The sequence below is a fragment of the Colwellia sp. MEBiC06753 genome (assembly GCF_053470325.1).
This window is the reverse complement of sequence record NZ_JBQMTM010000004.1, coordinates 171927-229597: the sequence shown is the minus strand read 5'-3', so window position 1 is coordinate 229597 and position 57671 is coordinate 171927. Positions and strand designations below refer to the sequence as shown.

At 40.2% G+C, this 57671-nt stretch carries 52 protein-coding genes, 1 tRNA gene and 1 other RNA gene (1 of these 54 only partly in view); 26 read left to right on the top strand and 28 right to left on the bottom strand.

Annotated elements, in window-relative coordinates:
- On the bottom strand, positions 1 to 269 hold the 5' portion of the coding sequence (locus tag ACOB82_RS05455) for a DUF6326 family protein (protein WP_448211929.1). 148 nt of this gene lie to the left of the window's left edge; only the first 269 of its 417 coding nucleotides appear in the window; it begins with the start codon at positions 267 to 269; the stop codon falls past the left edge of the window.
- 166 nt (positions 270 to 435) lie between these two features.
- Between ACOB82_RS05455 and ACOB82_RS05450 the strand changes: the two genes are divergently transcribed.
- Complete coding sequence (locus tag ACOB82_RS05450; RefSeq protein ID WP_448211928.1) at positions 436 to 1575, top strand: helix-turn-helix domain-containing protein; 1140 nt, start codon at positions 436 to 438, stop codon at positions 1573 to 1575.
- A gap of 49 nt (positions 1576 to 1624) precedes the next feature.
- Here the strand turns inward: ACOB82_RS05450 and rnpB are convergent.
- The 3 genes from rnpB to rsmI all read right to left on the bottom strand — a co-directional run bounded on the left by rnpB (position 1625) and on the right by rsmI (position 3392).
- Positions 1625 to 2025: RNase P RNA component class A (gene rnpB, locus ACOB82_RS05445), an RNA gene on the bottom strand.
- A 119-nt stretch (positions 2026 to 2144) separates the two neighbouring features.
- Positions 2145 to 2537, bottom strand: coding sequence for a hypothetical protein (locus ACOB82_RS05440; protein WP_448211927.1), 393 nt, complete (start codon positions 2535 to 2537; stop codon positions 2145 to 2147).
- Positions 2538 to 2540: 3 nt separating this feature from the next.
- Entirely contained in the window at positions 2541 to 3392 is an 852-nt protein-coding gene (gene rsmI / locus ACOB82_RS05435; RefSeq protein WP_448211926.1) for a 16S rRNA (cytidine(1402)-2'-O)-methyltransferase, read from the bottom strand.
- A 78-nt stretch (positions 3393 to 3470) separates the two neighbouring features.
- On the opposite strand from rsmI, the gene ACOB82_RS05430 reads away from it, so the two are divergent.
- Genes ACOB82_RS05430 through dolP form a run of 4 tightly spaced genes read left to right on the top strand, consistent with a single transcriptional unit; the run spans position 3471 to position 6842 of the window.
- Positions 3471 to 5303, top strand: a complete 1833-nt coding sequence (locus ACOB82_RS05430; protein WP_448211925.1) for a penicillin-binding protein activator — start codon at positions 3471 to 3473, stop codon at positions 5301 to 5303.
- Entirely contained in the window at positions 5290 to 5664 is a 375-nt protein-coding gene (locus tag ACOB82_RS05425; protein WP_448211924.1) for a YraN family protein, read from the top strand. Before ACOB82_RS05430 ends, ACOB82_RS05425 begins: the two co-directional genes overlap by 14 nt.
- 15 nt (positions 5665 to 5679) lie before the next feature.
- The gene (locus tag ACOB82_RS05420) at positions 5680 to 6270 is read left to right on the top strand and encodes a phosphoheptose isomerase (RefSeq protein ID WP_448211923.1); all 591 of its coding nucleotides are present in this window, start codon (positions 5680 to 5682) and stop codon (positions 6268 to 6270) included.
- A gap of 2 nt (positions 6271 to 6272) precedes the next feature.
- Positions 6273 to 6842: a division/outer membrane stress-associated lipid-binding lipoprotein gene (dolP, locus tag ACOB82_RS05415; RefSeq protein WP_448211922.1), complete on the top strand. Its 570-nt coding sequence runs from the start codon at positions 6273 to 6275 to the stop codon at positions 6840 to 6842.
- 350 nt (positions 6843 to 7192) lie between these two features.
- Here dolP and ACOB82_RS05410 read toward each other — a convergent pair whose 3' ends face one another.
- The 3 genes from ACOB82_RS05410 to recA form a co-directional block, all read right to left on the bottom strand.
- Positions 7193 to 8803 (bottom strand): diacylglycerol kinase family protein, encoded by a 1611-nt coding sequence (locus tag ACOB82_RS05410; RefSeq protein WP_448211921.1) that lies wholly within the window; start codon positions 8801 to 8803, stop codon positions 7193 to 7195.
- A 198-nt stretch (positions 8804 to 9001) separates the two neighbouring features.
- The gene (locus tag ACOB82_RS05405; protein ID WP_448211920.1) at positions 9002 to 9430 is read right to left on the bottom strand and encodes a hemerythrin domain-containing protein; all 429 of its coding nucleotides are present in this window, start codon (positions 9428 to 9430) and stop codon (positions 9002 to 9004) included.
- Positions 9431 to 9734: 304 nt separating this feature from the next.
- Positions 9735 to 10760, bottom strand: a complete 1026-nt coding sequence (recA, locus tag ACOB82_RS05400; protein ID WP_448211919.1) for a recombinase RecA — start codon at positions 10758 to 10760, stop codon at positions 9735 to 9737.
- A 277-nt stretch (positions 10761 to 11037) separates the two neighbouring features.
- Between recA and mutS the strand changes: the two genes are divergently transcribed.
- The 4 genes from mutS to ACOB82_RS05380 all read left to right on the top strand — a co-directional run bounded on the left by mutS (position 11038) and on the right by ACOB82_RS05380 (position 15862).
- Complete coding sequence (mutS, locus tag ACOB82_RS05395; protein WP_448211933.1) at positions 11038 to 13620, top strand: DNA mismatch repair protein MutS; 2583 nt, start codon at positions 11038 to 11040, stop codon at positions 13618 to 13620.
- A 98-nt stretch (positions 13621 to 13718) separates the two neighbouring features.
- Positions 13719 to 14804, top strand: a complete 1086-nt coding sequence (locus tag ACOB82_RS05390) for a Vgb family protein (protein WP_448211918.1) — start codon at positions 13719 to 13721, stop codon at positions 14802 to 14804.
- 64 nt (positions 14805 to 14868) lie between these two features.
- Positions 14869 to 15300, top strand: coding sequence for a hypothetical protein (locus ACOB82_RS05385; RefSeq protein WP_448211917.1), 432 nt, complete (start codon positions 14869 to 14871; stop codon positions 15298 to 15300).
- A 130-nt stretch (positions 15301 to 15430) separates the two neighbouring features.
- Entirely contained in the window at positions 15431 to 15862 is a 432-nt protein-coding gene (locus tag ACOB82_RS05380; protein WP_448211916.1) for a PaaI family thioesterase, read from the top strand.
- 81 nt (positions 15863 to 15943) lie between these two features.
- On the opposite strand, the gene ACOB82_RS05375 is transcribed toward ACOB82_RS05380, so the two are convergent.
- A complete protein-coding gene (locus ACOB82_RS05375) occupies positions 15944 to 16429 on the bottom strand; it encodes a MarR family winged helix-turn-helix transcriptional regulator (protein ID WP_448211915.1) in 486 nt (161 codons plus the stop codon).
- Positions 16430 to 16638: 209 nt separating this feature from the next.
- On the opposite strand from ACOB82_RS05375, the gene ACOB82_RS05370 reads away from it, so the two are divergent.
- Together ACOB82_RS05370 and ACOB82_RS05365 are read left to right on the top strand one after the other, a co-directional pair.
- On the top strand, positions 16639 to 17592 hold the full coding sequence (locus ACOB82_RS05370) for a CorA family divalent cation transporter (protein ID WP_448211914.1): 954 nt from the start codon (positions 16639 to 16641) through the stop codon (positions 17590 to 17592).
- A gap of 182 nt (positions 17593 to 17774) precedes the next feature.
- Complete coding sequence (locus tag ACOB82_RS05365; RefSeq protein ID WP_448211913.1) at positions 17775 to 18572, top strand: RMD1 family protein; 798 nt, start codon at positions 17775 to 17777, stop codon at positions 18570 to 18572.
- Positions 18573 to 18667: 95 nt separating this feature from the next.
- Here the strand turns inward: ACOB82_RS05365 and ACOB82_RS05360 are convergent, their stop codons facing one another.
- From ACOB82_RS05360 to ACOB82_RS05350, 3 genes are all read right to left on the bottom strand, one after another.
- Positions 18668 to 18940: a hypothetical protein gene (locus tag ACOB82_RS05360; RefSeq protein WP_448211912.1), complete on the bottom strand. Its 273-nt coding sequence runs from the start codon at positions 18938 to 18940 to the stop codon at positions 18668 to 18670.
- A gap of 69 nt (positions 18941 to 19009) precedes the next feature.
- Entirely contained in the window at positions 19010 to 19393 is a 384-nt protein-coding gene (maoP, locus tag ACOB82_RS05355; RefSeq protein WP_448211911.1) for a DUF413 domain-containing protein, read from the bottom strand.
- A 5-nt stretch (positions 19394 to 19398) separates the two neighbouring features.
- Positions 19399 to 19656, bottom strand: coding sequence for a hypothetical protein (locus ACOB82_RS05350; protein ID WP_448211910.1), 258 nt, complete (start codon positions 19654 to 19656; stop codon positions 19399 to 19401).
- A gap of 129 nt (positions 19657 to 19785) precedes the next feature.
- Here ACOB82_RS05350 and ACOB82_RS05345 point away from each other — a divergent pair, with 129 nt between their 5' ends.
- Positions 19786 to 20613, top strand: coding sequence for a LysR family transcriptional regulator (locus ACOB82_RS05345; RefSeq protein WP_448211909.1), 828 nt, complete (start codon positions 19786 to 19788; stop codon positions 20611 to 20613).
- 72 nt (positions 20614 to 20685) lie between these two features.
- Here ACOB82_RS05345 and ACOB82_RS05340 read toward each other — a convergent pair whose 3' ends face one another.
- The 3 genes from ACOB82_RS05340 to rimK all read right to left on the bottom strand — a co-directional run bounded on the left by ACOB82_RS05340 (position 20686) and on the right by rimK (position 23129).
- Positions 20686 to 21543, bottom strand: coding sequence for a mechanosensitive ion channel family protein (locus tag ACOB82_RS05340; RefSeq protein WP_448211908.1), 858 nt, complete (start codon positions 21541 to 21543; stop codon positions 20686 to 20688).
- A gap of 18 nt (positions 21544 to 21561) precedes the next feature.
- Positions 21562 to 21993: an ATP-dependent zinc protease family protein gene (locus tag ACOB82_RS05335; protein WP_448211907.1), complete on the bottom strand. Its 432-nt coding sequence runs from the start codon at positions 21991 to 21993 to the stop codon at positions 21562 to 21564.
- Positions 21994 to 22223: 230 nt separating this feature from the next.
- On the bottom strand, positions 22224 to 23129 hold the full coding sequence (gene rimK, locus ACOB82_RS05330; protein WP_448211906.1) for a 30S ribosomal protein S6--L-glutamate ligase: 906 nt from the start codon (positions 23127 to 23129) through the stop codon (positions 22224 to 22226).
- Positions 23130 to 23281: 152 nt separating this feature from the next.
- On the opposite strand from rimK, the gene ACOB82_RS05325 reads away from it, so the two are divergent.
- The gene (locus tag ACOB82_RS05325) at positions 23282 to 24124 is read left to right on the top strand and encodes a LysR family transcriptional regulator (protein WP_448211905.1); all 843 of its coding nucleotides are present in this window, start codon (positions 23282 to 23284) and stop codon (positions 24122 to 24124) included.
- A 162-nt stretch (positions 24125 to 24286) separates the two neighbouring features.
- On the opposite strand, the gene ACOB82_RS05320 is transcribed toward ACOB82_RS05325, so the two are convergent.
- Both ACOB82_RS05320 and ACOB82_RS05315 read right to left on the bottom strand, forming a co-directional pair.
- The gene (locus ACOB82_RS05320; protein WP_448211904.1) at positions 24287 to 25627 is read right to left on the bottom strand and encodes a magnesium transporter; all 1341 of its coding nucleotides are present in this window, start codon (positions 25625 to 25627) and stop codon (positions 24287 to 24289) included.
- Between the two features lie 18 nt (positions 25628 to 25645).
- Positions 25646 to 26539 carry a mechanosensitive ion channel family protein gene (locus ACOB82_RS05315; protein ID WP_448211903.1) on the bottom strand — a complete coding sequence of 298 codons (894 nt, stop codon included), beginning with the start codon at positions 26537 to 26539 and terminating at the stop codon, positions 25646 to 25648.
- 209 nt (positions 26540 to 26748) lie between these two features.
- On the opposite strand from ACOB82_RS05315, the gene ACOB82_RS05310 reads away from it, so the two are divergent.
- Genes ACOB82_RS05310 through ACOB82_RS05295 form a run of 4 tightly spaced genes read left to right on the top strand, consistent with a single transcriptional unit; the run spans position 26749 to position 31015 of the window.
- Positions 26749 to 27426, top strand: coding sequence for a methylamine utilization protein (locus ACOB82_RS05310; protein WP_448211902.1), 678 nt, complete (start codon positions 26749 to 26751; stop codon positions 27424 to 27426).
- Positions 27416 to 29740, top strand: coding sequence for an EAL domain-containing protein (locus tag ACOB82_RS05305; protein WP_448211901.1), 2325 nt, complete (start codon positions 27416 to 27418; stop codon positions 29738 to 29740). Before ACOB82_RS05310 ends, ACOB82_RS05305 begins: the two co-directional genes overlap by 11 nt.
- Complete coding sequence (locus tag ACOB82_RS05300) at positions 29724 to 30557, top strand: DUF3034 family protein (RefSeq protein ID WP_448211900.1); 834 nt, start codon at positions 29724 to 29726, stop codon at positions 30555 to 30557. The genes ACOB82_RS05305 and ACOB82_RS05300 overlap by 17 nt, the downstream gene beginning before the upstream one ends.
- The gene (locus tag ACOB82_RS05295; RefSeq protein ID WP_448211899.1) at positions 30557 to 31015 is read left to right on the top strand and encodes a group I truncated hemoglobin; all 459 of its coding nucleotides are present in this window, start codon (positions 30557 to 30559) and stop codon (positions 31013 to 31015) included. The genes ACOB82_RS05300 and ACOB82_RS05295 overlap by 1 nt, the downstream gene beginning before the upstream one ends.
- A 90-nt stretch (positions 31016 to 31105) precedes the next feature.
- On the opposite strand, the gene ACOB82_RS05290 is transcribed toward ACOB82_RS05295, so the two are convergent.
- Entirely contained in the window at positions 31106 to 32269 is a 1164-nt protein-coding gene (locus tag ACOB82_RS05290) for an alpha-hydroxy acid oxidase (RefSeq protein ID WP_448211898.1), read from the bottom strand.
- 427 nt (positions 32270 to 32696) lie between these two features.
- Between ACOB82_RS05290 and ACOB82_RS05285 the strand changes: the two genes are divergently transcribed.
- On the top strand, positions 32697 to 33632 hold the full coding sequence (locus tag ACOB82_RS05285) for a 2-hydroxyacid dehydrogenase (protein ID WP_448211897.1): 936 nt from the start codon (positions 32697 to 32699) through the stop codon (positions 33630 to 33632).
- Between the two features lie 151 nt (positions 33633 to 33783).
- On the opposite strand, the gene ACOB82_RS05280 is transcribed toward ACOB82_RS05285, so the two are convergent.
- The 5 genes from ACOB82_RS05280 to nhaA form a co-directional block, all read right to left on the bottom strand.
- Positions 33784 to 34548: a MipA/OmpV family protein gene (locus tag ACOB82_RS05280; protein WP_448211896.1), complete on the bottom strand. Its 765-nt coding sequence runs from the start codon at positions 34546 to 34548 to the stop codon at positions 33784 to 33786.
- A 143-nt stretch (positions 34549 to 34691) separates the two neighbouring features.
- Positions 34692 to 36548, bottom strand: a complete 1857-nt coding sequence (locus ACOB82_RS05275) for a PAS domain S-box protein (RefSeq protein WP_448211895.1) — start codon at positions 36546 to 36548, stop codon at positions 34692 to 34694.
- 90 nt (positions 36549 to 36638) lie between these two features.
- Positions 36639 to 36950: an MHYT domain-containing protein gene (locus tag ACOB82_RS05270; RefSeq protein WP_448211894.1), complete on the bottom strand. Its 312-nt coding sequence runs from the start codon at positions 36948 to 36950 to the stop codon at positions 36639 to 36641.
- 171 nt (positions 36951 to 37121) lie between these two features.
- Positions 37122 to 37580, bottom strand: a complete 459-nt coding sequence (locus tag ACOB82_RS05265) for a hypothetical protein (RefSeq protein ID WP_448211893.1) — start codon at positions 37578 to 37580, stop codon at positions 37122 to 37124.
- Positions 37552 to 38778 (bottom strand): Na+/H+ antiporter NhaA, encoded by a 1227-nt coding sequence (gene nhaA, locus ACOB82_RS05260; RefSeq protein WP_448211892.1) that lies wholly within the window; start codon positions 38776 to 38778, stop codon positions 37552 to 37554. The genes ACOB82_RS05265 and nhaA overlap by 29 nt, the downstream gene beginning before the upstream one ends.
- A gap of 137 nt (positions 38779 to 38915) precedes the next feature.
- Here nhaA and nhaR point away from each other — a divergent pair, with 137 nt between their 5' ends.
- Entirely contained in the window at positions 38916 to 39824 is a 909-nt protein-coding gene (gene nhaR, locus ACOB82_RS05255; protein ID WP_448211891.1) for a transcriptional activator NhaR, read from the top strand.
- A gap of 92 nt (positions 39825 to 39916) precedes the next feature.
- On the opposite strand, the gene ACOB82_RS05250 is transcribed toward nhaR, so the two are convergent.
- The 3 genes from ACOB82_RS05250 to ACOB82_RS05240 form a co-directional block, all read right to left on the bottom strand.
- Positions 39917 to 40873 carry a helix-turn-helix domain-containing protein gene (locus tag ACOB82_RS05250; RefSeq protein ID WP_448211890.1) on the bottom strand — a complete coding sequence of 319 codons (957 nt, stop codon included), beginning with the start codon at positions 40871 to 40873 and terminating at the stop codon, positions 39917 to 39919.
- Between the two features lie 212 nt (positions 40874 to 41085).
- Complete coding sequence (locus ACOB82_RS05245) at positions 41086 to 44697, bottom strand: S8 family serine peptidase (RefSeq protein WP_448211889.1); 3612 nt, start codon at positions 44695 to 44697, stop codon at positions 41086 to 41088.
- Between the two features lie 14 nt (positions 44698 to 44711).
- Positions 44712 to 48365: a S8 family serine peptidase gene (locus ACOB82_RS05240; RefSeq protein ID WP_448211888.1), complete on the bottom strand. Its 3654-nt coding sequence runs from the start codon at positions 48363 to 48365 to the stop codon at positions 44712 to 44714.
- 395 nt (positions 48366 to 48760) lie between these two features.
- Here ACOB82_RS05240 and ACOB82_RS05235 point away from each other — a divergent pair, with 395 nt between their 5' ends.
- From ACOB82_RS05235 to ACOB82_RS05210, 6 genes are all read left to right on the top strand, one after another.
- Entirely contained in the window at positions 48761 to 49642 is an 882-nt protein-coding gene (locus ACOB82_RS05235) for a MipA/OmpV family protein (protein WP_448211886.1), read from the top strand.
- A gap of 100 nt (positions 49643 to 49742) precedes the next feature.
- Positions 49743 to 50090, top strand: coding sequence for a DUF3019 domain-containing protein (locus ACOB82_RS05230; RefSeq protein WP_448211885.1), 348 nt, complete (start codon positions 49743 to 49745; stop codon positions 50088 to 50090).
- Positions 50090 to 50788: a response regulator transcription factor gene (locus ACOB82_RS05225; RefSeq protein WP_448211884.1), complete on the top strand. Its 699-nt coding sequence runs from the start codon at positions 50090 to 50092 to the stop codon at positions 50786 to 50788. The genes ACOB82_RS05230 and ACOB82_RS05225 overlap by 1 nt, the downstream gene beginning before the upstream one ends.
- A 14-nt stretch (positions 50789 to 50802) precedes the next feature.
- Positions 50803 to 52041 carry an ATP-binding protein gene (locus ACOB82_RS05220; protein WP_448211883.1) on the top strand — a complete coding sequence of 413 codons (1239 nt, stop codon included), beginning with the start codon at positions 50803 to 50805 and terminating at the stop codon, positions 52039 to 52041.
- Positions 52042 to 52144: 103 nt separating this feature from the next.
- Positions 52145 to 53311: a helix-turn-helix domain-containing protein gene (locus tag ACOB82_RS05215; RefSeq protein ID WP_448211882.1), complete on the top strand. Its 1167-nt coding sequence runs from the start codon at positions 52145 to 52147 to the stop codon at positions 53309 to 53311.
- A gap of 199 nt (positions 53312 to 53510) precedes the next feature.
- Complete coding sequence (locus ACOB82_RS05210) at positions 53511 to 54350, top strand: DUF2306 domain-containing protein (RefSeq protein WP_448211881.1); 840 nt, start codon at positions 53511 to 53513, stop codon at positions 54348 to 54350.
- A gap of 116 nt (positions 54351 to 54466) precedes the next feature.
- Here the strand turns inward: ACOB82_RS05210 and ACOB82_RS05205 are convergent.
- Positions 54467 to 54553 (bottom strand) — tRNA-Leu (locus tag ACOB82_RS05205).
- Positions 54554 to 54773: 220 nt separating this feature from the next.
- Between ACOB82_RS05205 and ACOB82_RS05200 the strand changes: the two genes are divergently transcribed.
- Complete coding sequence (locus ACOB82_RS05200; protein WP_448211880.1) at positions 54774 to 55313, top strand: RDD family protein; 540 nt, start codon at positions 54774 to 54776, stop codon at positions 55311 to 55313.
- Positions 55314 to 55356: 43 nt separating this feature from the next.
- Here the strand turns inward: ACOB82_RS05200 and lptG are convergent, their stop codons facing one another.
- Positions 55357 to 56427: an LPS export ABC transporter permease LptG gene (gene lptG, locus ACOB82_RS05195; protein WP_448211932.1), complete on the bottom strand. Its 1071-nt coding sequence runs from the start codon at positions 56425 to 56427 to the stop codon at positions 55357 to 55359.
- On the bottom strand, positions 56421 to 57557 hold the full coding sequence (gene lptF, locus ACOB82_RS05190; RefSeq protein WP_448211879.1) for an LPS export ABC transporter permease LptF: 1137 nt from the start codon (positions 57555 to 57557) through the stop codon (positions 56421 to 56423). The genes lptG and lptF overlap by 7 nt, the downstream gene beginning before the upstream one ends.
- Positions 57558 to 57671: the final 114 nt, after the last annotated feature.

Sequence of the window (57671 nt, the reverse complement as noted above, 5' to 3'; positions counted from 1 at the left end):
CCGGCAGCAATATTGACAAATTTATTGGGCTTAAAAGACAACAACTGTGACAAGACAATCATAATCATCGGTATTTGCATAATCACCGCATAGATGAGTAAGAATTCTTCGGTGATCTCCATACTTCCCACTTTGCCAGATAAAAACGCCTCTAAGTATTTGGCAAGGTGCAGAGTAAACACATCGCAATAGATGTAATTCACTGTTAGATATATCCAAAGTACAGAAAGTAGGTTTTTACGGTTTCCATCCCAATCAATAAATGTCATTTTGCTTTTCTCTCAATTAAATAAATTTCAATAAGAAAATTGCTTGAATCCCGCAGCCTTGTCGTTCGAATAGGCCCATTCGAACCAATTTATTCAATTATTTTTGAAAAAATTAGGTAGAATTGAAAAATAACTAACCACACGATAGATACAAAAGGATTTCAAGGTGGCAGTTCATGTCATACCGACAATTATCTATTCCAGTATGATGGGAGTAATGATTTTTGCTTTAATTGAGCTAAATAGCCAAACTAAAAAGCGACAATCATTTTACCTCGCAGGATTGCTATCATTATTATTGATTCATATTCTTGGGGAGCTATTTATCTATTCAGGCGCCTATCGATATGCGCCATCTCTAGCTGGCGCACAATTTCCAATGAGAATGTTGCTCGGACCAGCACTATATTTTTATGCATTCGCAAGTATGTCCCCTAAAAAGAGCCCGCCAAAAATGGCTTGGGTATTGGCTGTACTTGGCCCAATGGTTGTTATTCTTGGTATGTTGCCATTTGTCCTTGGTATAAGCGCCCAAGAAAAATTAGCGTTAGCAAACCCAGCTACAAGAGACGCGGAACTATTTAAAGTTGCCCTATTTACCTGCTTATTTGCCATGATTGCGTTTATTGTGTTTACTGGTATCTATCTAATTGCAGCGTTTAAGTTGCAACAACAACATCGCAGACAATTAATGGAGCGCTTTGCTGATATCGAGAAGCGAGCAATGGACTGGTTTAGTGTTTTACTCGTGCTTTGGAGCTGTGTTTGGCTATTGTTCGCAATCGATTTTTCCCTGAACTTTCTCGGCTGGAAATGGTTTGGCACTGGTATTGTTTTACCATTAGCAGAAGCCTTAGTTTTAATGTTTTTTTGCCATTTTGCCTTACGTCAGCCAAATATTAATGATGCTGATAAGGGTAAACCTAGTAGCGAGTCAGTACGCACTCCGAATTTAACGACAAGCAAAATGAAGCAGATCGCGAGTAAACTTCAAAATATAATCGCTGAAAATGCACTGTTCTTAGAAGATGACTTATCATTAAACAAACTTTCAGCCGCAATTGCCGTTAGCGAAAATCATATTTCCGAAACCTTGTCACAGTACTTACAAACAAATTTCTTTCAATTTGTGAATAGTTATCGGGTGAAACATGCGATGGATTTATTAATAAGTACCAATAAAACGGTAACTAACATTGCTTTTGACGCGGGCTTTAATTCTAAGTCAACATTTAATACGGCATTTAAAAAGGTAGCAGGAGTCACACCTACCGCCTATCGAAATGAAGCGAAGTCGTCAGCATAAAATAAACAACCGCTTGTCTCACATAAAGAAAAACAAGCGGTTATTGAAGAAAGTGAGCTAGCACATAAGCCGGGTTCTGTTCTATCAAAGATAGCGACAATCATTCGTCTAGGCCTTAACTCGCGCTAAGGCTCAAGCAACCTACCCGGTTTCAACGCGAGCCACGCCATATGAAACCCTATTTGGTCTTGCTCCGGGTGGAGTTTACCCTGCTGCCCACTGTTACCAGCGGCCCGGTGCGCTCTTACCGCACCCTTTCACCCTTACCTGTGCTGCCCTCTACCGAAGTAGAAGTCAGCCATCGGCGGTCTTCTCTCTGCTGCACTTGTCGTCGGCTTGCGCCGCCCAGACGTTATCTGGCACCCTGCTCTTTGGAGCCCGGACTTTCCTCCCCTCGAACCGTATACTTAAAAAGTACAACGAACGAGCAGCGATTGTCTGGCTAACTCGCGGCGGATTTTATAGTAAATTTGCCAAAGACGCTAGCAACGGATTTTGAGCGTTGAATTTATCGTAAAGTAAAAGCGGACTGGTGCTTATAAAAAGCAAGCGTTTTAGCCGACTTAAATTTATCTCGATTGTGCTAATAACTGCTGTTCCAGCCAATGTTCGGCATCGGTGCGCGTTTTAAAAAAAGCAATATTCTGCTGAGCTAAACTTGGGGTACGCTGCAAAATAATTTCTTTTTGTGAGCTAAATGTTATCAAAAAAGCTTTCGCGATGATTGGTTGAGTATTAAGCCAGCGATTATAGTCTTCAAGTGCCACGTAAGCCTCTGGTGTGCCACCTTCCAGCGCTAAGTCATCAATTAACATAACAAATGGCTTTGCGTTGAGTAACGCGACTTTTTCTTTTACTGCTGCAACATAAGCCAAGCAGCCGGCTTCATTAAAACTACCGGCCAAGCGGCTGCTAATGATGTTATTGATTAATGAAACACTAAAGTCGCCATGCACTATCATTTACTACTCTCTGATTGATAACGCTAAATCATACAGTTGGTTTTTCTTTACACCATATATTTTAGCAGCAATTGCGCAAGCTTTTTTCGGCGGTAATTCTTCCACCAATAATTTCAGTGTTTGCTCAATTTCTGGAGATATTGCTTCTGAATCAAGCGTTTTCCCCTCAATGATTAACACCATTTCACCTTTTAGCTGATTTGGATCTGCTGTAAGCCATGTAACAAAATTTTCTGCGCTATCAGCTTTAATCGTTTCAAAGGTTTTAGTGATCTCCCTGGCAATAACAACCTGACGCTCACCACCTAAGGTATGAACAATATCCAGCATAGTATCTAACGCACGGCGCGGTGCATCATAAAACACCATAGTACGCGGCTCATTGGCAAGCTCAGCCAACACTTTTTGCCTTGCACCAGTTTTAGACGGTAAAAAACCTTCGAAGGTAAAGCGATCGGTTGGCAGACCTGCTACTGATAGCGCGGCAATGGCCGCACATGCACCGGGAATAGGAACTACCGGCAGGTTTTGTAATTTAAGATCTTTAACAATGTGAAAGCCGGGATCGCTAATTAGCGGAGTACCAGCATCAGAGACAAGTGCTATTGACTTACCTTCAGTCAACCAATTAGCTATTTGCTCCTGACGTTGACGTTCATTGTGATCATGCAACGAAAATGTTTTAGCTTTAATGCTAAAGGCACTCAACAACTTTTGAGTATGGCGGGTATCCTCACAAGCGACCAAATCTACTTGGCTTAAAACATCTAAGGCGCGTTGAGTAATGTCGCCTAAATTGCCAATAGGGGTAGAAACTACGTATAAAGTGCCAGATGCTACTTGAAAATCAGTCATTTAAATTGGGCAATGGTTGAGTGTGTATAGGATGAAGTTTATTATAAACCCATACCTAAACGCACGGATTTCCCTTTAGTGAAGTTAGAATTTTTTAAAACACCTGTTCGTTCGCTTGCAATAATTGCCTGTTTTACTGGGTTACTCTATGGCTGTGCTACACCTAAAACCACACAGCCTACCCAAGCTGTTAAGCAAGTTATTCCCGAGCCAGAAGCTGATATGACAGCACTTGACTACATTGCACAAAGTAAAAAACAGTCACCAAATGAGGCGGTTTTATCACTAGTATTAGCAGCTGAGTTATTTATTAAAGAACAAAACTATGACCAAGCGTTATGGTTAGCCAATAAAACGCGTGCATTAACCACTACAGCGGAAGCGAGCTTTCGGATAAGTTTAGTGTTGGTAGAAGCCTTATTTCGTTTAGGTTATCAAGATGAAGCATTAACTACGCTATCACAAGTCAATGAAAATTCAGGTCAGTTTACCAGCGGTTATTATTATTTATTAGCTGAAATTCAAGAGCAACGAGGGTTCAAAGAGCTCAAAATTATAGCTCTGCTAAACGCATTTGCTTTAGATTCACAAGCGACAGAGCTCGATATTGACAATATTTGGCAGAGCTTTCAAACGTTATCAAGTTGGCAGTTATCATATGTCGCCAAGCAGGAGGTGCCTTATATTAAAGGTTGGCTAAACTTGATAAAACTAGCTAATGAATTTGGTTATGACGAAAGTTTATTCGCACAGCAACTTAGTCTATGGCAAAAGCGTTTTTCTACTCATCCAGCCAACTCTATTGTAAATGCGCTTATTAACGATAACGTGAAACAAGAAGAGCTAAAACCACAACGAATAGCCGTAATTTTACCGTTAACCGGTAAACAGCAAGCCGCTGGCAACGCGGCGCAGCAAGGTATACTCGCTGCGTATGCAGATAATAAAGCTAGTGAGTTATATTTTTTTGATGCAGAAACTATCGACTGGAGCCTAATGGCAACAGAGTTAGAAGATAAAGCCATTGATTTTGTTATAGGCCCACTGCTTCGCGAGCACGTTGAACGTTATCTAGCAACACCAGAACTTAACTTACCGACATTATTACTTAATATTCCAACAAACCTGCCATTAGCTGAAAACCAGTTTGCTATTTCAATGCGCCCGGAAGATGAAGCCATTCAAGCCGCAACAACTTTGGCACGACAAAATTTCAAAATGCCGATCGTATTAGTGCATGAAGATAATGTAAGCCAACGTATTGCCAATGCATTCGTTACAGAATGGCAAAGAGTTAACGACTTCCAACCACAAATTCTGCCTTTTACTCAAGGCAAGCAAATGCAAACTATGCTGAAATCAGCGCTTGGCGTTGAACAAAGCCAGGCCAGAATTAATCAGTTAAATCGTCGTTTGAAACAAACCATCAAAACTGAAACCCGCAATAGACGCGATATTGATATGATTTATATTGTTGGCTCTTCAACTCAAACGCGGCTATTAAAACCTTATATTGATGTAAGCATTAGCCCATTTGCCGACACTATTCCAATTTTTGCTAGCAGCCGCAGCCATAGCGCACAGGTCGATAAAAGTGACACCAGAGATTTAGTAGGACTTAGTTTTACCGAAATGCCTTGGCTATTGAAAAGTGACCAGCAAAATTCAGAATTAGTAAGCCTTAGTGATACACTTTTCCCTAACCGAAGTGATAGTTTGCAACGAATTTTCGCCATGGGGTATGACGCTTTGGCTTTAGCAAGTAAGGTCACTATGATGGCGACAAAACCTTATATTCGCCATGAAGGTCAAATTGGTACACTCATGTTGAATCAAGACCATATTTTAACACGTAGCCTGTTATGGGGTCGCTATTCCAAGGAAAGTGTGGGTCAAATTGAAATGGATTAACGCGTTGACCACTAAAGCGGTTGGTGATCAAACAGAACAACTCGCCGCTAATTACCTAATTGGCCAAGGTTTAAAAGTGCTGACCAAAAACTTCTCCAGCAAATTTGGTGAAGTAGATATTATTTGCCTAGACAATGACAGCTATGTATTTGTTGAAGTGAAATATCGCCAGTCAGCGAATTATGGTGGTGCTATTTCAACAGTTTCACTTAGTAAACAACAAAAACTTAAACTTTGTGCTTCTTTTTATCTCCAACAATCGGGGTTAAATGAATATAATACCCCTTGTCGATTTGATGTGGTGGCACTACAAGGCAACTTAGGCCAACCACAAATAACCTGGCTGAAAAATGCCTTTTAAGGAGCCAACACTCTTATGTTAGAGCGTATAAAAGATAACTTTAAAGAAAGTATTCAAACCAAAATTGCCGCTAGCGAGGCGCTAGCAGCGCCAATTGAACAAGCTGGAATGGTAATGGTTCAAGCGCTACTTAATGGTAAAAAAATATTAAGTTGCGGTAATGGCGGCTCAGCTGGCGATGCTCAGCATTTTTCTTCAGAGCTGTTAAACCGTTATGAAACTGAACGTCCAAGCTTACCAGCGATTGCCTTAACAACAGATTCTTCAACCATTACCTCTATTGCTAACGACTACCATTACGACGAAGTATTCTCAAAGCAAGTAAGAGCATTAGGCAATGAAGGTGATGTACTGTTAGCTATTTCTACTAGTGGCAACTCTAAGAACGTGATTAAAGCCATTGAAGCCGCAGTAGCGCGCGATATGCCGATAATAGCGCTAACCGGTAGAGACGGTGGTGACATTGCTGGATTATTGGGTGAGAATGATGTCGAAATTCGCGTCCCTTCTCCTCGTACAGCCCGCATCCAAGAAGTACACCTACTTGTGATCCATTGCCTATGCGAAATTATCGATACTACTTTATTTCCACAAAGCGAGGACTAAACGTGAATTTAGCAAAATTTGCCGTTTTATCTGCAACCGTTGCTATATTACAAGGTTGCGTTTCAGCAGCGGTTGTTGGCGTAGCTACAGTTGCTAGTGTTGCGACAGATAATCGCAGTGTTGGTCGTCAAATAGATGATCAAGCAATTGAATTTGATGCCTATGCCGCATTGGCTGATCACAAAGGTATTTCAGAAAATACTAACCTCAGCATCACTAGTATGAATGGCTCAATGTTAGTTGTAGGGCAAGCACAGAATACTTATTTACGCGATGAAGCGTTAAAGATTCTAAAGAAAATTGATAATGTCGCCCAAATTCACAATCAAATTCGCATTGGCAACTCAGTGTCAGTAGCAACAAAAAGTAATGACATCTGGCTGACTTCTAAAGTAAAAACTGCCCTATTTCAACACGGTGACTTAGATGCATCTAACATCAAAGTGGTCACGGAAAACGGTGAAGTTTTCCTAATGGGTTTAGTACCAAGAGCAATTGCTGATCAAGCGGTGGAAGTTGCTCGTAATATCAGTGGTGTTAACCGAGTAATTAAGGTTTTTGAATATCAATAAACCTTAATCGACAACTGAAAACAGAACTAATGTTAAAGTAGCAACAATATAATTGCTCAATATATAGCGTCGCGATAGCGCGACGTTCATTTTTGTTTATTTGACACCAGTAATTTTCGTTTTAATACATTATTATTAAGGCGTATTGTCAGCGTTATTGAAGACAAATCAATACTTAAGTTAGTCAGCATTTTCTTTTTCAGCTTCTTAAGATGCTTGTTTCAATTAAATATGCATCGCGCCTCAACAACCCTTCTTTAATAGTTGCCTTATTTGGAAAGGTTACGTTGGCGCTGAGTAGTTTATTTCCCATCTAATTGCCAGAATAAAATCGCAGGGAGTTGTGGTTCTTAGCAATAAATAATTAACGATGCTGGGATAATTTCAACCACAATCTCCTGTGCCTCTTTTACTTCACCATCAACAACATAGTCTAACTTTTCGTTCGCCTTGACCGTCACTTTTTTCGCTGTGCAGTGTTTACTTAGCGATGACTTAACATTATCACTGATACCTGACAGCGCTAATTCCGATAGGGTAATTAATTGTTCCGACGCTTGTTCAGTGTCATTAATCCAAGTCACATCTAATAAACCATCTGCGATGTTTGGTGACCCACCACCTTGAGCCAACACTGTTGTAAACGGCGCAGCATTGGCAATAACTAAGCTTGATGTATTCACATCAAACGGCTCTTTATCATCAATGCATAAGGTTAACGCCAAGCATTGATTTCGAATGACGGTATCTAATAAAGCTTTTACATAAGCAAATTGCCCACCGTCATCCTTCTTATTCCTATCGGCACCAGCAATCATGCCGTACTCAAATCCTAGCCCGGTTACAAGCAACATCGGTTCTTCGTTACAGGTTGCCGTGTCGATTTTTCTCGTATTACCCGCCAAAATCGCATTACAAGCAACTGTCACTGGCTGTACTTTTGTTTGAATACCAAGCAATACGTGGGCTAATGCGTTGGCCGTCCCCATAGGTAAAATTCCCATTGATACGTTACGTGATACCAGTTGCTCTGCAACTTCAGTCACTGTGCCATCACCACCGCAAGCGACTATGTGTTTTGCGCCACATCGTAAAGCTTGCTCGGTAGCTTTTGTTGCTGAATACTCGGGTGTCGTTGTAATAATATCGACAACATACTTAGCAGTTAGTTGGTTAATAACTGCTCGTTGATAGGTCGGCCATTTACCTCCACCAGCGACAGGATTAGCAATAAGGGTGATAGGTTCAGCTAATTTAACGACGTTTTGCTTTACCATTTGTGTCAATTTGGCTAGTTGATAATCGTTAAGCGCTGCCGTTTGCCTAACATGCTGAACCTTTGCTAAAGCTTGTACTACTAAAAGATGTTGATGTTTAGCTAGCAAATAAGCCGCTACCACCATTACTGATCTACCGCGCCCTAGTGCACAATGGACAACGACTGTTCTAGATTGGTTGATTTGACTTTCAATCCAGTTAATAGCGTGAGTAAGTTTCGCGCTCGATGGTGCTTTATGGTCAAGCACAGGAATATTTAGATAGTGTAAATCACTACTTTCGGCCGTCCAATCAAGCCCATCAAATTCAGCGGTTACGTCTAAAATTGCCGAAACTTTCTGTTGCTTTAAGTAGTTAATATCTGAAGGAAGCAGACGGCAAGCTAAAAATAGCTTATCTTCTATTTGCTGAATCGATGGTACAGTGTCATTACGCCGAGCCCAGCTATTATAAAGCTGAGCCCCAAGTAAAAATGGAATAAACAACCAGCGAATATAAATTGGAATACTACCATTATCCTTCTTGCGAAAAATCGATGGAACATTAAACAGGTACGCAATACTCACCAAACCAAGCGACAATCCCAACCAAGCAAACATCAGCGAAAAATAGCTACTAGCAGTCATAAACGCGGCAAAAAAAGCCAAAATTGCGCCTGCAATATAATATTTTGTAATATACATCCTTTAGTATTCCTCCTTAAGTCAGGCAATTTATGCCGTTTAATTGACAGTAAAAATATACACCCTAGTAGCCTTAACATTTAACGATTTACATTAGCGTTAACCGCATCAACCTGCCTCAACAGCAGAAAGAAACTTGATGAAAAATTTGAATTGATGCGGCTTAATGAAACAACTAATGATGACTGGCAAATAAGGTTATTGCTGCATTTCTTGCTGATATTGTTGAGCTAGAGTTTGCTTTTGGCTATCGCTTAACACCTTACCTGCTTGTTGGAAAAACTCGCGTTCCTCTTCTGCTAAATGGTGCAATACTCGATGTTGAAGTGCCTTCATGGTTTTTAACCAAGCTGGTGAGCTCATGTCACTTTTATCGAACTCTGCAAGATATTGATCAATTTCTTGATGCTCTGCAATACCATGGCGGGTTAAATCTATTGTGTGATCTGAATCAATCAGTGGTGCATAAAAACAGCGTTCTTCTGCAATAGAATGTTGTGATAATTGATGTTTTAAATCTTTGAAAAAATGTTGTCTCGCTTCTGAATCACCGCTCGTTTCCACCACAGCTTTCATAAGTAAACGCTGTTTTTCGTGATCTTGTTTTATCGCGGCAAAAATATCCATTATAATCTCCTCTATATTTAACTAATTATTATCTGATCCATACTCTGTTTCCATTTGACATTCTTTATTACGAAGCAAATTCAATTTTGGATGTCTCAGACAAACGATCTCCTACATGATTGTATTTACAATAAATATACTAACAGGCTTCTACCGCAAAATGCGAATCTGCCCAGTGAAATTACAAATTAGCGGCACTGTCAACTATTCAACTAAAGCCAAGTGCTAAAGGCAAACCAAAAAAAATCCCGCCATTGGCGGGATTTAAACAAACTCTAGCGTAGCATCTACGATAAGTAAAAGCTTACTGTTCTGTTACAACCTCTGTTGACTCAACAGGTTTATTATTCAAGAACATTTCTCGTAAACGAGTATCTAACTCTTTGGCAATATCTTTATTTTCTCTTAGGTACTCAACCGCTTTCGCTTTACCTTGGCCAATTTTATCACCATTATAGCTGTACCAAGCACCGGCCTTTTCAACCATCTTGTTTTGTACACCTAAGTCAATTAACTCACCTAAGCTATTAATACCTTCGCCATAAAGAATTTGAAATTCAACTTGCTTGAACGGAGGCGCAATCTTGTTTTTAACCACTTTAACGCGAGTTTCGTTACCAACAATTTCTTCACCGTTTTTCACTGCACCAATGCGACGAATATCTAAACGAACTGACGCATAGAACTTTAACGCGTTACCACCAGTAGTAGTTTCAGGGTTACCAAACATCACACCAATTTTCATACGAATTTGGTTGATGAAAATCATCATGGTGTTTGATTGCTTCAAGTTAGCCGTTAACTTACGCATTGCTTGTGACAACATACGCGCTTGAAGACCCATATGAGAGTCACCCATGTCGCCTTCAATTTCTGCCTTAGGTGTTAATGCTGCTACCGAGTCAACAACAATCACATCAACAGCACCAGAGCGAGTTAACATGTCACAAATCTCTAACGCTTGCTCACCAGTATCTGGTTGAGATACTAATAAGTTATCAATATTAACGCCTAATTTAGCTGCATAAATAGGATCTAACGCATGCTCAGCATCTACGAAAGCACACACTTTACCATTGCGCTGTGCTTCAGCGATAACTTCTAAAGTTAATGTAGTTTTACCACTAGATTCTGGACCAAAGATTTCAACAACTCGACCTAGCGGCAAACCGCCAGCACCTAAAGCTATATCTAAGCCTAATGAACCTGTAGAAATAGTTTCTACATCCATGCTACGGTTTTCACCTAAACGCATAATTGAACCCTTACCAAATTGGCGTTCAATTTGACCTAAGGCTGCTGCGAGTGCTTTTTCTTTATTCTCGTCCATTTATCGCTCCAAAAAATACGACAACGTTTATTCATTAAGTTGCGCTCAGTATACTGTATGAGAATACAGTATCAAGTGTAATTTAATATTTTTTAGTTATTTTCACATAAGTCAAAGTAATTAATAGATTTATTTTTGCGAGCGGCTATATGAACGAAATTTATACAAGTTATCAACAGTAGTTTTATACAGTAAAAATATGGTCACTTGGCTAGGTGTTAAGCCCGGTTGTTTATGGCATAATTTCCAACAGATTTATTTACCTAATAACAATTCAATGACTACACCTTCGCCAGATTTAACCACTCATACCCCTATGATGCGCCAATACCTGAAAATAAAAGCAGAATTTCCTAATATTCTGGTGTTTTATCGTATGGGTGACTTTTATGAGTTGTTTTATGACGATGCCAAAAAAGCCGCAGACTTAATGGACATTTCATTAACTGCACGCGGTAAGTCAGGTGGCAACGCTATTCCAATGGCTGGTGTTCCCTATCACGCCGTTGAAACGTATTTAGCCAAATTGGTGCAGTTGGGTGAATCTGTAGCCATATGTGAACAAATTGGCGATCCAGCAACCAGTAAAGGCCCTGTTGAACGAAAAGTGGTGCGTATTGTTACGCCAGGTACCGTCAGCGATGAAGCGTTACTGCCTGATCGCCAAGACAATTTAATTGTTGCTATCGCGCAAACTAAACAAGGCTTTGGCCTAGCTTATTTGGATATGACCAGTGGCCGATTTGTCCTCAACGAACCGAATAGTGCCGAACAATTGCAAGCTGAATTACAGCGCTTGTCACCTGCGGAACTCTTATACCCAGAAGACTTCACTGATTTCGCACTAATTGAGCAATATAAAGGGCTGCGCCGTCGTCCCGAGTGGGATTATGATTACCAAACAGCGATCGCTATCTTAACCAAACAATTTAATACCAAGGAATTATCTGGCTTTGGTGTAGATAATTACCCTCGCGGTTTATGCGCCGCAGGTTGCTTACTTAACTACGTGCAAGACAGTCAGCGCACCGCGCTGCCACATATTCGCTCACTGATTGCAGAATCATCTCAAAAAGGTGTGATTTTAGATGCCGCAACCCGTCGCAATTTAGAGCTCACTCAAAACCTACAGGGCGGTACTGAAAACACCTTAGCGTCAGTATTAGATAAAACTTCAACACCAATGGGCTCTCGCTTATTAAAGCGCTGGCTACATTTCCCGCTACGTGATTTAGCTACGCTTAACACCCGACTTGAATCAGTTAGCACACTGCTTGATAACGAAAGATATAGCGAGTTACAACCAAATTTAAAGAAAATTGGCGACGTTGAACGTATCGTAGCGCGTATTGCTCTTCGATCAGCAAGACCACGTGATTTTGCTCGACTGCGTCAATCACTTAGCCAATTGCCAGAATTGCAAACTATATTGGCACAATGTACCAATAACTGTTTAACAAATATTAAAGCGAACACCCAACCTATTGATGAGCTTTATCAACTACTGAATCAAGCCATTGTCGAAAACCCGCCAGTGCTAATTCGCGATGGTGGTGTTATCGCACCTGGCTATCATCAAGAGCTTGATCATTTACGCGATTTAAGCGAGGGCGCCACCAATTTATTGGCCGAAATTGAAGCGAAAGAAAAACAAAAAACCGGCATTCAAACGCTAAAGGTGGGTTATAACAAGGTTCACGGCTTTTTTATTGAGGTTAGTAAAGCCTCAGTTTCGCAAGTGCCGGCTGACTACATACGTCGCCAAACCTTAAAAAATAATGAGCGTTATATTACCGAAGAATTAAAAGCGCACGAAGAAACCGTATTAAGTGCTCAAAGTCGGTTTCTTGCATTAGAAAAACGATTGTATGACCAACTGTTTGATTTGGTGATGCCATCACTTGCCAAGTTACAAACGCTTGCCGAAGCATTGGCAGAACTTGATGTACTTAATACTTTTGCTGAGCGAGCTGATATTTTAGGTTATACCAAACCAACATTATTCGAAACAAAAGGCATAACCATAGAGCAAGGACGTCACCCAGTGGTTGAACAAATGACCAAAGATGCCTTTATCGCCAACCCAGTGGTTCTTGATAACAGTCGAGAAATGTTAATCATTACCGGCCCTAATATGGGTGGTAAGTCTACGTTTATGCGACAAAATGCACTCATTGTATTACTTGCTCATGTAGGTTGTTTTGTGCCAGCGGATAGTGCAAAAATCGGCTTAGTCGATAGAATTTTCACCCGTATTGGTGCCTCTGACGATTTAGCCAGCGGCCGCTCAACCTTTATGGTGGAAATGACAGAAACTGCCAACATCTTACATAACGCCACAGAGCGCAGCTTGATTTTATTAGATGAAATTGGCCGTGGCACTAGTACCTACGATGGTTTATCGCTGGCATGGGCAGTAGCAGAAATGCTGGCGACTCAAACCAAAGCTTTTACCTTATTCGCCAGCCATTATTTTGAGTTAACTTTGCTTGCTGAGCAGCTATCGAACCTTGCCAATGTCCACTTAGATGCCGTGGAACATGACGACAACATTATTTTTATGCACGCGGTTCAAGAAGGTGCTGCCAGTAAAAGTTTTGGATTACAGGTAGCGCAGCTCGCTGGTATTCCAAAAGCTGTTATTCAACGAGCCAAACAAAGGCTTCATGAACTAGAAGCTCAGCAAGCACCTACAATTATCAGCGCTGAAAGCTTAGCTGCATCACCAACGCAAAATCAATTAGAGTTACTTGAAGCTACCACACACCCTGTAGTTGAAGCCGTTGAAGCACTGAGTCTTGATGATATAACGCCAAGACAAGCGCTAGATTTGCTCTATCAACTTAAACAACAGGTATAAACACTTTTAGGTGAAATTAAAGATAAAGTGAATTAAAAGTGAACTTGCAAATTAGGTCAAACAATGCCTAAGGTATTAACTTCAAATAGGAGACTGTGATGCGTATATTATCAATATTGATATTGCTGCTAATCGGCAGCATTCAAGCAGTAGCCAGTAACAATGAAGTTTCAACCGTCAAAGTAAGCGTCGACACTAACAATGACAAAGGCAATGACAAAGGCAATGTCGCTAACAATGAAGTTGAGGAAAAAGCGATTTCGTTGCCATCTTTAGTTAATATTCAAGAGTGGCAAGTTCCGTGGGGTGGACGACCTCGCGATCCGTTTGTTGCCCCAAATGGTGATGTCTGGTTTTGTGGGCAAGTCGACAATTATCTCGCTAGGCTTAATCCTAAAACTGGCGAAATGACGCAGTTTGATGTACTTCCTGGCAGCCACCCTCACAACCTAATTGTCGATAAGCAAAGTTATGTCTGGTATGCCGGTAACCGAAATGGTCATATCGGCATGTTAATACCTGAGACCAAAGAAATTCTTAAGTATGATATGCCAAGTCAGGTAACCGACCCTCATACTTTAGTGTTCGACCATCAAGGCGATATTTGGTTTACCGCCCAACACTCCAATGCCATAGGTAAATTAATGGTGCGTAGCGGCACCAGCAAAATTATTAACGTGCCAACAGTGAATTCTCGTCCTTATGGCATTAAATTGGCGCCCAACCGCCAGCTTTGGATAACGTTATTTGGCACGAATAAACTCGCAACAATCGATCCCAATACTTTCACCTTAACCGAAATTACCCTACCAAGAGCAAAAGCCCGACCGAGACGCTTAACCATTACCGAAAATGGTGACGTTTGGTATGTCGACTACAGTCAAGGCTATCTAGGGCGTTATCAACCCATGCTAGGTAAGTTTTCCGAATGGCCAATGCCATCAGCAGATAAAAGTTATCCCTATGGTATGGCGGTGGATAGCCAACAGCGCTTATGGATCGCTGAAACCGGTCAAGCGCCAAAAAAATTAGTCGTGTTTGACACTAAAACCTTAAGCTTTATTAGCAGCTCGAATATCCCTTCCGGTGGTGCTGTGCGGCATATGTTTTATGATAAACAAGCAGATGCAGTTTGGTTTGGCGTAGATGCTGGCTTTATCAGCAAAGCGACTTTTAATAATTAGATTTAAACATTACGTTTGAAAACAGTATCTTTGAATAAATGACGTTTGAAAAAATAGGTATGTTATGAGTTTAGTGTTGCCCATAGTTATTTCAGCTGAGCAAGGTATTTGCCAGCAATTAGGTTTAACCAGCGCTATGCTAGAAAAGCTTGAAGCATGGGCAAATTTCGAAACACTGAAAGCCAACTGGTATCACGATGAAACTCAAAGCATCCGCTGTCAATTCACCTTTGTTTCTAGCGAGCTATTTGCTAAAAAATTTAGCCAAACGTCATTGGCAGACTGGCAAATTGATCAAGAGCAACAAGTCGCGCTTAAAGTTGGCGATATTCAAACTAAGCAGCAGATAGTCCTGACGTTAACCGAAGATGACTTAGCCGCTAAAACGGCGACGAGTACTTGGATAGGCGAACATATTCAAGCAAATATCCAACAAAAAGTCCGCGAACATTTGCTATATTTGGCACAATTTCATCAACTTGACCCGATTGATTAAGCGAATAATGCACCTTATTACGTTATAACGCTGACCTTGTTTTGCTACCCAATCGTAATCAAGTCATGTAAAGCCATATCTAACCAAGCCAAACCCAAAAAGTTAACAACTTCTAAAGTCTGGAAAATAAATGAATATTGAGCAACTCTCTGGGCTTGAAGTCATTCAAGCGATAATCGATGGCAAATTGCCAAACCCTTCAATTTCAGAAACGATGCCAATGACCATGATGCGTGCAGAAAATGGCTTTGTCGAATTTCAAGTACAAGCAGACAACCGCCACTTGAACCCAATGGGCGGTGTTCATGGTGGCTTTGCCGCTACAATTTTAGACTCGGTTACCGGCTGCGCAACTCATACCACGCTACCAGCAAAAACAATTTACGCCACGGTCGATCTTAACGTTAAAATGGTTAAGGCAATGCCAATTGATACACCATTGATTGCTACAGGAAAAGTGATTGCTAAATCGCGAACAATCGCAACATCAGAAGGTTTTATTAAAGACGCGAACGGCACGATTTACGCTCATGGTAGTGCGACGTGTGTGATCAAAGCTTAATAGCGCCTTGTATGGAATTAATTGGTTAAAATAAATCGACAATACGTTTAATTAGTATAAACAAAAAGAGTAAGCACACACTTACTCTTTGAGTTCACTTGCCGACAAAGGGTCTATTTCTAGCATAGGCGCGGCATCAAGTTCATTAGCGTCCATCATAGTGGCAATACGTTGCATGGATGACAACAGTAAAGACTGCTCCCACTCTTCTAAGCCACAAAACTTTTGAATAAAGTGATCTTGCAAAGGCTTTGGCGCATCAATTAAACAGTGACGCCCTTGCTCGGAAAGATACAAACTAACACGGCGCTTATCTTCAGAGCTTCGAACACGTTCTATAAGCTTTCGGCTTTCTAAGCGGTCTAAAATATTAGTTACTGTCGCTGCACTTAGGTTAATACTTTTAGCTATTTGGCTGGCAGTTACCCCTTTAACTCGGGCAATTTCTTGCATTATTAACAGCTGAGGACCAGTTACCCCTGATGACTTATTTAACTGCTTCGAATGAAGATCGATTGCGCGAATTACTTTTCTGATTGAAATCAACAGCTCTTCGTATTTTTCCATAATATTTCTAAAGTAAGGCATTTATTTGGCAAGGATAACACCGCTAGCCATCTATTGTCATATATCTAGAGCGTGTTGTTCTAGGTTAATTGCTTAATATTATTAAAAATATCAGCAAGTATTATTGGTATTTTCAGCTAATATACGGCATAAACATTGTGCTTACTCGATAAACCGCGCGGCTTAGTAAACGGCGCTAAGGTATAGTTATGGATATTGCTCACTTAGATTTTATTATTGACGGCTGGAAAATTTCAGGCACTGATTCTTTACCTATTCAGCAAGTAGAAAGTGAGTCTATCACGCCATTTTGGCTTCATTGTGATCGCTCATCGTCAGCCTTTGGCCCTTGGTTACTAGAGCAAGGTTTTGACCGTTCAATTGTTGAGTCTGTGATAGCAAACGACACTCGTCCAAGGTTTCAGCAATTTAATGACAACTGTTTTTTCTTAATTGTTCGCGGTGTTAACTTAAATAAAGGTAAGCAACCGGATGATATGTTAACTGTCCGCATGTTATATACGCCAGAAAGGCTTATCACCTGTAATGCGCAAACCGCACGCGCCGTTGAGTCGGTAAGAGAAAACCTGCGTAATGGTCGTGGCCCGCTAACCCTTGAATTGCTAGTGATAGAAATACTGAGTCAATTGAATTTACGTATTGAACAATTTCTAGAGCCAATCGAAAGCTTTATTGATGCCCAAGACCGAGAGCAATTTGATAAACAACAAATTCAAGAAATCAATGATATGCATAACCGCTTGTTAAAGCTTAACCGTTTTTTAAAGCCGCAAATACATGCATTACAGGCAATAAACAAAGCCGAACTTCCACAGTTTTCCCAACAACAAGTTGCCTTAGCCAACCAATTAGACGTATTGAGCCGCATTGTCGAAACCATCGATTTTTACATTAGCCAAATTGATGTGATCAATGCAAAAATAAGCCAAATAAATAGCGAGTTAATGAATAGAAATACTTATATTCTTTCAATTATTGCCGGCATTTTCCTACCACTTGGATTTTTAACTGGCCTATTTGGCATTAATATAGGTGGCATGCCCGGCGTTGAAAATGGTGATGCATTCTATTGGTTTTGCGGTATCTTAACGGTTATTGGCGTACTGGAATTCGTTATTTTTAGGCGCCTTAAATTCTTATAACAGCAATCAAATAAATTCAAAGGCGTTGTTTTTTATGGCCAGTAACCCATTAAAATTGGGGAGTTTTTTATTGCTCTATCATCACTGTTTTATTTAGATTGACGACAAAAATAATTTGATGTTTTTTCGGTAAAGTCAGGCGTATTGTCTGCGCAGTTTTTTAACCTGTGCAACTAACATTTATGAGCAATAACGCCTTACAACGCGTTGAAGTTTTTACTTTACCAACCATTAATGAATTTGGTCTTAATCAACTCAACTCTATTATTCGACAACTCGAATTAACCTCATTGCTACGCATTGAAGATGATGCCCTGTTATTGGTGCAAGAAGGGCAAAAAGTTATCTTTTTTGATTTTGGCGTTGCCGTTTCTTGGGCGTTAACGCCTGAGCTGAAAACTACGCTAACGCAAGCCTTACCTTTGGTCACTAATAATCAAGGCAATGTTAAATGGGAGCATTGCCATTACCAAATTAACCCTGAAAAAGCGCCAAGCTTTGTTAACGATGTATTATCTCTAGCGAATGACGATAACGATACGTTACTGGCCGCCAGTTATGCGTTAGCGCAATCGGTAAAACTGGCACAATTTGCAGACATTGCCGAAAGCATGGTAACAACGAATAACCAACTGACCAATGAGTTAAGTCAATCTGGAAAAATTGCGTTATCAAGAAAGCAATTAGCGAAATTACGGGGGCAACTACACCGCAATAAATGCGATATTTTACTTCGATTTAACTTGCTCGATACACCGGATTTCTTTTGGGAAAAGCCGACACTTGAGCCGATTTACATTTTGGTTTCGGGCTATTTAGAATTGAACTCCAGAACCAAGCTATTACAGTTAAAACTGAGTACGATTAGCGAGTTACTGGAAATGTTAACTGACGAGCAAAACCATAAGCATGCATCATTTTTAGAGTGGATTATTATCGTACTTATCGCCATCGACATTATCATTTACTTTTTTGAATAACTAAAAAACCAGCGCATTAGCGCTGGTTTTTCAATGATTGTATTAACCTATTAGTTAATTCGTTTAACTTAATTCGCTTAAGTTAATTAAAGCGATTAACCTAACTTAGTCTGAATAAATTTTACTAATTCAGCTTTGCTAATTGGCTCAAAATTATTGGCTTCCAAATCTTCAGTAATACATTGCACAATGTATTCAACTAACATATCAGCACCCACTTCATCTTCTTGTGCATCTGACTGACAAATTTCAAAAATGTCATTTAACATTTCTTGATCAGCTTTCACTGCTTCGGCATTGGCGACTGATGTAGTCATGCCAATAACAGTGAAAATAGTTGCCAAAGAAAGTACTTTTAATTTGTTCATTAAATAAAACCTCAAATCGCAAATGTGCGATGAATAAAAAATATCTTATCGATATTTGTCTTTAGTGGATTAGCCCACCAATTCCATATCACCATCAATAACAATGTCGTCTACTTCATCATTGCTACTTTCAACGTTGATATCGTACGTTGGCGCTTTGCTACTTGGTGAAAAACCATGAAAGGTTTTTCTGTGCTCAACCGCCATTAAAAATTTGCGCCATAATTTCACTGTATACAGAGTGCAATCTGGCTGCATAAGTCCTTCGATAAACTGCTGTTCTTCTTCATTTTCAGGGGTTATTATCCCAGAGGCTAACCCATGAAGTGTACTGCCATAGGCTATTAGCTCATCCGACTCACGCTTATTAAAGTAACTGCTTCTGGATAATCCGTAAGGAAAAACATCATTGGCATAAAACCGAGTTTTACCCACTCTAATTGACGTATCCATATTACTTACTCCTCTTCTAGGAAAGTACTTAACAGATTAATATTGCTAAACATTTGATAGTTCAACGAAGTTAATTCGGTATTAACGCAATCTAAGAGCAACGCCTCAGAGGCTTGTGTTTGCTCCAAAGTTTGCGCATCCAAGCACATGGTATAAATATCCTGTACCAGCGCCTTATTGGGTTTATACAGCTCTTCGTCTTGTGCAGCGGTTACCGATGACAACGGCAGCACCCCAAAAAACAATAAGAGAATGTATTTCATCAATAATTCCTCAACAGTGTTTTGTCGCCCAAAATGTATTGAGAAAAAATAAAAAAGAGAAGCAAATAATAATTGTCGAATGGACAAAATTTCTTTAGATTTGAACCAAGCTAAATGATTGGCATTGTTATGGATATTCGCGTTTTTAAGACCTTTATTGCCGTTGCTGAAAATCGCCATTTTGGCAAAGCAGCCGAGCAGCTATACATTACTCAAGCAGCAGTCAGTGCGCGTATCAAGCAGCTGGAAGATTTTTATCAGGCTAAGCTTTTGGTACGTGATAAAAATAACCTTAAGTTAACCCCAGCTGGTGATGCACTATTAACCTATGCCCATTTAATTATTGATCAAGTCAATGAATCAAAGCAGCAAGTAAGCGTTGCTAGCCAGCAAAAAACTGCATTTAATATTGCTGCTACCCCCAATATATGGGACGCCTATTTTAATCAGCGTCTGGACGACCTTACACCATTATTTGATCATTCAATTTTGGCCACAGAGATTTCTGTAAGAGAAGTAATCCAACGAAAACTTGATGATCGGTCATTGGATATTGGCCTGTTAGCCGATCCAATCAAAGAAGATGACTTTATTAACGAACTTATTGGCTACTTTAATATTGTTTTAGTCGGCACTGAGCCAACAATTGATGCCAACAGTGATGGTTATATTTTTGTCGATTGGGGCATAAGTTTTGCCAAAGAGCATGCCCTTGCACATAAAGTTACACCGACAATAAAAACCTCTACCGCCAGTATTGCTTATGAGCTGATAAACAAACGCAAGGGCTTAGCTTATTTACCGCAGGAGTTAGTAGCAAAAGAAATTGCTAAGCAAAAGCTATTTATAATTGATAGTGCAATGGCGGTTAAGCGACCGATTTATTTGGTGTATAAAAAAAATAATAACCATAGCGAATTAATACAAGAGTTAATCAAAGTATTATCCAGCAACTAAGATTGTTAAATTAACCGTATTTTTTAGTGATATTTATTAGCGACATTGCTTGGAAGTATAAATCAAATCACTTTATTGATTTTTAACCACAAGTTCACCATCAAGGTGAATATCGCGTTGGGGAAATGCTACAACAATATTGTGCTCAGTGAATGCGCGGTTAAAGGCAAAACGAATATCACTGGCAACTTGTCGTAACCCGCCCTCCACTTCAGAATTTATCCAGAAATAAACTTCAAACATCAAGGCGTTATCGCCAAAATCTTGAAAAAAGACTTTGGTTGCTGGTGTATCTAACACTTCTGAATGCGCTTTAGTGGTTTCTTCCATAATTTTTGCCACCAAATCACAGTCACTGCCATATTGCACTCCCACAAGCACAGTACCACGGATTAACTTATCTCTTAACGTCCAGTTAACGACAGTGTTTTCCAGTAATTTACTGTTAGGGATCAACATATGAACACCATCAACCCGCTTAATACGTGTTGAACGGGTATTAATTTCTTCTACCAGCCCTTTTACACCTTCCACTTCTAAAAAGTCACCAATGCGTATTGGTTTTTCGCCAATGAGAATCCAGCCACTGATAAAGTTATTAATGATGTTTTGGGCGCCAAAACCAAAACCAATGGCTACCGCACCTGAAAGAAATGCAAATGCAGTAATCGGCACATTGAGCATTGATAAGGTAGTGATAAAAATAATGATCAGCGAAATAACGTAAAGTACCCGCTCAACCAAGTGCACTACATTTGGGTCTTTATTTTTTGAACGTAAGGTTATACGAACTTTACGAATCACAAATTTAGCAAACCAAAGACCTAGAATAATCCATAGCGGTACAGCCAATACCTCCAGCAAGGTAAAAGCCGTACCGTTAAAGGTAAATAATTCAAAATTAAGCCAAGTTTTGATTTGCTCTAACATTTAGCGCTATTACCTCTATTAATTATCTGATGCTAAAAATACGCAAGAAGCATCCACTAAAAAGCTATCGCCCAGTGCCTGACGCCCCAATAACATCAAATAAGTCATATCAGAACGATCAGTTAAGGTAATTTCAATTTCCCATTTATGATCGCCAAGCACGGCTGGGGTTTTAATTACATAACGTTGTTCGCTTGAACCATTTGACGATTTTATCTTACGTACATCATGCAATAGTGCCTCACAGCGAACGACTTTATCAACATCATGAATCTCAGGATGAATATCAAAAGCAACGCCCGGCTTACCATCTAACTTAATACGTTCAATATTATCAACATGTAATGATGAGGTTTGTGCGCCAGTATCAACACGCACGGTTAATTGCTTAATCGCTAACTTTGGTAGTTGAATATTTTCCAAACGGCCAATGATTAATTTATCTTTCATAATTAAACTTCACTCGATTAAGTATTACCAAGTTTGTTGCTAAAACTAACTTTTTAATACTTTCAATATGTAACTATTTTTTAACTCTTTTTTTTAACTATTTTTGTTTATCAGTAGCTATTACCACCACCAACGTCAGAAATTTATAACAGCGACTTATAGTGTAGCAACAGACCTGCCGATTTATTAAGTTCAGCAATAAGTTATCACTAATGTTAAGTGGTTAACCCTTAGCCTTGACCTTTAGTTTTATTAGCATTGAACTTAGCATTTTTTTCAATAAATTCAATAAGTTTAGCAGCAACGTCTAGCCCTGTTGCCGTTTCTATTCCTTCCAACCCCGGTGACGAGTTAACTTCCATCACCATAGGGCCATTGTGCGAGCGCAATAAGTCTACACCACAGAAGTTCAAACCCATTGCTTTGGCTGCATTTACCGCAGTAGCACGCTCTTCTTTTGATAGTTTGACAATTTCAGCACTGCCACCCCGGTGTAAATTAGAACGAAATTCGCCTTCAGCGCCTTGGCGTTTCATCGCCGCAACTACGCGATTGCCCACTACTAAACAGCGAATATCAGCGCCACCCGCTTCTTTAACAAATTCTTGTACCAAAATATTGGCCTTTAAGCCCATAAACGCTTCGATAATACTTTCAGCAGCTTTGGCAGTATCGGCTAACACTACACCAATACCTTGCGTTCCTTCCAATAGTTTGATCACCAATGGCGCACCACCAACATTTTTAATTAAGTCTTTAATATTGTCTGGTTTACTGGCAAACCCCGTACGCGGCAAGCCGATGCCTTTGCGCGATAACAGCTGCAAAGAGCGTAATTTGTCACGAGAACGGCTAATAGCAACAGACTCATTCACATTAAATGTACCCATCATCTCGAATTGGCGCGCAACCGCTGTACCATAAAAAGTAATAGAGGCACCGATTCTTGGAATGATGGCGTCGTACTTAGGCAATTCAGCACCATGGTAACGTACCGTCGGGCGGCTACTGGTAATATCCATATAACAGTGTAAGGTGTCGATCACTTCAATATCGTGGCCACGCGCTAATCCCGCTTCTTTTAAGCGGCGCGTTGAATATAAATTTTCACTTCGAGAAAGAATAGCAATCTTCATTTATTAACCTTAATGTTCATTGTTGCTGGGACAAGGTTGCCGAGACAAAAAACGCGCACTTTAAAGGTTAGCTAGTGAAAATAAAAACGAATTAAAGTATATTGTTTGATAAATTATTTTTATCAAACTTTGTTTACTAGTGACGGCAATTTATGAAAATTGAATTACTGACTACATTTCTTGAAGTCAGCCAAACCCTGCACTTTAGAGCGGCTGCAGAAAACTTATTTCTAACCCAGGCCGCAGTAAGCAGCCGCATAAAGTTACTAGAAGATGAACTTGGGGTGTTATTATTTGATCGCTCAATGAAACGGTTGAAATTAACGCCGGAAGGCCACCGCATGGTGAAACATGCCCATGAAATGATAGTAATGTGGCAAAAGTTAAAACAAGATGTAGGTGTATCAAAAGCCAAGCATAAACAATTGTTTGTGGGTTCAATGATGTCAATTTGGGACATAGTCTTACAAGATTGGCTACAAAAAATTCACCGTAATTTAGATGATGTTCACTTACATACCCACACCTATTCACCAATGGAGTTGCGTAAACAGGTCATTAGCCGGATAGTTGATATCGCGTTCTTATTTGAGCCACCGTATATCGAAAATATCGTCAGTGAAAAGGTCAGCACTGTGCCACTGCAATTAGTCACCACAGATCCAACGGCAACCTTAGATAACATAGAAAACATGGTGATGGTGGATTATGGCGAGTCGATTAATACCCAATATTTACGTGACTTTGGCGAAACATCGCCAGTACGCCATAATATGAGCCAACCTAGAATTGCGCTAAACTTTATTCTAGAAGCTGGCGGTAGCGCTTATTTACCTAAGCAAATGTGTTTTGAGCATATCCGTAAAAATCGCTTACATTTACTGGCCAACGCACCGCAATACCATCGTGATATTTATGCGATTTATTTAAACAAAAGCCACAAAAGCTCCTTGATTAAAGATGCACTGCAGCTATTCCCTTACTTGCGGGCTTAGTATTTGTACACACCCAACTTCCTTTTGATTTAAAGGTACTTACTACCGCCCAGTAAATCGACAATATTGATAAAAAAAACCTAATGTTTGATAAATTAATTTTATTAAACATTAGGTTTTGATTAAATTTTATTCTTAAAAAATAGATAATTAACTAACAAATTAAGCTAAGAATATCACCGTCGCCGATCCTAAAAATACAAAGAAACCAACAACATCGGTCACTGTGGTTAAAATAACCGAGCCGGCAATCGCTGGATCTATACCGACTTTTTCTAAAATAACTGGAATAAATACCCCAGCTAATGCTGCCACCACCATATTAACCACAATTGCGCCAGCGATAATGAAAGCCAATAAACCATTGTTAAACCAATAAAAACAAATAAAAGCCACTAAAACAGCCCAAACGCCACTATTAATCACTGCCACCCAAAGTTCTTTATCACGTAAAACCTTTAAGTTTCCTTGACTAACTTGGCCTGTAGCTAAGCCTCTGACCGTAAGTGTTAAAGATTGACTGCCTGTAATGCCGCCCATACTAGCAACAATCGGCATGAGTACCGCTAGCGCCACCACTTCCACCAACACTTTATCAAACAAGCCAATAACCATAGAGGCCAAAAATGCCGTGAGTAAATTAATGCCAAGCCAAGTTGCCCGACGTTTAGCACTGACATTGACTGGCGCGAATAAATCTTCATCACTAACTTGACCTAAATGCGCCATTTGCCCTTCGTAGTATTCTTGGAAAACATGTAAGGCATCATGGATTGAGAAAATACCGATAAAGCGACCATCTTCCCGTACTACCGGCAAATAACTGCGTTGACTTCCGCGCACTAAATTCGAGGCTTCTAATAAGCCAGTTTCATCATCAATGGTTTTATCCGATGGGTGAACAATATCAGCAATTTGCGCATCAATATCGCTATTAAATAATTCTTTTAATGACACTTCGCCCAAATAACTAAGATGGCTATCGACGACAATAATATTATTAAGCTCAGTTGCTAATTCCGTTTGCTTTAATTCTGTAATCACCTCTGAAACACTGGCAGTAACATCAACGGTATACACTTGCTGGTCGGTGTAACGGCCAACTTGATCATCGGAATAACTGAGGGACGTTTCTATTTGGCTTTGCGCGGCAGGCGCTAGTTTCTTAATAATTTTAGAAGCCGCTTTCGCCGGCAAGGTTTCTAAGATATCAACCGCTTCAACGTTACTACCTGAGCGAATGGTTTTCTCAATAAACCTTTGTGGTAAAACCGATAGAAACTGCAAACGCGCATCCTCGCGCATTTCCGATAAAATTCCACTCATTAACTGGCTATCAACGTTAGGCAGTAAAATTAAGCGCTGATCATTGGTTAAACTTTCAAAAATACCGGCCCACTCAAAGGCATTTAACTGTGCATATTGTTCAGGAAGTTCAACGGTTTCCTGAGACAAGGCGACGATCAGCTCATCAATATTGACTGACACTTGCTTATTATCCATAGATACACTCCTTTAATGCTATACGTCAGTACTTTCGTGCGACTTACTATGCTGGCTAGTGTTTTCGCGACCATGGTCACTACTAACTTTAGTGGCAGCTTGCGTTTTAGCCTGATCCCATAAAAATAGTAGATCTTCCGTCAACTTTTGCTGAATCGCCACGGCGTCATGGGTTGGGCAAAATAACTCAAAACTGACCGCGATTTTGCCAAGCTCGGTGGTGCTAATATTGATTGATGGTGCAGGGCCAGAAATTTTAATATCTAAACGATTTTGAATAAGCGAATTATAGCGCTCAGCAACATCAATAAACCCTTTACAATAACCCTTCGCTTTTTCAAGTAACGGCGCTTTTAACTGAAATGGGTTTGCCAAGGTATCTTCTTTAACGACTCTAAAGTTATGATTTACATAACGTTTCATATAGTTAAGGTTGCGAATAGGCTGGGTCATAAATTGGCTATTCGGTAAAAAAACACTGCGACCTGTATAGGAATACGTAGCTAAATCAACCTCATGTAATGTTACTTTCGCCCAATCAGTTTCAGCAACTTCACCAGTCATATCATCAATTTGAATCCAGTCGCCAATGCGGAATGGTTGAGTGCTCGACAAATAAATAAAGCCAATAATGCACTGAATAATTTCTTTGGTTGCCAGCACTATCGCGACAATAAACGCGGCAATTGAAAACGCAAAACGTTGTAGTTCTGTGCTCCAAATCACAAACAACATAATAACAGTGATGACATTAATTAAATTACGCAGGTTATTAATTAAATATCGTTTATCTTCACCTTTTTTGGCATATTTACGTTTAATAACACGTACTGCTAACAGCTTTAGCGGCACAATCAATAACAGTAATAAAATAGAGACAATCAGCTTATTGCTGGTGATAAATTCCATCATGAGTAAAGCAATCCTACTTTGTGAAATTGAGTGACTGTTTAGTGATTGCAACTAACAGCCAACATATTATTTTTAAGTCAACACCTGTGAATTCACCAAGCTTTTAGTAATAAAAAGCTACTTGATACAATCAGTTAACCATAACTATTTTTGCGTTATAGTAATGAGCTTGTCATAATGAAATCAACACCACGTATCATACAGCAATCATGTTTTATAAAAAAACCTTACTGTGGCTCGTTTTATCCCATGTGTTAGTACTCAGTGCGTTGGCATCTAGCGCATTAATACCTAAGGTTATGGCTGCAGTAGTCATAAACCTTACCGATCAACATGGTCAACCACTAGTCGATGCTGTTTTAGAAATCCCAGAGATTAACAACCAACTTGTTCCTGCTAAAACGCCACTGGTAATGGATCAAATCAATAAAACATTTGTTCCTCATGTACTGATTGCGCCGAAAAATAGTTTAGTAACCTTTCCTAATAGCGATGATATTCGCCACCATGTTTATTCTTTTTCTCAGCCGAAAACCTTTGAATTAAAGTTATATGCTGATCGCCCAAAAAACCCGATTAGTTTTGAGCAAAATGGGGTTGTTGTATTAGGCTGTAATATTCATGATTCAATGGTCGGCTATATTTATGTTACTGAGCACAAAGCGAGTTTTCTCTCTGATCAAAACGGCCAAATAATCATTAACCAACTGCCACCAGCGGCCACAGAATTTACCATTTGGCACCCACTAGCGACGCAAGGTGTCGAAAATAGAGCTAATTTCCCCATTGCTAAATTAAATGCTGAGCAATCAGTCTCCATTGTAATAAATACCACTGCACCAGCGCCAAGAAATACCTTTGGGGAGCTTAGTAAACATGCTCACTAATCTCAGTATTCGCTCGAGAATTACCTGGTTATCCGCGTTACTTATTATCTTAACCGTCATCATGCTGACCACGAGTTACGCATTTAGAACGGCACAATTTACCGAGCGCCAAATTGAACGACAAATGCAATACGCGCAAAATGTCTTAACGCAATATTTGTCTTCTCAAGAACAATTATTAGTAACGGCAACACGCGTATTAACCGCTGACTTTGGCTTTAAGCAAGCTATTGCCACCCGAGACAAAAACACCATTGAAAGCGTACTACTTAATCACGGCGCTCGCATTAATGCCGATTTAATGATGATGGTAGATTTAAATGGCGAACTTATTTCCATTAGCGCAAAGCGCGCTATTGCCAAAGAGTCGTTGAAAAACAATATCGCTAAACTATTAACCAGCTCAGAAGTGGCGCAATTTTTAGTGATTAATAACAATATTTATCAATTAATTATTTTACCAGTAAAGGCCCCGCGTGAAATTGGCTACGCGGTTGTTGGCTTTCAATTAAGTAAAGCCGCGCTAATTGAATTAAAAAATCTTACCTCTTTAGATATTACGCTCGCCGATGATAACGGCAATATCGTTTCGAGCTTTGCGAACTTATCAGCTGTTGAAAATCAATTAACCATTGAGCCAATTGAAGATATAAATTTACTATTAACGCAATCTAACTATTTTAATAAGAAAATAGCGTTTGGCGAAAACTCCGGCATTTATGCGTTATTATCGACATCACTTGAAGAAGTGCATGATGAATTTACCCAACTAATCTCGTCGATTATTTTTATCGCAGGGTTGATCATTATCAGCTCGATGTTTTTGTCACAACTACTTTCTAAAGGCATTTCTAATCCTCTGAACTATCTAATGAAACTCACTAAGCGCATTAGTCAGGGTGAATTAACCATAGCTAAAAACGAGCAACAACTGCCGCTGGAATTTAATGAACTGTATTACGCCTTCTCCACAATGGGCGCCGCCATTAGCCAACGTGAAAGCGAAATTAAATACCAAGCAGAGCATGATCATTTAACCGGTTTATATAATCGCCAAATGCTATTAAAGCTAATTAGTGAACGCTTGCTAACCCAAAAGGAGTTATTACTCGCCAGTATTAATATCACCGGCTTTAACCAGATTAATGATACCTTAGGCCCAGAAAATGGTGATACGCTGCTTAAATCATTGGCAATACGCTTACAAAGCTTAATTGCCAATTATCGTGAACCTGATCATCAAGCGGCCGCGGCCAGAATAAATTCAGATGAATTTATCTTAATGATGCCATTAATCGCCATCGACGAAATTGATGCCGAACTAAGCTTGCTACTCGAACGCTTAACCGAGCCTTATTGGATTGAAGATATTAAAATTGAATTAAACCTTAATATTGGCTCGGTGAATTCCATCAACCATGGCAAAGACCCTGAAGTGTTAATACGCCGCGTTGTTATGGCTATGCGCGCGGCAACCACCGAACAAAAATCAATTCGCCATTACCAACAAGGCGAAGACGAAGCCTATTTGCAAAAACTGCAAATGATAGAAGAGTTGCGCACCGCCATTCATAGTGAACACAGCCCGCTATATTTAAACTATCAGCCGAAATTAAACTTAAGCACTAATAAAATTGAAAAAGTTGAAGCGTTGATCCGCTGGGTAAATAAGGCCGGTGAATTTGTCAGCCCAGAATTATTTGTTAGCCTTGCTGAAAAATCAGGCTTAATTGTCAGCTTAACCCACTGGGTGCTGAAACATGTTGCAATGCAAATTGCCCAATGGAATGACATCGGCATCAATATCCGCGTATCGGTCAACTTATCTGCGCAAGATATTCAGCATCCAGAATTTGTCGATTTTTTATTGACCACTATCGAGCAATATCATATTCCACCAACCCAGCTAACGTTAGAATTAACTGAGCGTGATCTTGCAGAAAATGAAGAAATGGTGGCCACTCGGCTATCACACTTGCAATCTCTGGGCTTTGAGATTTCAGTAGATGATTATGGTATTGGTCAGTCATCTTTATCTAAGCTTAAAAGCTTACCCGTTGATGAACTTAAAATTGATAAATGCTTTATTTTATCACTTGAAGCCTGCACTAAAGATCAAGACATTGTCAGTTCAACCATTTCGCTTGGCCATAAACTCAATATGCGGGTCGTGGCAGAAGGTGTCGAAAATGCCGAAAGTTTAGCGTTACTTGCGTCTTATGGTTGCGACTATGCCCAAGGCTATTATATTTCTCGCCCGATAGACGCCGATACATTTATTAGCTGGTATAAGAATTATGAACCGAGTTATTAGCTTAACTGTTAACTTAGTTTTCCTGTTGCTACCTAGCTTATGTTTTGCCAATGGCAAAATATTAGCAACACCAGGTGTTTCTCAAGTGGAAGGAGCAGCCGGTGGTGGCTTAGTGCCTTGGGCGCAACTTGCGGGTTATGCCAGTGAAGATCAAATCGCGATTTCCGGCTTTTGTTCACGGGGTGATGTTGATGATTTTCGGCTTAATGTCTGTGGCGCTCAGCTAAACTTATATGATCGGGTAGAATTGTCATTTGCCGAGCAGCGTTTTGAGGTGAATCCATTATCTTTAACCTTAAAACAACAAATAGTCGGGGCTAAATTCAGGCTGTATGGCGATATTATTTACAGTACTTGGCCGCAATTTTCGTTAGGTATTCAAGCTAAAAAGCTCGACACCAAAACCGTGCCATTTGCCCTTGGTGCTAAAGACGATAGCGGCATCGATGTTTATCTAGCCGCCAGTAAATTGCATTTAGGGTTAATTGCTGGTTATAACTTTTTATGGAACACCACGATTAGATATACCGAAGCCAATGAAATGGGGCTATTAGGTTTTGGTGGTAGCCAAGGTAATGGTGGCTTTTACTTAGAAGCATCGGCGGCATTATTACTTAATAAACATTTAGCAATTGGCAGTGAATATCGTCAAAAACCTGATAACTTAGGGCTAAATGAGTCTAACTGGCAAGATATCTTTATTGCTTGGTTTCCTAATAAGCACGTCAATATCACCTTGGCCTATCTTGATCTTGGCGCTATTGCCACGATAGATAATCAGCAAGGCTGGTACCTTTCTATCACGGGGTCTTATTAATGCCACAGTCTGTTATTCATATGATTAAGCCGTTTTTAATCACCGCGCGTATTAGCGTTTTTTGCACATTGCTCATTAGTTGTACCGCCAGCAATAACTCAACCAGCTCACTTTATGAGGAAATTGGTGGTGCGCCAGCAGTTGAGCAAATTGTTGATGCGTTTATTGTTAATATTGCCAAAGATAAGCAAGTACTCCCTTACTTTATAAAAGCTAATGTAGAGCACTTTAGACAAGGATTTATTCAACATTTTTGCCATGCCACGGGCGGACCTTGCCAGTATCAAGGTGATTCTATGGTCGATATTCATAAAGGCATGAATATTAATGAGGCAGACTTTAACCGAATTGTAGAATTGCTCGTAAGCGCAATGGAGCAAGCAGCGCTTAGTTATCCATTACAAAATAAAGTGCTGGCACGATTAGCACCGTTACGCGAAGAAATTATTCGTATATAACAGCGAGTTTAACTTTAAATAATAAAGGCTACTGAATTAGTAGCCTTTATTTTAAACAAACCCAAATAGTTATTAACTTGGTATTGGCTATTAGCCAGCTTTATGAATATAACGATGACCGTCTTGTTTAAGCTCTTGTATTGAGCCAAAGCCCATCAAACGTAAATTGCGCTCAAGCTCGGTTTTAAAGAAAGTTAAACAACGTTCAATACCCGGCACGCCATGAGCAAGACCGTAACCATAAGCTTTACCAATGCCAACACCATCAGCACCTAACGCTAATGCTTTGATCACATCATGGCCACGAGTAACGCCGCCATCAAGGTAAATTTCAATATTCTGGCCGACCGCTTCACGAACTGACTGCACTTGATCAATTGGCGCAATCGTCGCATCAAGTTGGCGACCACCATGATTTGATAACACGACAGAGTCAATACCTGCATCAATGGCTAACTTAACATCTTCAATATGGCTAACACCTTTTAATACCAAATGCCCTTGCCACTTTTCGCGAATATCTTTGACATATTGCCAATCTAGGTTCATTTCCCCCAAACTTGATAGGAACTTCATAAACTCGGCACCATCTTTCATATTTGGTGCATTATCTAGGTTCACTAAGTCTTTACCGCCCGTACAGAAATAGTCAAACACATATTTTGGATGCATGGCAAAATCAATCATAGTGGCAATAGTTGGTTTTAATGGAATGGTTAAACCATTGCGTAAATCACGCTCACGATTACCACCAACAGCACTATCAACGGTAATAATTAAGCTTTCAAAACCGGCTTTTTTAGCGCGCTCTATCATTCGATAGTTTTGCTCGCGATCAGACAGCACATATAACTGGAACGCTTTAGCGCCGCTGTTAGCAGCCCCTACTTGCTCAATAGTTTTAGAGCTAAAGGTAGATAAGCCAAATAATACGTTATGCTTAAGTGCAGCTGTTGCACCAGCAACATCAGCGTCTGGGTGATACATACGTTGTTGACCGACCGGTGAAATATAAATTGGTAAATCAACCTCCATTCCCATAATTTGAGAAGCCAAATTAATGCTAGGTGATGGCGTTAACACTCGGGTCATTAACTGATATCGATTAAAAGCCTGCTTATTGTTAAATAAAGACAACTCATCTTCCGCGCCGCCTTCCAAATAATCATATACCGCTTTTGGTAACTTCTTTTTCGCACTGCATTTTAAGTCATTAACATTATGACAAGCAGCTAAGCGTTTACTTAATCCCATATATCTAGAGCCTTTTTTAGCTGGAGGTTTTTCCACAATTAAATTGTGACATTATTTTTACTATTTAAATGCCACATAAATGACAATTTCATCAAAACCAACAATCGTTAACTTGCCACTATTGCGCAGTTAAACAAAATTTCTAGCAGGTAAACAAGATTTTAACCAGCTTAAGCTACAATTTGTTACCGACATCTACTGTTACACGCGCTCTAATAATAACGACTAAAATTGATCTGGTTATTAAGTTTGTCACCCATGTTACAGACTTGACAAAAAAGTGGTGAAAAAATGGCTAGATAATATGAAGTTCCGTGCGATAAAAACTTGTGCTTTTTCAATTGCTTAACTAGTACATGAACCACAAGCTAATAGTTACCTATAAATAAAGTGACGAACTATTAGTGCAATGAAAGTGAGGAAAACAATGAATACCATAGTAACTTCTCGTCAACTGCCGCTTGAGCAGGTTTCGTTAAACAACCAGGAATACAAACTAGCGGCATTTAATAACGATTTTTCGATATTTAATGACGTTAGCGTTTGTATTTCCACGTCACTAGATCCGATTAATGCTAATTTTATTGAGCAATTACCAGAGTCAGTAAAACTTATCAGTAATATCGGTGTTGGTATCGATAATATCGACTTAAGTGCTGCAAAAGCGAAAGGTATAACCGTTACCAATACGCCTATTGTTACCGAAGATACTGCCGATTTAGCGTTTTCTTTAATTCTTGCCGCATCTCGCCGACTAACCACTAATGAAGCATTTCTACGTGCTGGCAATTGGGGCGCAGATGCACCGCTTGGCGCCATGGGCCACAGTATTCAGGAAAAAACGCTAGGCATTATCGGCTTAGGGGCAATTGGTAAAGCGGTTGCAAGACGTGCCCAAGGCTTTAACTTAAATATTATTTATTTTGACCCGTTCCGCAGCAACCCTGAAGTTGAGCAAGCGTTAAATGTAACCTATGTCGACTCGGTTGAAGCATTGTTATCACAAGCTGACATTGTCACTATGCACTGCTTGTTAACTGACGATACTCGTCATTTAATCAACCAAGAACGCATCGCATTAATGAAACCAACCAGCGTCTTAGTTAACGCTGGTCGTGGTGAGTTGGTTGATGATGAAGCGCTTATTAGCGCCTTAAAAAATCAGCAAATTTTTTCGGCGGCTCTTGATGTATTCAATAATGAACCGGCATTTAACCCGGCCTATTTAGACTTACCAAACGTGACATTAACGCCACATATCGGCAGTGCCACAATGGAGTGTCGCGCTAAAATGGTTCAGCAAGCATTAGCCAATGTTGGTGCATTTTTACAAGGTAAAGATGTGTTAAATAAAGTGGTATAACACTTTCTCCCTCGTGCTCAATATGATGTTTTAGTTTTTGGCTAAAGCATTGTGTTGAGCACTTTTTATAACGCATTGTTCTTTTTATTTCCCGCTTATAATTCCCGCTCTATTCCAGCGTTTGCAGCTCGTTGCAAACAGGCTCTTGAAACTACCAAAACTTCGAGAAGAAAAGCACTAAGCTTAAATTAGTATCATCATCCACCAATGGACTATTGGTAATTTCACTATCATACCAAGTATGCTGAATTTTCATTGAACTAAAGCCACCAAAAAACATCGGGGTTGAAACACTTAATGCCAGTGATGGATTTAAAGCATCATCACCTTTATATGCAGGTCTTGTTGGTAACACTTCATTTGCCTTTACCCCGTAATAATAATTGACATGCTTGCTATCTAAATAGCTTAACGCAACAGATGGTTCGATAAAAATTGGCCCGTAGCGAAATACTCTAGCAACTTCAGTCGACCACTCGCTGCCATGTGAGCGCCCAAGAACATCGTGCATATAGGCGGCATTTAACTTCCAGTTTTGGCGCTCAAAACGCAATGCAAGCCCTGCATCTACTGAAAATTTTCGCTGTTTCATGCCAATAAATATATCACTGTCGTTTTCATCGAACCCTTGAAACCTTGGAGCCGCCTGAATCGCAACCTCAAAGTCACCTAGCTGATGTAAGTCGTAGCCAATAAACGGTCCTAGTACCCTTAACTTTTCACCACGATAGCCAAGAATAGGTAGCGGAATAACTCGACGATCAAACCCTTGATAAATCTCTTGATTAAGGCCTAGGCCAAAACCGTATAAAAAACCATAGGGCTCTATAGCTTCTCTTAGTTCGCCGCGCTCAGGTTGTTCTGCCTTAACGAGAAATGCACAAAGTAGCAAACAAGTAAAAATTATTTTTTTCATAGCGATAGGATATTTAATAACTAACTGAAAATGTGGAATATAATCGCAGTACGTTAACAACAGACGACAAGATCGCATTTAATTTTTGTTGTAGTTAACAGTTACTGGATCTAGAGGTTATTCATCTTATTTATTCGTCCTGTTTATTCATCTAAGTAGCGTTGTTTAATCTCGAGGATAGTGGCTAACTCAGCTTCTAATAACTCCACTAATTTAGGCTCAAAGTGTCTGCCACTTTGCTCTTTAACAAACGCCATCGTTTGTTCAATCGACCAAGCAGCTTTGTATGGACGCACACTAGTTAACGCATCAAATTCAATAGCATGATCAATGTTATCATCAACAATTGGCTGAACACTTAAGGTTACCGAGCCTTGTTGAGTAAATTTAATCGCATTATTGAGTAAATTCGTGAGTACTTGCCTAATGCGCTCTGGCGAACCCAAATATTGATCTTTCAGTTTAGGGGATATTTCTGCGGTTAGTTGTAAGCCTTTGTTACGAGCTTGCAGCCATAAGGTAGACACCACTGCATCAACTTCTTCCACCAATGAGAAGTTACGCAACTCCAGCTCCATTTTGCCTTTATCTAATTTAGCGCTATCAAGCACATCATTAAGTAAATGCAGTAATGATTTTGCTGACTGGTTAATGGTTTTTAAGTGACGATGCTCATCGTCATTCAAATGGTTTTCTAATAAAATATCACTAAAGCCGATAATAGCATTCATCGGTGTACGAATTTCATGACTCATATTCGCCATAAATGCCGCACGGGCTGACGCCGCCTGTTCAGCAGTTTCTTTAGCTTCCAGTAATTGCAGTTCCATTTCTCGGCGTTCGGTAATATCCATAATAAAACCATCGAGCCAAACATCACCGCTTTGCTGGTCTTTAATGTAATTACCATATTCCATCATCCAGCGTACTTGGCCATCGCGCCGAATAATTCGAAACTCTAAGCTAAAGGCTTCTTCTGTGGACGTTGCTTGCGCTATCATTTCGCGATCATCAGGGTGAAATAACTCAGTAAAGCTTCGTTTGGGGTTAGGTAAGACAAAGTCTTGGGCGGGGTAACCAGTTATCGTTTCTACCGCATCGCTAATAAAAATCATCGGCCAGCCATTATCATCAATGCATCGATAGGCAATGCCCGGAATATTGGTAATTAACGAACGGAATTTTTCTTTATTAGCTCGTAATGCTTCTTCCATTTTTAAGCGCGGACGAATATCAGAGATAAAGGCAACAAAAAAGTCATCACTCGTCATTTTGACATGACCTATGGCTAAACGGATCGCTACTTTTTCACCATTTTTATCTACCGCCTCAACCTCTCGGCCTTGGCCAATAATACGAGCGTCACCGGTAGTAATAAAACGGCTTATATAGCCATCATGCTCTGATTTATCTGGCTCAGGGATTAACATACTAACGTTGTTGCCCACCATTTGCTCAGCGCTCCAGCCGAATAGATTTTCGGTGGCATTGTTAACGCTGATAATAGTGCCTTTGCTGTCGATACTAACAATGGCATCAACGGCGGTATCCATCATGGCTCTTAACCGTTGCTCGCTTTCAGAGGCACTTTGTGAAGCATCCTTATAGCGATAGATCAGATTTACCCCCAACACTAAGCAAATAATCACCACGGTTGTTATCGCAACGCCCAGCGCCAAGTAAAATGAAATAGATGATGTTTGTTGACTAAGCTCTAGCCCAGGTGGTTTTACAAAGCGCGCCGCCGCCATTCCCGTATAGTGCATGCCGGAAATAGCCGCGCCCATCACCACACTGGCAGTAATATTGATATGCCATTCTTTAAGCGCCGCTTTGGTTAATGTGACTAAACCGACTCTGACCCATAACGCTAGCATCGCCAGCGATACAGCCACCAATATCGATAACGCAAACATCCAAAGATCGTATCTTAGTAACGGCGCCATGGTCATAGCAGCCATGCCTACATAGTGCATAGTACCAATACCCGCACCAACCAAAACACCACCGACTAATAAACCAGCAAAGCTCTTACGGTGGCTATTGATATAACATAGCGCAACCCAAGATGCACCTATCCCAGGAACCAGTTAAATTAAGGTTAGTAACAAGTCATACTCAACTGGCGAACACAAATCAAACGCCAACATACCAATAAAGTGCATGGTCCAAATACCACCACCTAAGTCAATGCCACCAATAAGCAACATGGTCTTTTGACGTTGTTGACGTAACCTGCGTTCAGCTTGCGAGGCAACTTGCAGCCCCATAAACGAAGCAAACATGGCAATGATTATTGAAAGCCCGACCAACCAAGGGTTGTAGTTGCCGTAAATAAGAATGCTATCTTGTTCAATGGTAAAGAGTTCAATACTAAATTGTGTAATTATCCAGTCAAACATAGAAAAGGCTATAACCAACAGGAGGGTAATATGTGCAACAAAAGTACCACAGAGAAACTTACTTAGCCAAAGTAAAAAAGTGACAAAAGACCAAGCTCATCTTTTGTCACTTATGGAACCTTGCCACTAATTACAAATTAAATTAAAAGTGAGTACTGCCTTTGCTTACTTTTAATCACATGGATAATCATTTACTAAGGTTTCAAACACCACTTCTTTTAGGGTTTTAGTTTCTAGCTGGCTGATATCAAGTGACTTAGCCAACATAGAAGCAATGGTATGGCGCTGATACTCTATAGGGATACAAAATTGATGTGACTCCTCATCCGGTAAAATAGAGTGGGTTTCTAAAACCCTAGTTTGATAAGCTCGTTTTAAGTAACTACTCGTTTCATCATTATCTGCAATTAACGCTTGAGGTTTCGCCACGCCATCCTCCGACAGCAGCGCCGCATCGATAAAGCCATCAATATACAACTTACAAGCGTTTAATTTGCTTGTACTAGTACCGGATTGATAATCAATACAAGAGGCAATTATTTCTGTTTTCAAATCTGCCCATGCTGGCAGCGAAATCAGAGACACCAATATTACCACGACACTATGCTTTAGCTGTTTGAACATTTTCATTAGATTCTCCTTTAGATTGAGGCAACTTTTTCGACGCTCGGCTCAATAACCACGCCCCGAATACCGCTGACAGTATTGAGCCAACTAACACTCCGACTTTAACTTGAGTTTGATACTCTCGACCTTGCTGCTCAAAGGCTAAGGCGCCGATAAATAAACTCATGGTAAAACCAACGCCACATAACACACACACGCCATATAGTTGCTGCCAATTTGCATCTTTGGGCAACTTACATAGTTTTAGTTTTATTGCCAGCCAGCACGCCGTAAAAATCCCTAGTTGTTTACCGACAAATAGTCCAACGATGATGCCAATCGTAATCGGGGTAAACAGCTGATCGACACCGACATTAGTTAACCCAACACCTGCGTTGGCGAAGGCAAACAAAGGCAAGACAAAGAAAGTAATCCACGGATGCATCCCGTGCTCTAATTGATACGCCATTGACTTAGCATGGTCACGTGCCATTGGAATAAACCACGCTACCGCAAACCCTGCTAACGTTGCATGAACGCCCGATTTTAACACCGCTGCCCACACCACGATTGACACCAAAATAAACGGCGACTTATTTTCAAGCCCTAAGCGATTAAATATAAACAGCACCACAAGGCCAACCGATGCAACAATCAGTGAAAATGGCGCTAAGTTTTCCGAATAAAACAGCGCAATGATAATCACCGCACCAATATCATCAATTATCGCCACCGATAATAAGAACAGTTTCAAACTCGGCGGCAAATGCTTACCAAACATCACAAAGATCCCGAGAGCAAATGCAATATCGGTTGCCGAAGGAATCGCCCAGCCGCCAAGCGCAACAGCATCTTGATAATTAAATGCTGCATAAATAAGTGCTGGCACTGCAATACCTGCAACCGCCGCTAGAAACGGCAGCACAATTTGATCAGGCTTTGATAATTGACCGTAAAATAACTCCCGCTTTATTTCTAACCCGACAACGAAAAAGAACAGTGCCATCAAGCCATCATTAATCCACAAGACCAACGGCTTACTAATAGCAAAGTTGCCTAGCGTGATACTTACCGGAAAATCGAGAAAATCATTGTAGTAATAACTTAAAAAACTGTTGGCCATAAATAACGCCAACGCAGCAGACGTCACCAGCACAATACCTGCACTGGCGTCTGTTTTAATAAAATGCTTCCATCGCTGAATTAGCATTTTCTCGGTCATACTTCCTCCTTTGTCACTAAGCCTTAATGTTATATCTAAGCTAATAGCGCAATAAAAGCCGTTTATACTTGTGATATCATCAACAAAAAGTTGACAATACATAGCCAATAATAGAGAGCCAATCGCTGGAGTTATTGATGACCAAGCTGAATTACCATCACTTAAATTATTTCTACGCCATTGCCAAACACGGCAGTATTGCCAAAGCTGCTCAGCAAATTCATATTTCCCCGCAAACGCTCAGCGCCCAACTCAATCAACTGGAGTCGCAACTAGGATTTCAATTATTTAACCGCAAAGGACGCAGCTTAGTGCTTAATGAAGAAGGGCAAATTGCCTATAACTATGCAGAGGAAATATTTAGCTTGGGTGATGAGCTAGTCAATTCGCTTAAAAATCAGGCGACTAATTTTGCCTATAAATTCTCCATTGGCATCACTGATGTCATCGCCAAGGTCTTTTCGTTTTACATGTTAAAGTCAATTTATACGATGGATGACTCGATTAAGTTAGTGTGTAAAGAAACTAACCTAGAAGTGTTGTTAGGAGAACTCGCAGTCAATAAGCTAGATGCCGTGTTAAGCGATACGCCACTACCTGCTAACTCGCCACTAAAAGCTTACACTCACCTACTGGGAAAATGTGGCTTAAGTTTTTTTGCCACAACGGATATAGCACAGGGCATTAAGGCCGGATTTCCTCAATCACTTGACGGCATGCCATTCTTTACCGCTGGCGAAGGCTCCAACCAATATTTAAGTGTTAGAAGCTGGTTTGATGAATTAGATATTAACCCTGTCATTATTGGTGAGTTTGACGACTCTGTGCTCTCTAAATACTTTGGGCAGGCTGGTTACGGCGTATTCTGTGCGCCATCTATTATAGAGCAGCATGTGATCGAACAATTTAATGTCTCTATCGTCGGGCGCACGCGAGATATTACTGAACACTATTACTTAATTTCACCAGAGCGAAAAATAAAACACCCAGCAGTTAAACACTTAATTAGCGAGGGGAAAAAGCTATTCGCACAAGCCATTACCTAATTAACGGCAGTGGTGTTAAAAATGTGCCTCAGCTAGAGATAGCAATGTGTTTCTATGCATTAGTACTTATGTAAACCAAGGTTAAGTATGAACTATAACGTCTTAGCCAAAGTCGCGGATGGACTTTCTTGAAAGTGTTTTTTGTAATCAGCTGAAAAACGTCCCAAATGTGAAAACCCCCACTGGATAGCAACATCGGTAACGGAGTTAGAACGCTGAGTTTCTAGCTGAGCTTTTACTGCTTCTAATCGCTGAACTTTAAGGTATTGCATCGGCGGCATGCCGATAAATTTGTTAAATCCAGCATATAAACGCTTAGGGTTAACTTCTGATGCCAGTACTATATCATCTAAACTAATTGGCTCTTTTATCGATTGCTGAATAAAGGCCAAAGCTTTATTAATAAAACTGGGTTGATTACTCGCCTGCTGATCTAGCAGCAATTGGCTATAACCGTGATCATGGTTATATAAAATGCCTTTAATCAACATTTGCTCAAACTCTTTATGCATGCTGGTTAAGCACAGCGCATCATTGGCAAAGCTTTGATGAATAAGAAATTGCACAGAATCTTGTAAAAACTTTACTAAAGTATCAGACATCAATAACGCAGGTTTAAAACGCGATGCGGTTAAATGGCTGACCTTCACTAAGCTCATTAACTGACGTTCAAATAAGCTAATTGGACATTTAATTAAGTAACAACAGCTGTCTGGCTCCAGCGTAATTTCACACGCTTTAACATTTGGTTGAAAGCCAATAAAACCATTCTTTTCTTTAATGCCATTACAAATAATATGGCTAGCACCTTTAACTGACAAAAAGATATAACAATACTGTTCAGTAGTGGGAAAGCTCAAAGTACATGAAGTAAAAGCGCATAACTTAGTGATGCTCAGGTCAAATAGCTCTAGCGTTTGTTGCTGTATTCTAACGTATTTATCACTTTCTACATTGATGTTCGAGCTATCAAAATACTCAATAAAAAAACGATGCAAACTAACAGCATCATTTATCCAGTGATTTGATTTAGTGTCAGTAGCAAACATCTGCACAACAACTTTTTACATTTAGTTACTTATTTATACAAAAATGTAAGGAATCTTAGTACTGTGCTCAATGAGATCTTTGTTATCAATTGTTATCCGTTTTCTGACGATTAGCTGGCTATTAATTGACTATTAACTGACTCCTTCTCAACCATTTATCACTAGCCAAAAAAAGCCCGCAGAAAGCGGGCTTTGACGTTAATTAACAAAGATTATTTCAAGCGAAGTTTATTATCGTCTTCACTGCCACCACGTTGGCGTTTCTTTTTTATTTTAACTGATACAGTATCTGCCTTACTAACTGATTTACCTGATTTGGCAACTACAGAGAAAGTCACATAAGTATCTTCATCGACTTCTGGCGCAACAAAAGTCACTTTAGAATAACCAGACTTATCCTGAACACCAAAGTCAATCGTTGGGCCATCTACTTGAGTCCACTCGTAAGTAACATCTTTTAATAAGCTGTACTTAGCACGGGCATAAGCATACAAATTAACTACTTTACCTTCATCTACAGAACGCTTGCTAGCTCCTGCTTTAACAGTAATTTCATTATTTTGTACTGGCGCTTCATCTTCCGTACGGTTCAGGGTTACACGCATAGTACCAATGTTAGTCGGCAATTCAGCTGAAATACCTAATTGTACCGCAGCATAGTGAAGGTCACCTTCTTCCATTGCCGCACTCCAGTTAAGTGTGAAATCAACTTCTTCACCTGCAGCAACCACAGTTGGTGCTTCAGTTGTTAAGGTATCGTCATCATACTTAACCGTAGCTACTGATAATTTTACGGTATCCATTTCTGGCTCACCTTCAACCGGTGGCGCAAAGTTATGAGTTAGAATCCAGTAAGTACCAGGCTCTGGGTCGATAATATCGATTAACTCATCTGAATCCGTACCACCACTGATATAGCGAATATAGTAGAACTCATCAATGTCCGGCTCGCCATCTAGGTTGCCGTCATAACCGATATAAAGGTCGATATCAGGAGAGCTTGCTTCTAATACATCAACCACTAAGCGCTTGGTGCGTGCCTGAACGTTTAATGGAATTGCATGAAGCGTGCTATCAATCGTTTGACCAAAACCAACAACGATGTGGTTAGTGTCATCACGTTGTACTTCAAACTCATGAATATCAGCTTTGGCTAAACCAGTTTTACTCACCTGTAAGTCGTTAGTACCAATGGTTTTGATACCATCAACTTTTTGGCTACCTTCATTTAAGCCTGTGTTGATAACAAAGTTCTCAGGTACGATACCTGCAATAAAGTTTACTGCTACAGGTAAGTGTGCTTCTGGTGTATCAGCATCACTTGGTACTAATACCATCTTACCAAATACCCACTCGTCATTTAGACCTTGTTGTGCTTTGGCAGAAATATTAACTTCTACTTCGTCACCTTCAGCAACCGTGAATGATGAAGGGGTAAAGGTTAACTCATAGTTAGCTGAGTCATATACCGGCTTAATTGTCCAGTCACCAGCCTTAGTCGCTTTGAAAGTACGCGTCCAAGAACACTCAATTAAACAGCCTTTTTTCGCTAAGCTTGGCATGTTCATTTGAGATGGTTCACCGTGCCAACCTTCAATTTCCCCCGTAGTATTGGTTTCTTCCGCTAATGGATTCGCCGCTAAGTAACCTGCTTTAGTTTCATTCATTACTAAACCAGCTTTTACAGCACGACTGATTCGTGTACTACCAGCACCAGCATCAAACGGAGTTGAAGGAAGTAATACACCACTATAGTTGTCATCTTTGAAGGTATCACGTTCGGCGGTTAGCATTAATGCAGATTGCACTTCAGCCGCCGTCCAAGTTGGTTGACTACCCGCAACGAGTACTAAAGCACCAGCAACATGTGGTGTTGCCATCGATGTACCACTCATAAAGCGGAAATCACCTCTAACTTGCTCAGAGTAAGGAATACCACTGTAGTGGTTAGTACCAATACCGCCAGCAAAAATATCAACGCCAGGTGCTGCAATATCCGGCACTAAGTAGTCACCTTCCCAAAGATCTGGGCCACGTGAGCTAAATGGCGCAGCAATATCGCCTTTGCTAGCATCAGACTCAAGTACTGAGTCGTTAAAGCTTACGCTATGACCAGAGCCAGTTGCCATCCATGCACGTAAAGTTTCACCATCAGCTTTATTAATGTGAATAGTCGGTAATGAATGGAAGTCAGATACAACGTTGTTATATTCATCTTCAACATTGACTAAGATCATACCGATTGCGCCCATTTGCTTGGCAATCTTACTCTTATGCACACGTGCTAGTGGTTCACCGTTATAGTTCACACCACCACGGTTACACACTAAGATTTTACCAGCAACTTGTGCTTTAGCTGACCAGTCAACACTACCACATACACCTTCACCGTATGTGTCTTTGTGGTATTGACTTTCAATGTCACCCATATAAATCAATTCACCGCTTGCACCACTAGTTGCACCTTCACCTGACATTTCAGGTAAATCACCAGCGCCCCCAGTGAAAGTAGCTGTTTTACCAGTAAAGGCACGATCATGAGTATAAGCTGCAACAGTTGTTACCCAAGGTGAGTTACCTGGTGAGCCAATAGTTTTTTCACCTGGACCTGCGTTACCAGCAGCAACAGCAATATGAACACCAGCTTCACGGGCACTTAACATCGCAAGCGCATCAGATAAATACCAAGGTGAAGCAGCACTGCCACCTACCGAGTAGTTCATCACATCAACATTATTTTCAATTGCATGTTCAATTGATTTAACCGCTAGTGACGGCCAACAACCTAATGTTGGGTGACAGGTTTGGTAAGAAATAATGTTGGCATTTGGCGCAACACCGGTAACTTGTTCAAACTTAAATTCACCTTGTTCGCCAAGTGCGTTAACTACTGGCACATCTTTTACCGGGTTACCAGCAATGGTTGATGCAACGTGAGTACCATGACCGTGTGAGTCGCGGCCATTACCAAACTGGTTCATTTGCCAAGAGCTATACTGAGAAGTAATTTCTGGGTAGCTGATAACACCCACTAACTTATCATTACAGTGCTCTGGCGCATCAACACACATACCAAAGTAAACACCTTCACCATAAGGGTTAACATGGTCGTAACCTTCGCCGCCATCTTGGCCTGGGTCAATAAATGATGGGTGGAAGGTATAAGTAGAATAGTCACCGTTCCAAGCATACGCAGTATAAGTGGTAATACCGGTATCCATGACACCAACCACCATACCTTCACCTTTAAATGGGGTACCAGTTGCAGAGCCATCCCAAACACCTGGTGCACCAATAAATGATGGACCTCTATCGGTTAATAGCTGTTGACGTTCTTCTTTCGTTACCGCGATAACTTCAGGTAACGCTTCTACCGCTGCAACTTCTTCCGGCGTCAACTCCATTACCATGGCATTTAATGCTAATGAGAATTGCTCTTTAACATTAACGCTACGCTTAGTAATGCGGTTAATGGCCGCTTTAGCATCGGCTTGGCGATCGTTTAAGTAAGCCTTATAGCTAACACTGGCGCTACTTTTGGTATTTAATTTACCTCTAGCTGTCGCGTTTTTGCCTTTAGTTGCCGACATTGAGGTTGGCGCTAAACCTTTGACTTCACCATTGTACAAAGCAATTGGTGCATCTTTTAGTAATACAAAGTAGCGATTAGATTCGATAGCGTTTAAACGTTTCGCGTCAATATTTTGCATATGCGCAGGCTTAACGTTGCTGGCACTATCAATGTTTTGATTAACCGCAGCTTGGGTCATGGTTGCAATGGCTAATGGTAGCGCTAATGCAACTTTAGTTATTGTTAATTTCATATTAAAGCTCCACCTTAGCTATTGATTTTTCTACGACGAGCTAGTGTTGTAAGGCCTAAGAACGCCAACACTAAGCTGCCAAAACTACCACCAGAGCTTGATGAACCTGCATCAACACTATCAGTTTTTGTTTGCGCTACGGCAAAGTTAACTTGGGCAGAAGCTGTATTTTTACCATCAGATAACATCACATTAGCCGATAAATCGCCGTAACTTTGCGGAGTACCTGTAATTTCACCAGCGGTAGAAATGGCTAAGCCTGCTGGTAAATCATCTGAGCTATAGGCTATACCATCACCTTCTGGATCAATAAAGTGGTCTGAAAGATCAACCGATACTGCTTGGCCTTGTTTAGCGACGATAGTTTCGATGTGCTTAGTTTTTTGTGGTGCAACATCATTAACGTTTACCACAGTCACTTTAATTTCCACTTCAGGTGAAGTGTCCATGCCTTGTTTCGCGTAAACCACTAAGTTGAATTCTTTAGTGTCTTCAAAATCAATGGCATCGGTATTTGCCACAGTAATTTCACCATCTTTACTTACGTTAAATGGCGTACCAGGAATGGCATTAAGCAAGAAGATATCAAGCGGCGAATATTCATTAGTATCGCCAACACCAAAGAATGGTAATGAATCTGTGTGAATTTGACCAACAACATGACCATTATCAACATTTTCATAAACACTGAATTCTTGGCCTGCTAATGGTGCTGCAAGATAATCATCAGCATCATCAATACCAGCGGTTTGAATGACATAACCAGTCGCAGTATTAATTAATAACGCACCTGATTTACAACCTACATCAACTGAAGAACCGATACCTACACCACCTTCGGCACAATGTACATCCATTGCCAAACCGAATTTCGCGGTTTCACCAGGAGCTAAGGTGATTTCATGTGAGTAATCTGATACTTCACCACCAGTTACTTTGGCTAAACCAGACTTATAACCAGTTAATGCTGTAACCTGCAATTTCCAAGCCCACTCTGGAGAGTTCTCACACATCCATTCACTGTCTAAACAAACTTCTTCATCGAACACTGTGCCTAACTGTACTGGGTTAAATAGTAAGATATTATCGTCAACACCTGCTTGCGCATCTCGATCGGTTGCAAACTGGTAGCCTAGTTCACCATCAAGTTTTGACGGATCATTAAAGGTATGGTGATACAAATCTTCAACACAAACGTTAGCCACAGCAGTATTGCCATCTGGCGAAACGATTGTTGGTAATGTTGATTTTCTGTATCGGCCTGTTGGGTTTGCTGGATCGTACGATTGATTTAAATCGAGATAGTAAGTTTGCGGCTGAGCATCTTCATTTAATTCAACCCAAACCTTACCTACAACCCCTTCAGGATAAAAGCCAGCACTTGAGTCAACATTAAATGCACTGTAACCGTAGATTTCCATCATTTCAGGGAAATAGATTGACGCCTGAAACATAGTAAAGCCAAAACGATCTGGGTGCTTAGCAATCGCTAAATCTGAACGGTCAAAGAAGCTTGTTGCAACGGTGAATTTTTTACCTGACGTACATTGGGCTTCATCATACACACCTGACGCTGCATATTTTAAAAAGTTACCTTCTGTACGCACTTTGTTTTCGTCTTTATTCTTTACCTCAGTAATTACTGGCAAGGTCATAAAGGTTTGATTAGCACTTGAGGTATTAGTAAATTCCATCGCTAATTGATCAATATTCCACTCAGGAATACCAACATCTTGTCCCCAGTCACCCACTAAGTGGTCTGGACCATAAGCAGTTGAGGCAAAGTCTTTTTCAATAGCGTGAACATTTTTCGGCATTACTAACCAAGGCAAGTTAACCACATCGCGTTGTCTAGACTTTGACGTACTGAAATTTAGATAACCGTTTAAAGCAATTTTCGACCAGTTTTCCAGCGTGTAGTCTGCACTTTCTTTTAATGGCATTTCAGGTAGTTTTTCACCGTCGATAACCATAGATACAGAAAACGTGGCTGATTTACCTTTTTCAATAACAATTGACTCAGGTAAAATCCACTGAATCGCTTCATTACCTGCTTTGTTACCATTCAGTGAAGCTGATGGGTAATAACGCTTAGTTTCTCTTGAGAAGTTTTTAATAGTGACATCACGAGTAAGCGTTAATTTGTTATTCACATCAACAAAACCAAACGCTAAGTTAGGTAAGTAACTATTGGCATCCCATACTACAACATCGCTATCTAATGCTTCTTTAATATCGGTTACACCGCCACCAATGCGCGTTACTTCAGCGTCACCTTTAACATCAGTATTACCTGTGTTAACCAAAATTGCTTTAGCTTCTGCTGCGCTTAACTCTGGACGTTCTGCTAATAACTTAGCTGCCTGACCAGCAACGGTTGCCGCCGCTAACATAGGATCAGTTTTAGTTGCTGATTCAGTACCTGTACCGACTAGCGCAACATTAACATCTTCACCCACTTGCATCGCATCTGGCTTCATAATGAAGTCGCCACGTACTGGGCCATGCGGAGTGAAATCTGATGGCGATACATTTTTGCCATCTAGTTTTACCGAACCAACAGTTAGTGATTCAGGAGAAGCACCACGCCATGCAATGTTGAAGTAAGTTGGGAATTCACCCCATTCACCAGCAGGTGAAACCACAAGGCTACCTAGTGCTGAAATGCTACGCATCATTAAAATGTCTAATACTGGTGAAGAAATACCAGAATCACCTTGTGCGTAGAAACCATTTGAACCTAAAGCGTCGATAATGATAATGTCAGCGCGATCAGAAGTATCGCCATCCATATTTGGATCGATGGCCATTTCTAACGCTGGGTAATTATAATCGCGATAATCAACATAAACGGCGTCGCTATCTTTAGCACCGGTCGTTTTATAGGCGTAAATTTTAGCGTCTGGTGCTTGTTTTAAAATTTCTGCCGCAATCATAGTACCGCGACCTGCAACGTATTCTACACCGTAGTACGGATCAGTAACGTTGTTTTGGCGCTCGATTGGGTTGTAATCTAAGTTATTGGCAATATGTTCACTGGTAAAGTCGAAACCACCAATAACTGTGTCAGTAGGGAAACCATCCCATGCATTGCTTCGGTTTTCCCAAGCTTCTGCATAAGCGTCAGCTTCGCCACTGCCACCTAGTGCTTTATGAGTGTAATCAACACCGCTACTGATAATAGCAACGGTAACACTTTTACCTGCATCATTAACTTTGTAGAACGGATATTGCTGATCAAGATTTGGCTTGTCAGTAATCGCTGCATTGCTCAATTGGTTAATTGAAGCAATACCTTCGTAGCTTTGTAACGAGTTAGCTGCTTCATGTGTCATTTGCACATGCAACATATTGTTAACTAGGCGTACGCGGTTGTTAACAAAAGCGTTTGGATCAACCGCTGTAATGTGTTGCATTAGAAGATCTTGTTCGTCTTCTACCATTTCAATGGCTTGTTGTTTATCAATACCATCTTTGAAGTACTGGTTATGTAATGCACCAGGTAACTTCAACATTATGCTGTAAACACCAACTTGTGATTGGTTAAATACAGGCGTTTGATCGACTGTTAGTTTGCTGTCCCTTATGGGGCTGTTACCGGCAATAGCTGATGCACCGGTAAGTAACATCGCCATTGAGATAGCAGAGAGCGTAAATTTTTGTCTCATTTCTCTGACCCTTTAATATAGTTATATTTCCTCTCAACCTATTATTAAAATTCTTGGTTAAGAGGTTCACTGATACTAGGCAAAGAGTTCATGACTCAACTATCCGTTTTTTGCGTTTCTATCCGATTTTTTAACCATCATGTATCCTGTATTACCATTTAATTTTCATTGGATTTTCTAACGTTTTTATTGATAGAATTTTTATTAAGGGAAGCAACCCCCCTAAAAATTGAATGTTGGCTGTACTTTTAGTTACCAGACGCGTATAAAGTCTCACCGGTTTTTAGTGAAAAATTAAGCAAAGAAAAACAATGTTATCAATTGTTATCGGATATATCTGGTGGTAACAATTACTGTTAAGCTTGGTTTAATAGAGTATTTTGTAGTAATAAGTTGTGTCGCGTTTTATTCATTTTATTTTCATTTTTATTCTTTCCTCTGCGCCTTTTCTAGCGCCGAGTGCTAATGCTGCTAGCGATACTGAACTAACTGAAATTGGTCAATTAAATCTATCGGTTTCAGTTGGTGCCGGTTTTGCTACCAACCCAGTCAATGGCGGTGAAAATCTACCGCTAGTTATTGTGCCTAGCATGAGTTATTACGACGAAAAGCTGTTTTTTGACAATGGGGTATTAGGTTACACCTTAGTAGAAGATGTGCGCTTTGCCGTTAGCTTAGTGAATAAGCTGAACTTTAATGGCTTCTTTTTTGAAGATATCAATGCCGGTAGCGTATTACTGGCAACCTTAGTGTCTGATGGTTTTAGTGGCGATGTTGGCGCTTGGGATCAAATAGAAACTTTCACCGAACACAAACTTACCATAGATGATATTGCTTCAAGAAAGTGGAGTGTCGATACCGGGTTACAAGTGAACTGGTTTATTGACGATTCATGGCACTTTGTTGCCAGTGCTTCATTAGATAGCACAGGTGTCCACCATGGTGAATCGGCACATGTTGAAATTAGTAAATTGCGACAAATTGATTCAACACAACTTTTGGTCACCTCTTTTGGCATCAATTGGCAAAGTAGCCAAGTGAATAATTATTACTATGGCATTAGTGAACGCGATACCGACCAAAGCTCAATGTTCTATCAAACCACTGATGCCTGGATGCCCTATATTAAAGTTTCTTCAATGACTAAGCTTTCCGACCAATGGAGTTTAGTACTTTCAACCAAAATTAATTACATCGATGATGCGATCACGGATAGTCCATTATTAAACACTTCTTTGCGTTACGTAGTGTTTTCTGGGTTTAGATATGATTTTTAACCTAGCGAAGGTGCATCAGATTTTGCTTAGTTTTCCAGTAAAGATTAGCTACAGCGCTCTCGGATGCGTGTTCGCAGCTTGCAGTTATCTGATTTTCCCCATGACCGCGAGCGCTGAGCGGATAACAGTTCCAACCAAATTTGAAATTTTGCCAACCACTTGCATGACGTTAACGCCACAGTCGAAATGTCAGATGGAATTAATCATTAATTGGCAACATCACATACCATTTTCAGGCTGTGTGGTATTAGATAAAAGCCAGCTAAAATGTTGGAAGGGCCAACGTTCAGGGCAATTAGTTAAAGCGGTAACCGTTGACGAAAGCAGTAAAATTTCCTTTGTAGAATCGAAAACAAAACAAGCATTATTCGAAAAATCTATTAATATCAGGTATGTACATCCAAAAAATCAGCGACGGCGTTTACGCTCAGACTGGAGTATTTTTTAATGGCAGATATTTTATTAGTAGAAGATGATGAGCGCTTAGCTCAATTGGTTAAAAGCTTCCTAACTGTTAACGAGTTTAATGTCAGCATTGCAGGTGACGCCAAATCAGGATTAACGCAACTTCAACAACATAATCCTGATTTAATTTTACTTGATATTAATTTGCCCGATGAAGACGGCTTCACCCTTTTTAGCAAACTGCGCCAACAAACCCAAGCTCCTATCCTTTTTCTTACTGCCAAAGACAGCAATACTGACCACTTAAGAGGTTTAGAGTTAGGTGCTGACGATTATATTATTAAACCGATAGATCCCCCCATTCTGCTAGCTCGCATTAATAATATTTTGAAACGTTTCAGCCAAAGCGACAACGCCACAACAAAAGAAACCTTAACCTTTGGCCAATTAACTATTTGTAAAATCAAGCGCCAAGTATTTTGGCGCAGTGAGCTAGTAAACACCACGAATCATGAATTTGAGCTACTAACACTGTTAGCTGATCATGCCGGAGAAATCCTGAACCGAGACTTTATTCACCAACAGATGATAGGCCGAGAATATGACGGCTTAGATCGTACAGTTGATGTGCGCGTATTCAAGTTACGTAAGAAATTTGATGATGATGTAAAACAACCAAGTAAAATTATAACTGTATGGGGCAAAGGCTACCAATTCTGTCCGGACGCTTGGAACGATTAGTTGGCTGTAGATAAATGACACGCCTATTTTTACAGCTTTACTTAGTTGTTACTGCGGCACTGCTGCTTATTGGTTGGGTTACCGAACTTGCTTGGAAGTCTAATCAAGCCTCTAGCGACAACGACTTACACCAACTCGCACAATTAGCCACCTTGCTACCACACCCTGTAGATGCGAATGCCTTGGCACAGTTCGAACAACAAACCGGCGTCAAAATATCTCAGCAAAGTGCTCGCTCTGTTGCATTGTTATCATCACAGTACCAACAACTATCAAAAGGCCAAGCAATTATCAGCTATGATGAAAATGATAGTTTGTTTATTTATGTCATGAGCAGTGATCTTCGCTCATTAACCATCGTTGGCCCAATCACTATTGCCCCGACACAAAATATTTTTAGGCAATTTTTGCTACTTGCCTCTTACCTGTTTCTAGCTATTGTTATCTTGCTGTGGAGTCGACCATTGTGGCAAGACTTAAACCGATTAAATATGCTGGCAAGCCAATATGGTAAAGGTAATTTTGACGAAAAACTCGATATTAAAAGAACATCAGTAGTTTACCCATTGGCAAAAGCTTTAAAGCGTATGGCGGAAAAAATAGCCTCATTATTATCCGATCAGCGACTTGCCTTTAATGCTGTTAGTCATGATATTCGCACGCCACTGAGTCGACTTAAATTTACCGCGGCGCTGCTACCTGAAAATGCACAAAACTTACAAGAAGAAATCAAGCAAGATGTCTCAGAAATAGAGACTCTCTTAGACACTATTTTAAATTATGGGCGATTAGAGTCTAACCTTGAAACGTTAGAGTTAGCTGAGCTTAATTTAACCGAGTTGATTAACCATCAAATACAAAAACTACAACTTAATGCAGCGTGCCCTATACACTTCGATGTTCAAGAATCAATTCTACTAAATTGTGATGGCCATTTAATAGAACGGGCACTTCAAAACGGCCTAACTAATGCGATTAAATATGCTAACTCAAAAGTCGAGGTGAGTATTACTCAAAAAACATATTATATCGCTATTGAAATTGATGATGACGGGCCTGGCATACCTGAAGATCAGCGAGAAGCCGTGTTTTTACCATTTTCACGACTGGAAACAAGCCGAAATAAGCACTTAGGAGGCTTTGGCTTGGGGTTAGCGATTACCAAAAAAATCATGCGCAAACATCAAGGCGACTGTTATTTTGAAGACTCTAACCTTGGTGGTGCCAAATTAGTGTTGAAGCTGCCACTTTAATTAGCTTTTTTCATATAAAATACCCTATTATTGAAGCCAAGTAGCAGAACCGTTAGAATCAATCATGCTCATTAATTACTCAATAACTTTCAGGTGAACATCTGTGGAACTTGTAACCCTCCAATGGATAACACTTTTTACTGGTTTGACATTTATGTTTGCCCAGTTATTGATAAGTAAAAAACACACCTCGCATATTTTATTTGCAATATTTTGCGGCTCTGTTGCGATGTCAGTGGCGCAAGATATTTCTGGAGATAGTATAGGCGCCTACAAATACTTAATTGGCATGGCCGCTTGCGCTACATGTAACTGCTATTGGTTGTTATCACGCAGTTTATTTCGCGGTGAAAATAGCATTTCAGTTCAACATCTTTTATTGGCTGCCGCTATTGCCATATTAATTATGTTTAATCAGGGCTACTTATTTGCTAGCAAAATCGACTTAGTTCACTCCGCGACAAGTAATTTCGCGCAACATGCTTTGCGTGAAATAACCATGCTATTATCCTCTTGTATTCTAGTACTCTCTTTTTGGGAGGGTTGTAGAGGATTCTCTGTGGCTAATCCAAAAGAAAAAGTCCAACGCCTGCTATTCTTATTTACCTTTGGTGGTGCGGTTGCTTTTAGCAAAGCGTTGAATGCAATTTTAGCTGGTAATCCAGTTGCGCAAGAAATGGCAACTACCATTATTATTCTATTCGTGTTGTTCAATACTCATATACTAATACTATGGCGTTTCAAATTCGCACTGCCGAAAACATCTGTTAAGAAAGAACACCAAGCATCAATGCAGAGACATGGAGACGAAAAGGGTTCTTCAAAGGCAACTCCTTCAACGACTGTCACTTTATCTACTGACACTTTAAAGACAGGTGACTCTAACGCGAATTGTCTAACACCGACACTATCACCCCAAATTGATGAGAGCGAGCTTTCAATTCAAGTGAAATCGCTAATTGTAGACCAGTGTTTATTTTTACAACCTAACTTAAAAATTGCCGATGTCGCGCGAAAGCTCGACGTACCTGAATATAGAGTTAGCAATGCACTTAGACACAATTTAAATGCTCGAAACTTTAACCAGTATGTAAACGAACTACGAATAAAACATGCTAAATCTTTACTTGCTGATTCAGATAAACGCAAATGGCCAGTACTAGTAGTTGGTCTGGAAAGTGGTTTTGCCTCGGTAGGACCTTTTACACGAGCGTTTAAAGCCATCACAGGTTATACACCAAATCAATACCGTCAAAGATTTATCCCTTAAAAGCCATCATTAATAGCCTTATTAACAGCTAAGCTTGCCGCTATCCCTACTGTTACGAATATAGCTTTAAAGTTTTAGTCAATATGTGAATAACGATAAAAACACCTATTTTATTGTGCCGAATTCGAAATTAGGCGCGAAAAAAGCGCTTAAAATTCTGAAACTGGTTGCTCTATTTGATTAAACGCAGAGTATGATAATGACTGAAGCAGTTATAAACTCCCCTTTATTTGGTTTGCAGCGTGCAAACAAAACACTAGATCTGAGTATAAAAAGCTGGTTTACCATTACCTTTATTGGCCAATGGGCATTTGCCTTTTATATTCTCACTATCTATACCCTTACCTTAGCCAATGGTCTAAATGTCACTGACTTTAGCCCAGCACCTAACCTGAAAAACGCTGACAGTACAGTACGCTTAATGTTCTTTTTTCATGTTATTCCGGCAATTTACTTATCACTATTTGGTATTAGCCAACTAATTCCCGCAATCCGCAATAAATACAGAGTATTTCATCGCTGGAATGGCAGAATATTTTTAGCCTTAGGCTTTACTGGTGCTTTAACGGGCTTATTTTTACAGTGGTCTAAAGGCTTACAAACCAATACTGCTGCTTCGCTCGGTATTAGCTTAAATGGCTTGCTAATTTTAGTTGCGGTATTTTTTACTTGGCGTTATGCCACCAATAAGCGTTTTGACTTACATCAACGCTGGGCAATTCATACGTTCTTTTTAGTCAATGGCGTGTGGACCTTTAGGCTTTACTTAATGGGGTGGTATATGGTTAATCAAGGTCCTAACGGCAATAGCTCCAATGTCGATGGGCCGATGGATATTTTTCTATCATTTGCGTGTTATTTATTTCCTATGGCTGCTACTGAATTTTATTTTTGGCTAAAAAAACAACGTACAACTAGCACAATTTGGAGCGGCTCCGTGGTAATAACTATTGGTGCGTTAATCACTTTAGTTGGTGTCAGCGCTGCTATTATCATGATGTGGTATCCAAGAATAGCTAAAGTTTTAGCGACAATTTAACTTAGTTTTGAAGAGTAATAGTACGCATATCAAGCGATATTGTTCAATCATTAGGCATAAAAAAACCAGCTTGTTAGCTGGTTTTATATTTCTCTAGATTTTTCTAAATCTGAGAATGGTACCGGAGGCCGGACTTGAACCGGCACGCCCGCAAAGGCAACGGATTTTGAATCCGTCGTGTCTACCAATTCCACCACTCCGGCAACACGTGACCAATCGTTTTCACGAAAGTGTTTGGCATTATACGAGAACTTTAGCGCCAAGCAATCATTTTTATTCATTTGCATATCAAGTGTTTAATATTCAGGCAAATTAGTAGTTTTTAAAATTGCGTATCCGTAGTTTTGCCACTTTCTCTTTTGTAATTTTAAGTGGGTGCACTGTATACTAGCGCCAGTTTATCTATACTTATTTTGTTTATTCATGACTGAATCTACTAAGCCGTTAGAAAGTTCTCAAGACACTACTTTTGTTCGCTATACCGACTTCCCTCGCGCAGGTTTTTTCCGCCGTTTAGGCTCTTGGATTTATGATGTGCTGATCGCCTTATCGGTTTATATGATTGCCGGAGCAATTGGTTTTGGCTTATTTGCTCTTGCCGCCAAGTTTGGCTTAGTTGATATGCAAGGTTACCAACACCTAATAGAGGCCCAACAAAGCTCGCTGCTTTATAGTAGTTTGATTTATAGCTGGAGTATTAGCTGGGTTGGATTTTTCTTTGTCTATTTTTGGGCACGAAGTGGTCAAACGATCGGCATGAAGGCATGGCGGTTACGCTTACAAAATCACGATGGTAGTTTAATTTCTAAAACGACAGGCGTTAAACGGCTGCTACCGACGTTATTAGGCTTGGGCAATTTATTAGTGCTTTTCGATCGTAAAAATAAATTAAGCCTGCAAGATAGGTTAACTAATACGGAAGTGGTGGTGTTATCACTTGAAGCGAATAAAACGAAGCTTTAGCCAAATATCATACCTTGTAATGGCGGGCGAGCTACTTAACTATTTAAGCAGCGCGCCGCTTCATTAACCATATTGCGATTGAGACAAATAAAATACTCGGCATTACCGCACCAAATATTGGCGGCAGTTGATAAACTAAACTAAGCGAGCCAAATACTTGATTGGTAAGATGGAATAATAAACCCGTTAACACCCCCATCATTATTCTTGCGCCCATTGACACTGAACGTAATGGACCGAAGATAAATGACAGTGCCACTAATAACATCACCGCAACGGTTAAAGGCTGCATTATTTTGCGCCAAAACGCTAATAAATAACGGCTTTTATCCTGCTCATTTTGTGATAAATAATCTAAATAGCTAATCAACCCTTGTAACGATAGTGACTCTGGCTTAACCGTTACCACGCCTAATTTTTCTGGCGTTAAACTCGAATTCCAGCTCACACTGTCGAAATGCTGCGCGCTAATGTTATCTTGGTCCACTTTTGTATGAGTGACATTAGTGAGATGCCAAGCGCCATTTATATATTCGGCTGAATCAGCAGATAGCCAGCTATCTAACTTAAGATCAGGGTTAAAACGGTACACTTGCACTTTACGCAGTGTGCCCTGATCTTCCACTTCGGTAATATGAACAAAGTAATCACTGTCTTTTGCCCATACGCCATTTTTTGAGGAGATTAAGCTACCTCCGGAAATAGCTTGAGCTCGAAGCTCTCTGGCAGAGGCTTCACCTACTGGTGCTAGCCACTCACCGATTGCCATTGAAATTAAAATAAGTACCACAGCCGTTTTCATCGCCGATTTAACAATACTAAACTTCGACAATCCCGCGGCCTGCATCACCACTAATTCACTATTACTGGCGAGCATACCAATTCCAATTAAGCCGCCAATAAGTGCAGCCATTGGAAAGAATATTTCTAAATCTCGCGGTACAGCATAAAGAACATACAAAGCGGCATGGGCCAATTCATAATCGCCTCGACCAACATCACTCATTTGCTCAACAAACTTGATGATGCCGCTAACACTGACGAATACCAATAAGGTAATAAATGTCGTAGAGGCAATAACGCGACCTATGTAGGCATCTAAAATTCTCACGATGCACTACCTCGCACTTGATGTCGTTTAGGCATAATTGATTTTAGTTTTAAGCCACTACTTCGGCTTCTCATTAACAAGCTGCCACCTAGCACCAGTGCCAATAAATGTACCGGCCACAGGCCGACATAATAAGGTAAGGCATTACCTTCAACACCTGATCGCATTGCGGTTAATAGCAAGAAGTAAGCTAAAAACATCAGTAAGGCCGGAAGCAGTTTGGCAAACTTGCCTTGTCGAGGATTAACAACGCTTAGCGGTACTGCAATAAAGGTTAAAATAATACAAGCTAACGGAAATGCTATACGCCATTGTATGGCCGCCTGAGCATCTTGTGTTGTATCAAAAAACAAATCTTTGGTCGCTACTGCACCGATTTTTCGGCGTTTATGTTCCACTTTTTGATCTTGTATTTGAATGTAGTATTTATCAAAGGCCACTGTTCTAAATTCGCCAGTGGCAATATCACTTTGATAACGAGTGCCGTTTTCTAAAATTAAGCGCTGTAAGCCAGAGTCTTCCTCGATCACTTTACCTTTACTGGCATAAACCAAACTTGAATTAATAACATTTTCAACGCCTGTTTCATCGTCTGGTAATTGCGCAACAAATACTTTTTGGTAGGAATTATCGTTTCTGTCTTTATTGTGAATAAACACCACGGCTTTTTTATTGCCGGTGTTTTGAAAACGCCCTGCAACCATGGCACTTATACCGGCATCTGCCGCCAATTTTTCTTTGACTTGATACTCGTATTCAGCCGCCATGGGCGAAAGATACAAGGTAAAAATACCGGTAAAAATAGCAGTAACTAGACTTAAAATCAGCGTAACTCGCACCACATACCATTCACTCACCCCACAAGCATGTAATACCGTCATTTCACTATCAGCATAAATACGACCGTAAGCTAATAGCACCCCCAAAAACAAACTCAATGGTAATAGCATACCGGCGAGATCTGGCATTTTAAGCCCAATAAACACCATAACAAGATGGCCGGGTATACCACCTTCAGATGCATCGTCTAGTACACGAACGAATTTTTGACTGATAAAAATGGTCATCAACACAAAGAAAACAGCTAATTGCGTCTTAGCCACTTCCTTCAATAGATAACGAAATATAATCACTTAAACACCTAACAGGAAACTCACACTAAAAACTTAGTTTTTTTCTGACATTTGAGCAATTTTTAAGTAAAATTGCTATTTTTATACATAATAAAACTAACTTGCTCGTAGCAA

Coding starts and splice junctions, on each gene's coding strand:
- ACOB82_RS05335 (WP_448211907.1), bottom strand. CDS start 21,993: ATGAAAGATAAATTAATCATTGGCCGTTTGGAAAATATTCAACTACCA.
- ACOB82_RS05385 (WP_448211917.1), top strand. CDS start 14,869: ATGAGTTTAGTGTTGCCCATAGTTATTTCAGCTGAGCAAGGTATTTGC.
- ACOB82_RS05270 (WP_448211894.1), bottom strand. CDS start 36,950: ATGTTTGACTGGATAATTACACAATTTAGTATTGAACTCTTTACCATT.
- ACOB82_RS05210 (WP_448211881.1), top strand. CDS start 53,511: ATGACTGAAGCAGTTATAAACTCCCCTTTATTTGGTTTGCAGCGTGCA.
- ACOB82_RS05240 (WP_448211888.1), bottom strand. CDS start 48,365: ATGAGACAAAAATTTACGCTCTCTGCTATCTCAATGGCGATGTTACTT.
- ACOB82_RS05290 (WP_448211898.1), bottom strand. CDS start 32,269: ATGGGATTAAGTAAACGCTTAGCTGCTTGTCATAATGTTAATGACTTA.
- ACOB82_RS05280 (WP_448211896.1), bottom strand. CDS start 34,548: ATGAAAAAAATAATTTTTACTTGTTTGCTACTTTGTGCATTTCTCGTT.
- nhaA (WP_448211892.1), bottom strand. CDS start 38,778: ATGACCGAGAAAATGCTAATTCAGCGATGGAAGCATTTTATTAAAACA.
- ACOB82_RS05370 (WP_448211914.1), top strand. CDS start 16,639: ATGGATATTGCTCACTTAGATTTTATTATTGACGGCTGGAAAATTTCA.
- ACOB82_RS05305 (WP_448211901.1), top strand. CDS start 27,416: ATGCTCACTAATCTCAGTATTCGCTCGAGAATTACCTGGTTATCCGCG.
- ACOB82_RS05230 (WP_448211885.1), top strand. CDS start 49,743: ATGACCGCGAGCGCTGAGCGGATAACAGTTCCAACCAAATTTGAAATT.
- ACOB82_RS05405 (WP_448211920.1), bottom strand. CDS start 9,430: ATGGATATTTTTGCCGCGATAAAACAAGATCACGAAAAACAGCGTTTA.
- rsmI (WP_448211926.1), bottom strand. CDS start 3,392: ATGACTGATTTTCAAGTAGCATCTGGCACTTTATACGTAGTTTCTACC.
- ACOB82_RS05375 (WP_448211915.1), bottom strand. CDS start 16,429: ATGGAAAAATACGAAGAGCTGTTGATTTCAATCAGAAAAGTAATTCGC.
- ACOB82_RS05285 (WP_448211897.1), top strand. CDS start 32,697: ATGAATACCATAGTAACTTCTCGTCAACTGCCGCTTGAGCAGGTTTCG.
- ACOB82_RS05325 (WP_448211905.1), top strand. CDS start 23,282: ATGAAAATTGAATTACTGACTACATTTCTTGAAGTCAGCCAAACCCTG.
- ACOB82_RS05320 (WP_448211904.1), bottom strand. CDS start 25,627: ATGGATAATAAGCAAGTGTCAGTCAATATTGATGAGCTGATCGTCGCC.
- ACOB82_RS05225 (WP_448211884.1), top strand. CDS start 50,090: ATGGCAGATATTTTATTAGTAGAAGATGATGAGCGCTTAGCTCAATTG.
- ACOB82_RS05410 (WP_448211921.1), bottom strand. CDS start 8,803: ATGTATATTACAAAATATTATATTGCAGGCGCAATTTTGGCTTTTTTT.
- ACOB82_RS05420 (WP_448211923.1), top strand. CDS start 5,680: ATGTTAGAGCGTATAAAAGATAACTTTAAAGAAAGTATTCAAACCAAA.
- ACOB82_RS05390 (WP_448211918.1), top strand. CDS start 13,719: ATGCGTATATTATCAATATTGATATTGCTGCTAATCGGCAGCATTCAA.
- ACOB82_RS05295 (WP_448211899.1), top strand. CDS start 30,557: ATGCCACAGTCTGTTATTCATATGATTAAGCCGTTTTTAATCACCGCG.
- ACOB82_RS05250 (WP_448211890.1), bottom strand. CDS start 40,873: ATGTTTGCTACTGACACTAAATCAAATCACTGGATAAATGATGCTGTT.
- ACOB82_RS05265 (WP_448211893.1), bottom strand. CDS start 37,580: ATGAAAATGTTCAAACAGCTAAAGCATAGTGTCGTGGTAATATTGGTG.
- ACOB82_RS05360 (WP_448211912.1), bottom strand. CDS start 18,940: ATGAACAAATTAAAAGTACTTTCTTTGGCAACTATTTTCACTGTTATT.
- ACOB82_RS05245 (WP_448211889.1), bottom strand. CDS start 44,697: ATGAAATTAACAATAACTAAAGTTGCATTAGCGCTACCATTAGCCATT.
- ACOB82_RS05300 (WP_448211900.1), top strand. CDS start 29,724: ATGAACCGAGTTATTAGCTTAACTGTTAACTTAGTTTTCCTGTTGCTA.
- mutS (WP_448211933.1), top strand. CDS start 11,038: ATGACTACACCTTCGCCAGATTTAACCACTCATACCCCTATGATGCGC.
- ACOB82_RS05345 (WP_448211909.1), top strand. CDS start 19,786: ATGGATATTCGCGTTTTTAAGACCTTTATTGCCGTTGCTGAAAATCGC.
- ACOB82_RS05350 (WP_448211910.1), bottom strand. CDS start 19,656: ATGAAATACATTCTCTTATTGTTTTTTGGGGTGCTGCCGTTGTCATCG.
- ACOB82_RS05315 (WP_448211903.1), bottom strand. CDS start 26,539: ATGATGGAATTTATCACCAGCAATAAGCTGATTGTCTCTATTTTATTA.
- ACOB82_RS05200 (WP_448211880.1), top strand. CDS start 54,774: ATGACTGAATCTACTAAGCCGTTAGAAAGTTCTCAAGACACTACTTTT.
- maoP (WP_448211911.1), bottom strand. CDS start 19,393: ATGGATACGTCAATTAGAGTGGGTAAAACTCGGTTTTATGCCAATGAT.
- nhaR (WP_448211891.1), top strand. CDS start 38,916: ATGACCAAGCTGAATTACCATCACTTAAATTATTTCTACGCCATTGCC.
- recA (WP_448211919.1), bottom strand. CDS start 10,760: ATGGACGAGAATAAAGAAAAAGCACTCGCAGCAGCCTTAGGTCAAATT.
- ACOB82_RS05440 (WP_448211927.1), bottom strand. CDS start 2,537: ATGATAGTGCATGGCGACTTTAGTGTTTCATTAATCAATAACATCATT.
- ACOB82_RS05365 (WP_448211913.1), top strand. CDS start 17,775: ATGAGCAATAACGCCTTACAACGCGTTGAAGTTTTTACTTTACCAACC.
- ACOB82_RS05220 (WP_448211883.1), top strand. CDS start 50,803: ATGACACGCCTATTTTTACAGCTTTACTTAGTTGTTACTGCGGCACTG.
- ACOB82_RS05310 (WP_448211902.1), top strand. CDS start 26,749: ATGTTTTATAAAAAAACCTTACTGTGGCTCGTTTTATCCCATGTGTTA.
- rimK (WP_448211906.1), bottom strand. CDS start 23,129: ATGAAGATTGCTATTCTTTCTCGAAGTGAAAATTTATATTCAACGCGC.
- ACOB82_RS05340 (WP_448211908.1), bottom strand. CDS start 21,543: ATGTTAGAGCAAATCAAAACTTGGCTTAATTTTGAATTATTTACCTTT.
- ACOB82_RS05380 (WP_448211916.1), top strand. CDS start 15,431: ATGAATATTGAGCAACTCTCTGGGCTTGAAGTCATTCAAGCGATAATC.